The organism is Desulfovibrio sp. (assembly GCF_035644575.1).
Classification (GTDB): domain Bacteria; phylum Desulfobacterota; class Desulfovibrionia; order Desulfovibrionales; family Desulfovibrionaceae; genus Desulfovibrio.
In genome coordinates, this window is record NZ_DASQOG010000123.1 from 1 (window position 1) to 47476 (window position 47476).

45 protein-coding genes and 1 tRNA gene are annotated in these 47476 nt (G+C 54.0%); 26 read left to right on the top strand and 20 right to left on the bottom strand.

Features of this window, described 5'->3' with window-relative positions; genetic code table 11:
* The first annotated feature begins 61 nt into the window (after positions 1 to 61).
* From rpsT to VEZ52_RS06955, 7 genes are all read left to right on the top strand, one after another.
* The gene (gene rpsT / locus VEZ52_RS06925; protein WP_324836215.1) at positions 62 to 331 is read left to right on the top strand and encodes a 30S ribosomal protein S20; all 270 of its coding nucleotides are present in this window, start codon (positions 62 to 64) and stop codon (positions 329 to 331) included.
* Between the two features lie 163 nt (positions 332 to 494).
* A tRNA-Arg gene (locus VEZ52_RS06930) sits at positions 495 to 571 on the top strand.
* 835 nt (positions 572 to 1406) lie between these two features.
* Positions 1407 to 1652: a hypothetical protein gene (locus tag VEZ52_RS06935; protein ID WP_215646930.1), complete on the top strand. Its 246-nt coding sequence runs from the start codon at positions 1407 to 1409 to the stop codon at positions 1650 to 1652.
* Positions 1653 to 2016: 364 nt separating this feature from the next.
* Positions 2017 to 2565 carry a YagK/YfjJ domain-containing protein gene (locus VEZ52_RS06940; protein ID WP_233483101.1) on the top strand — a complete coding sequence of 183 codons (549 nt, stop codon included), beginning with the start codon at positions 2017 to 2019 and terminating at the stop codon, positions 2563 to 2565.
* A gap of 8 nt (positions 2566 to 2573) precedes the next feature.
* Complete coding sequence (locus tag VEZ52_RS06945; RefSeq protein WP_215646932.1) at positions 2574 to 3110, top strand: hypothetical protein; 537 nt, start codon at positions 2574 to 2576, stop codon at positions 3108 to 3110.
* Between the two features lie 97 nt (positions 3111 to 3207).
* The gene (locus tag VEZ52_RS06950) at positions 3208 to 3489 is read left to right on the top strand and encodes a hypothetical protein (protein WP_233483100.1); all 282 of its coding nucleotides are present in this window, start codon (positions 3208 to 3210) and stop codon (positions 3487 to 3489) included.
* Between the two features lie 16 nt (positions 3490 to 3505).
* Positions 3506 to 3691, top strand: a complete 186-nt coding sequence (locus VEZ52_RS06955) for a hypothetical protein (RefSeq protein ID WP_227118419.1) — start codon at positions 3506 to 3508, stop codon at positions 3689 to 3691.
* Between the two features lie 211 nt (positions 3692 to 3902).
* Here the strand turns inward: VEZ52_RS06955 and VEZ52_RS06960 are convergent, their stop codons facing one another.
* The 7 genes from VEZ52_RS06960 to VEZ52_RS06990 all read right to left on the bottom strand — a co-directional run bounded on the left by VEZ52_RS06960 (position 3903) and on the right by VEZ52_RS06990 (position 10927).
* Complete coding sequence (locus VEZ52_RS06960) at positions 3903 to 4418, bottom strand: energy transducer TonB (protein WP_324836176.1); 516 nt, start codon at positions 4416 to 4418, stop codon at positions 3903 to 3905.
* Complete coding sequence (locus VEZ52_RS06965; protein ID WP_324836177.1) at positions 4415 to 4843, bottom strand: biopolymer transporter ExbD; 429 nt, start codon at positions 4841 to 4843, stop codon at positions 4415 to 4417. Before VEZ52_RS06965 ends, VEZ52_RS06960 begins: the two co-directional genes overlap by 4 nt.
* Positions 4844 to 4912: 69 nt before the next feature.
* Positions 4913 to 5515: a MotA/TolQ/ExbB proton channel family protein gene (locus tag VEZ52_RS06970; RefSeq protein WP_324836178.1), complete on the bottom strand. Its 603-nt coding sequence runs from the start codon at positions 5513 to 5515 to the stop codon at positions 4913 to 4915.
* Positions 5516 to 5557: 42 nt separating this feature from the next.
* Positions 5558 to 7366, bottom strand: a complete 1809-nt coding sequence (locus VEZ52_RS06975) for a GTP-binding protein (protein ID WP_324836179.1) — start codon at positions 7364 to 7366, stop codon at positions 5558 to 5560.
* Positions 7367 to 7440: 74 nt separating this feature from the next.
* On the bottom strand, positions 7441 to 8589 hold the full coding sequence (locus VEZ52_RS06980; protein WP_324836180.1) for an MBL fold metallo-hydrolase: 1149 nt from the start codon (positions 8587 to 8589) through the stop codon (positions 7441 to 7443).
* Between the two features lie 10 nt (positions 8590 to 8599).
* Positions 8600 to 10003, bottom strand: a complete 1404-nt coding sequence (locus VEZ52_RS06985) for a hypothetical protein (RefSeq protein WP_324836181.1) — start codon at positions 10001 to 10003, stop codon at positions 8600 to 8602.
* 279 nt (positions 10004 to 10282) lie between these two features.
* Complete coding sequence (locus VEZ52_RS06990) at positions 10283 to 10927, bottom strand: GntR family transcriptional regulator (RefSeq protein WP_324836182.1); 645 nt, start codon at positions 10925 to 10927, stop codon at positions 10283 to 10285.
* 339 nt (positions 10928 to 11266) lie between these two features.
* Here VEZ52_RS06990 and VEZ52_RS06995 point away from each other — a divergent pair, with 339 nt between their 5' ends.
* Complete coding sequence (locus tag VEZ52_RS06995) at positions 11267 to 12442, top strand: hypothetical protein (RefSeq protein ID WP_324836183.1); 1176 nt, start codon at positions 11267 to 11269, stop codon at positions 12440 to 12442.
* Between the two features lie 276 nt (positions 12443 to 12718).
* Here VEZ52_RS06995 and VEZ52_RS07000 read toward each other — a convergent pair whose 3' ends face one another.
* Entirely contained in the window at positions 12719 to 12901 is a 183-nt protein-coding gene (locus VEZ52_RS07000) for a hypothetical protein (protein ID WP_324836184.1), read from the bottom strand.
* 693 nt (positions 12902 to 13594) lie between these two features.
* Complete coding sequence (locus VEZ52_RS07005; protein ID WP_324836185.1) at positions 13595 to 14266, bottom strand: Crp/Fnr family transcriptional regulator; 672 nt, start codon at positions 14264 to 14266, stop codon at positions 13595 to 13597.
* Positions 14267 to 14484: 218 nt separating this feature from the next.
* Here VEZ52_RS07005 and VEZ52_RS07010 point away from each other — a divergent pair, with 218 nt between their 5' ends.
* The 4 genes from VEZ52_RS07010 to VEZ52_RS07025 all read left to right on the top strand — a co-directional run bounded on the left by VEZ52_RS07010 (position 14485) and on the right by VEZ52_RS07025 (position 20465).
* On the top strand, positions 14485 to 15933 hold the full coding sequence (locus VEZ52_RS07010) for an aryl-sulfate sulfotransferase (RefSeq protein ID WP_324836186.1): 1449 nt from the start codon (positions 14485 to 14487) through the stop codon (positions 15931 to 15933).
* 93 nt (positions 15934 to 16026) lie between these two features.
* Positions 16027 to 17427 carry an SLC13 family permease gene (locus VEZ52_RS07015; protein ID WP_324836187.1) on the top strand — a complete coding sequence of 467 codons (1401 nt, stop codon included), beginning with the start codon at positions 16027 to 16029 and terminating at the stop codon, positions 17425 to 17427.
* A gap of 29 nt (positions 17428 to 17456) precedes the next feature.
* On the top strand, positions 17457 to 19043 hold the full coding sequence (locus VEZ52_RS07020; RefSeq protein ID WP_324836188.1) for an outer membrane homotrimeric porin: 1587 nt from the start codon (positions 17457 to 17459) through the stop codon (positions 19041 to 19043).
* 54 nt (positions 19044 to 19097) lie between these two features.
* Positions 19098 to 20465 carry an aryl-sulfate sulfotransferase gene (locus tag VEZ52_RS07025; RefSeq protein ID WP_324836189.1) on the top strand — a complete coding sequence of 456 codons (1368 nt, stop codon included), beginning with the start codon at positions 19098 to 19100 and terminating at the stop codon, positions 20463 to 20465.
* A gap of 204 nt (positions 20466 to 20669) precedes the next feature.
* Here the strand turns inward: VEZ52_RS07025 and gcvH are convergent, their stop codons facing one another.
* The 4 genes from gcvH to VEZ52_RS07045 form a co-directional block, all read right to left on the bottom strand.
* Positions 20670 to 21050, bottom strand: a complete 381-nt coding sequence (gcvH, locus tag VEZ52_RS07030; protein WP_324836190.1) for a glycine cleavage system protein GcvH — start codon at positions 21048 to 21050, stop codon at positions 20670 to 20672.
* Between the two features lie 25 nt (positions 21051 to 21075).
* Positions 21076 to 22449 (bottom strand): dihydrolipoyl dehydrogenase family protein, encoded by a 1374-nt coding sequence (locus VEZ52_RS07035; RefSeq protein WP_324836191.1) that lies wholly within the window; start codon positions 22447 to 22449, stop codon positions 21076 to 21078.
* 8 nt (positions 22450 to 22457) lie between these two features.
* The gene (locus VEZ52_RS07040; RefSeq protein WP_324836192.1) at positions 22458 to 23279 is read right to left on the bottom strand and encodes a hypothetical protein; all 822 of its coding nucleotides are present in this window, start codon (positions 23277 to 23279) and stop codon (positions 22458 to 22460) included.
* Between the two features lie 62 nt (positions 23280 to 23341).
* On the bottom strand, positions 23342 to 24676 hold the full coding sequence (locus tag VEZ52_RS07045) for an MFS transporter (protein ID WP_324836193.1): 1335 nt from the start codon (positions 24674 to 24676) through the stop codon (positions 23342 to 23344).
* A 329-nt stretch (positions 24677 to 25005) separates the two neighbouring features.
* On the opposite strand from VEZ52_RS07045, the gene VEZ52_RS07050 reads away from it, so the two are divergent.
* Positions 25006 to 26538 carry an outer membrane homotrimeric porin gene (locus tag VEZ52_RS07050; RefSeq protein ID WP_324836194.1) on the top strand — a complete coding sequence of 511 codons (1533 nt, stop codon included), beginning with the start codon at positions 25006 to 25008 and terminating at the stop codon, positions 26536 to 26538.
* A 328-nt stretch (positions 26539 to 26866) separates the two neighbouring features.
* On the opposite strand, the gene VEZ52_RS07055 is transcribed toward VEZ52_RS07050, so the two are convergent.
* On the bottom strand, positions 26867 to 28315 hold the full coding sequence (locus VEZ52_RS07055) for an aryl-sulfate sulfotransferase (protein WP_324836195.1): 1449 nt from the start codon (positions 28313 to 28315) through the stop codon (positions 26867 to 26869).
* Between the two features lie 296 nt (positions 28316 to 28611).
* Here VEZ52_RS07055 and VEZ52_RS07060 point away from each other — a divergent pair, with 296 nt between their 5' ends.
* From VEZ52_RS07060 to VEZ52_RS07070, 3 genes are all read left to right on the top strand, one after another.
* A complete protein-coding gene (locus VEZ52_RS07060) occupies positions 28612 to 29280 on the top strand; it encodes a Crp/Fnr family transcriptional regulator (RefSeq protein WP_324836196.1) in 669 nt (222 codons plus the stop codon).
* Positions 29281 to 29728: 448 nt separating this feature from the next.
* Complete coding sequence (locus VEZ52_RS07065; RefSeq protein WP_324836197.1) at positions 29729 to 32533, top strand: ATP-binding protein; 2805 nt, start codon at positions 29729 to 29731, stop codon at positions 32531 to 32533.
* An 85-nt stretch (positions 32534 to 32618) separates the two neighbouring features.
* On the top strand, positions 32619 to 33098 hold the full coding sequence (locus tag VEZ52_RS07070; RefSeq protein ID WP_324836198.1) for a cupin domain-containing protein: 480 nt from the start codon (positions 32619 to 32621) through the stop codon (positions 33096 to 33098).
* 87 nt (positions 33099 to 33185) lie between these two features.
* Here VEZ52_RS07070 and VEZ52_RS07075 read toward each other — a convergent pair whose 3' ends face one another.
* A complete protein-coding gene (locus VEZ52_RS07075; protein ID WP_324836199.1) occupies positions 33186 to 33614 on the bottom strand; it encodes a DUF302 domain-containing protein in 429 nt (142 codons plus the stop codon).
* A gap of 540 nt (positions 33615 to 34154) precedes the next feature.
* The gene (locus VEZ52_RS07080; RefSeq protein ID WP_324836200.1) at positions 34155 to 34532 is read right to left on the bottom strand and encodes a hypothetical protein; all 378 of its coding nucleotides are present in this window, start codon (positions 34530 to 34532) and stop codon (positions 34155 to 34157) included.
* Here VEZ52_RS07080 and VEZ52_RS07085 point away from each other — a divergent pair.
* From VEZ52_RS07085 to VEZ52_RS07105, 5 genes are read left to right on the top strand one after another with little or no spacing between them, the layout of a single operon-like run.
* Positions 34513 to 36564, top strand: a complete 2052-nt coding sequence (locus VEZ52_RS07085; protein WP_324836201.1) for a TonB-dependent receptor — start codon at positions 34513 to 34515, stop codon at positions 36562 to 36564. The two genes, VEZ52_RS07080 and VEZ52_RS07085, sit on opposite strands and share 20 nt — an antisense overlap.
* Positions 36565 to 36621: 57 nt before the next feature.
* Complete coding sequence (locus VEZ52_RS07090; protein WP_324836202.1) at positions 36622 to 37659, top strand: ABC transporter substrate-binding protein; 1038 nt, start codon at positions 36622 to 36624, stop codon at positions 37657 to 37659.
* Entirely contained in the window at positions 37646 to 38659 is a 1014-nt protein-coding gene (locus VEZ52_RS07095) for an iron ABC transporter permease (RefSeq protein ID WP_324836203.1), read from the top strand. The genes VEZ52_RS07090 and VEZ52_RS07095 overlap by 14 nt, the downstream gene beginning before the upstream one ends.
* Complete coding sequence (locus VEZ52_RS07100; RefSeq protein WP_324836204.1) at positions 38652 to 39410, top strand: ABC transporter ATP-binding protein; 759 nt, start codon at positions 38652 to 38654, stop codon at positions 39408 to 39410. Before VEZ52_RS07095 ends, VEZ52_RS07100 begins: the two co-directional genes overlap by 8 nt.
* Positions 39407 to 40441, top strand: a complete 1035-nt coding sequence (locus VEZ52_RS07105) for an energy transducer TonB (protein WP_324836205.1) — start codon at positions 39407 to 39409, stop codon at positions 40439 to 40441. Before VEZ52_RS07100 ends, VEZ52_RS07105 begins: the two co-directional genes overlap by 4 nt.
* 35 nt (positions 40442 to 40476) lie before the next feature.
* Here the strand turns inward: VEZ52_RS07105 and VEZ52_RS07110 are convergent, their stop codons facing one another.
* The 3 genes from VEZ52_RS07110 to VEZ52_RS07120 are packed head-to-tail and all read right to left on the bottom strand — an operon-like array spanning position 40477 to position 42630.
* Complete coding sequence (locus VEZ52_RS07110; RefSeq protein ID WP_324836206.1) at positions 40477 to 41298, bottom strand: class I SAM-dependent methyltransferase; 822 nt, start codon at positions 41296 to 41298, stop codon at positions 40477 to 40479.
* Positions 41295 to 42068, bottom strand: coding sequence for a DUF364 domain-containing protein (locus tag VEZ52_RS07115; protein WP_324836207.1), 774 nt, complete (start codon positions 42066 to 42068; stop codon positions 41295 to 41297). Before VEZ52_RS07115 ends, VEZ52_RS07110 begins: the two co-directional genes overlap by 4 nt.
* On the bottom strand, positions 42061 to 42630 hold the full coding sequence (locus tag VEZ52_RS07120; protein WP_324836208.1) for an FmdE family protein: 570 nt from the start codon (positions 42628 to 42630) through the stop codon (positions 42061 to 42063). The genes VEZ52_RS07115 and VEZ52_RS07120 overlap by 8 nt, the downstream gene beginning before the upstream one ends.
* Positions 42631 to 42939: 309 nt before the next feature.
* On the opposite strand from VEZ52_RS07120, the gene VEZ52_RS07125 reads away from it, so the two are divergent.
* Positions 42940 to 43104, top strand: coding sequence for a chaperone protein (locus VEZ52_RS07125; protein ID WP_324836209.1), 165 nt, complete (start codon positions 42940 to 42942; stop codon positions 43102 to 43104).
* 324 nt (positions 43105 to 43428) lie between these two features.
* Here VEZ52_RS07125 and VEZ52_RS07130 read toward each other — a convergent pair whose 3' ends face one another.
* Entirely contained in the window at positions 43429 to 43887 is a 459-nt protein-coding gene (locus VEZ52_RS07130) for a hypothetical protein (protein WP_324836210.1), read from the bottom strand.
* A gap of 437 nt (positions 43888 to 44324) precedes the next feature.
* Here VEZ52_RS07130 and VEZ52_RS07135 point away from each other — a divergent pair, with 437 nt between their 5' ends.
* From VEZ52_RS07135 to VEZ52_RS07150, 4 genes are all read left to right on the top strand, one after another.
* The gene (locus tag VEZ52_RS07135) at positions 44325 to 45542 is read left to right on the top strand and encodes a tyrosine-type recombinase/integrase (protein ID WP_324836211.1); all 1218 of its coding nucleotides are present in this window, start codon (positions 44325 to 44327) and stop codon (positions 45540 to 45542) included.
* A gap of 115 nt (positions 45543 to 45657) precedes the next feature.
* On the top strand, positions 45658 to 46743 hold the full coding sequence (locus tag VEZ52_RS07140; protein ID WP_324836212.1) for a hypothetical protein: 1086 nt from the start codon (positions 45658 to 45660) through the stop codon (positions 46741 to 46743).
* 129 nt (positions 46744 to 46872) lie between these two features.
* Positions 46873 to 47082, top strand: a complete 210-nt coding sequence (locus VEZ52_RS07145) for a helix-turn-helix domain-containing protein (protein ID WP_324836213.1) — start codon at positions 46873 to 46875, stop codon at positions 47080 to 47082.
* 2 nt (positions 47083 to 47084) lie between these two features.
* The coding region (locus VEZ52_RS07150) for a BRO-N domain-containing protein (protein WP_324836214.1) at positions 47085 to 47476 on the top strand (392 nt) is incomplete at its 3' end.

Sequence of the window (47476 nt, forward strand, 5' to 3'; positions counted from 1 at the left end):
CGCGCTAACTTTTGTTTTCATGGCTTGCGCGGGCAAGCCCAACATATGTGGAGGATTCAAAGTGGCCAACCATAAGTCAGCCCTCAAGCGTCACAAGCAGAGCTTGCAGCGGGCAGGCCGCAATCGCGCCGCCCGTACCCGCGTGAAGAATGCCATCAAGCAGGTTCGCGCCGCCATCCAGAGCAACGAACAGGGCCAGGCCAGCGAAGCCCTGTCCAACGCCACTTCCGTGCTTGCCAAGGCTGCCGGTAAGGGTGCCATGCACTGGAAGAAAGCCGCACGCAAGATTTCGCGTCTGGCTCATGCCGTTAACGGCATCAGCGCTGAGTAGTTTTCTTTACTGGTTTGAGGCGTGCTTGCCCTAGGGGTGAGCACATTCCCTTACGGGAAGTTACAGAAAATAATTTTTAACAAGTTCACAGGCTTTTCAAAAAATATTTTGAAAAAAAGCTTGACGGCGACTGTGACTTAAGTTAGTTTCCTCTTCGTTGAACGCGCTCGTAGCTCAGCTGGATAGAGCAACAGGCTACGAACCTGTAGGTCAGGAGTTCGAATCTCTTCGGGCGCACCATTAAAATCAAGCCCTTACGGTTAATAACCGTAAGGGCTTTTTTGTTTTGTCAATATCTCTCCCCATTCTCTCCCCACTTTTCAGTGATACGAGGGTAAACTTCGTGAACTTGCTAGGCTCAAGCAAAGGCGAATCGATTGCCCTCCTTTTTTATCATTTATCAACGTTGCTGACTTCACACCAGAGGCTAAGGAATGATTGTCGCAAAAATTGTGATAATATCTACTAAGTCGTAATGAGCGCTTTAATTGATGCGTTGCCTGGGCGCACACCCGATCTTTGAGTTTGTGGAAGAGTAGTGGCGTCTGCTCTGCCATGAGGCTCTCAATGCCCGCGTTCAACCCGCCTGACGTTCCAATTTTCTTAACTGCGTTCGCTATAGATCATGCATGGCGCGTAGCTGCTATTCAATTCAAATTTTCTGTCATCTTCGGTTCTGGTTGTTAGTGCCAGTGTATCAATTTTTCCCGTCGTTTTCTTCTTTGCGAAGCTTCCATGATGCATTGTTTGGTTGAACAACCAATGATGTATTTGTTACTGACAAAATGACAAAATAAAAAATCATATATGTTTTACGTGGAAAATTGCCATGCTAGTCATGTCTGGATCAGGTGTAGATGGACACGCTACACATCCCCCTCTACTTGAACGCCAGTGTGCTCAAACGTTGGGGGCCAAACCAGCAACCGGCCTGGAGGCCGTATTTCGTTAAGTGCCAGGGAAAGGAGTGATCCAAGGGCGTTTTTCATGTCTGCAGATTGCTCATGCATTTTTTTTTACAGCGCTCCCGCATGTGATGCGCCTTAGGCGACATCATTCTGCAGGAGCCATAACCATGACATCCCCGGCCCAAACCATTTTGAGGTTGCTAGAAGAGACCCTGCCTCCTTGCTTCCCGCGCAAAAGAGTGCGCGAACTGACTTTTGGCATCGTAAACCCCCGAACACTTGCCAATCGTGACAGCAAAAAGATCGGCCCTGCTGGTCGTTTTTTCGTCAAGCGTGAAGTCTGGTACCAGAAAGAAGGTTTTCTTGAATATCTAAGGAACATGCTCAAGGATACCGAAATGTCTCCGTCTTAGTCTTCCACCCCTAACTACATTTGAATGTCGCTGGTGGCCATATTGGTCACCGGCGGCTTTTTTTATCCCAAGACTTTTGTGGCTTACCTTCGTTATTAGCGAATAATTTCGGATGGAACCCGATCAAATTGCGCGTGAGCTTAGGGGCACAAGCGTATTGGATTGGTTAAGTTTTCCATCAATGTAATTTTTTAATTCGGACATTAATTTGTGTAGCATAAAAGAGCATTATTGCACAAAAGTGTACGAATTGTCGTTTGTATTTTAAAAAAATTAGCAGGAGGTAGGTAATACAATTTATAATAATAAAATTAATTGAGCTGTTTGTTGTATAATCATTAATAACAAAACTAAGGATTTTAAAATGCAATATAAGTTTATTGAAAGCATTGATTGTAGGATAAACGAGTTGCTCAATGAATACGTCAGGAAGCATTCGAAAGCACTTATCGTTCGTTTTGATGTGCATTACCCTGTGCATTATCATGGGCCAGCAAAAAATACTGATATTTCAGTTTGTATGGCCTATGTCGTGAAAAAATATACCCGTCAGGGGCTTGATCCCTACTACATTTGGGTACGCGAGCAGTTGCGAAGCCATCACCCCCATTACCACTGTGCTCTGTTCCTCAACGGCCACAAGGTTCGTGACTATTGGCATGTATTTCGCAATGTTGAAGAGGCATGGGCACGAACTCTGGGTTGTCTGGTAACCGGCTGCATCAACCGCTGTCTGAAAGACGATCCTGACTACAACGGCAAGTTGATCCGACGGGATGCTGGCCAAGCTGCTTATAAAGCACGCTTCCAAGAAATTCTGAATCAACTTTCATATTTGTCGAAGAGTTACACAAAAACTGTTGGCTACGATGGCCAGAGAAATTTCAGTTGCACAAGGCTTTCAAATACTTAGGAGGTATCATGGACAAGAGCATCACTAACAATGTGGCGAGGGCCGATGGTTTGTTTACGGTGCAGGATAAAATCGGCAATCTGGGCCTTTCAACTATAAAAACTGTAATCAAGCAGGCTCCTGAAGCTGGGAACGGGCATATCGCGATCGCTCAGACAGACCTTCATGTCGGGGACATTCACGTTTCCATGCCAGGATTTGCAACGCCGGATACGGCAAATGGCGGGGCACCACATCAACTGCTGGATGATTCGTTACGCAGCTCATTAGACGCGGCGGTAGCTTGCATTCAGGCTTTGTGTGCAGAAAAACGGCAGGCAAGCGTGTGGCAAAGTCCACCATCACCACGCCAAGCTTCAACCAAAAAGCCCATCAGCGACAGTCAAGTAAACTTTATCAATAGGCTAGCGCGAGGGGCAAAGCCTGACACGTTAGCACGTGATCTGGTGGGCAAGGCTTTGGCAGATTGCACTTGTGCAGATGCAGATAAGATTATTAAGTCGCTGAAAGCCAACGACCAAGTTAACGGCAAAGTGCCCTGGTAAATATTTGTGGCAAGGGGGGGTGATTCTCATCCCCCTTGTCAGTCTATTATATGCATTCCCACATCTACCCTTATCAGCCCAATAGGCAGGAGAGCACATGCAAGAATACTGGCAACTCAATTTTGAGCGTTCTGAAAGACTAATTAACCATGGCATCGGTACAGAAGCATTCTTTAAATCCATAGAACAGGAATTGCCGCCTGTGATGTCACGAGCTGAACTGTCAAGGGCTACAGGAGGGCTCATTTCAGCCAAAACGCTCTCAAACGAGGACGCCATGCGCAAAGGCCCTGCAGAGCGCGTACGGGCAGGGTCAAAGATTGGCTACACCCGCGCCTCAGCCATGGCGTACATTCGAAAAAAATTTCAACTATTATGAAAAATTTGAGGTGATTATGTACAGTTTTACTCCACGCAGTGCCAATCAGCCTGCTTCTGACAAGCAACTTTGCTATGCCTATGACCTTGCTGAGCGGCAGGGCCTAGACGCTGAAGTGCTTTGTTCTATAAACTTTTACAAGGAATATAGCGAGATGACAGCAAATGAGGCCAGCCAACTCATTGAGTTGCTAACGCAATGAATATGTTTGTGTTATCTGTTAATGGGATAATGCGTTGTACAGAATATATACTTTATCATGACAATAGAATCTGAAAATTATACGATAGCAATAATAATCAGTGTTCGAAGTGGTACAGAAAATTTATTATTGTTAGTCTTTTGTGGGGAACTATGATCAAGAATCGTAATTTTTTGTGAATAGTTCTGTTGAATAGCGAGAATATCTGCCGCTAACGCAAGTCGTATTGATATTTTACATGCAGAACAACGGGGATGTCGCCGTTGCCCAGAATTTCCGGGCGCTTTACGCTGCCGCTGGCCGCGCAGATTGCCCGGTATGCCGCTGCATCAAGCGCAGGAGAGCCCGACGTCTGCCGCAGCAGGGGGTCGGTAAAGCTGCCGTCGGGCCGTACGGTGAAGGCGTAAGCCGCGACGCCAAGCAGTCCTTCTTCTCCTCCATCCATGCGGTGGGCGTGTACTGCCGCATCCAGATCGTCAAGAAAGGCAAAAAAAGCCTCACGCCTTTTGTCTGCCGTATTTTGCGGTTCAACCCGGTTGGGGGCGGGCTCCATGCTGATGCCAGAGCCGCCTTCCGGTGAAGCCCCAAGCCCAAGAGACTCCATGCTGATTATTGTGGATGCGCCCAGTGAATTTTGCTCGGACATTGCTCCAAAAAGGTGGAGCATCCCCCAGTGAGCAATGCACGAAATGGCAAGCGCGGCGTAGAATCGTTCGGTGGTTGTCATGGCTTGTCCGTTGCCAGTTGCCCGGTGGTGGCAATAAGCAGCTTTTCTCCGCCCTGCATACGCACTTCATCCACAAGAAATATCAGGCTTTCTACCGGCGCTTTGGGGTCAGCGGCCAGCACGAGCCTGCCCGGTCTGCTCCTGAAGCCCCGCACAAGCTCGTGCAGTTTGCCCCTGACCTCCTGCCGGGGTAGCGGCTGCCCTTCGCAAAGAATATCGCCTTCAGCGGTAAGGCGCAGCTCAATTACGCGGCCAGAAAGCGTTTTGCTGCTGTTGGCGGCGGGCAGATCTACCTCAAGCCCGCGAACTGCAAATGCTGCGGCAATGACAAAAAATATAAGTAATATAAATAACATATCTATGAGCGGGATCAGGTCATACTCATAGGATGCGTTCAACGGGCGGGTAAGGCGAAGCATCTGCATTACCTCCTTGGCGCAGCAAGAGTGAATCTGTCAGGCACGGCTGCATCAGTTGGTCGTGCCGCGAAAAAATTAGCTGGCATCGCCAGCGGCGGGTGTACTTTGCATCAACGAGGCATTGCCCGCAGCATCAAGCATACTGGCAATGTTCTTGAGGCGGGCATGAAAAAATGCCAGCGAAAACTGGGCAACAATGGCAATGCACAGGCCGGAGGCCGTGTTGAGCAATGCCTGCCAGATGCCGTCGGCCAGCATGCTCATGTCCACACCGTTGGTTGCGTGCGCAATGCGGGAAAAGATGGAGATCATCCCGCTCACCGTTCCCAGCAGGCCCATGAGCGGAGCCAGCCGGGCAATGGCGCCGAGCAGGCCAAGCCGCCGTTCCAGTTGCTCAAGAATCTGCTCGCCAGCCAGATGCAGGGCTGACTCGCGGTTGAGGCTTGCCACTGTGAGCAGCTCGGAAAACGGTTGCAGCAACGGCACTGCGGCCATGCGTTCCGCTACCGTGCCCACATCGCCGTTGCACGAGGCTTTGAGCAGGGCCGACCTCAGCTCGTCATCGGGTAAGGCGCACGATGCGTAGAGCAGCAGGCGTTCCACAATCACCGTCAGGGCAAGAATGGAAACCGCCAGTAGGGGCCACATCATCCAGCCCCCAAGTGCAATGATGTTCATAACTGTCTCCTTGACGCAACCGGCGCGCAGTGCCGACGGGGTTTATGCTGTTGTGGAGGGGCTGCCCGGAGCGTGAACCGGCGACATGTTCACCCCGATAAAGACCATGTACCGTTCGTCTGATCCGTCCGGAACTTCTTCAAATTCCAGGCGGCCAGCGGCGTACTGGGCAACGGCTGGTGTGATGGTTCCATCGCCGTAAAGATCGACAATGCCCTTGGCCCGGCACAGCCCAGGGCCAGCGCAGTCCACCATGCGCTCTATGTCTTTTACGCTGACCGGTTGCGGCAGGTTAAGACAAAACGAGGCAAAACCCTCGTCTGCATGGTTGGGGGGGCGCAAGACGTTCATGGCTTGCAGCCGGGGGGTACGCGAGGGCGGCAGGCCTTGGGCGTCCAGCCATGCGGTGTGCAGGGATTCCAGAATGGCAAAGGAGATGTTGCCCTGCACTGCGGGCAGGATAACGGCTTTGGGATTGCAGCGGCGTAGATCGCGCATCATCACTTCAAGCTGTTGCCGGGAGACGGCGTCGGACTTGTTGGCAATGATAACATCGGCCTGTTCCACCTGCGCCATGCTGATGCCAGAACCTGACGCATCCCAGGCCAGAGCGTCGGCGACCGTTATGACCAGCCCAGGCCGCACCAGATCGTCAAGATCTTTCATGGATTCAAGCACGTTGGCGGGGTTGGCAAGGCCTGTGGTTTCAAGAATGATCTGTTCGGCGGGGGCCGCATCCAAAAGGCGTTGCAGGCCTGGGCGCAGGCTGTCTGCAAGCGAACAGCACACGCAGCCTTCGTCCAGAGCTTCCACATGCGTCTCGCCGCGCGTGAGAGAAGCATCCAGCCCTATGCGGCCAAATTCATTCTGTATCACGGCGGCGTACTGTTCCCGGCCATTCAGATAATCCAGCCAGCGGCGTAGAAAGGTGGTTTTGCCCGCGCCGAGAAACCCGGTCAGTATATGCATGAGTGGCAGGTCGGCATCAGGGCATGTGGGCCCCTGCCGCTGGAAGCCGGGCAGATGCTTCAAAATCTTGCCGTCAGCGGATAAGGACGGAGCAGCCCCCGCACGGCCATTGCTGTCGCAATCTGCGCGGGCCGGAGCCTGTGGGCCTGTTCCCAGTTGCGCATGCAGCGACAGGATGTGGGGAATGTTATTTGGGGGGTCTGCGTCCGGCTGCGTCTGCGGTGTCATGTGCAGGCTCAGACGTGGTTTTTCTTCAAACAGGGCGCTTGCGGTGGCCGCGACTGTGGTAAAGAGCCGCAGCAGCAGCCTGAATGCGGGCACATCGTATTCCACCCCGCCGGGCGGGACAATCCACTCTGAAGGCTGCGCGGCTTTCACTGCTGGCGCGGCAATTCCCTGTTTGGAAATCTGGCGGTATCTGGCCGGAGCGGATACGGACAGGGTCAGCCCCGTACCGTCCAGCGCGATGACAAACTGAAATTTTCCCATGCAGAAAGGGGCAAGCGCGGGGGCGTGCAGCGAGAGATTACGCACGCTTTCCTCGTAGCCTTCACCCATGGCCAATGCCAGCGCTTGAAGAGGAAACGTGTCGAGAATTGGATCTGCCGCATCGGGGAAAACGTGCGCAGTAAACGTGCCATAGAGAAAGGAATCGTCCGTGTGTTCTTCCAGAAAAACCAGACCGTAGATGTAGGGAAAATCCGCCACCCGGCATGTCCAGGCGGCATACAGCTGGTTGGAAGGGTGTACCCCTCGCCAGCCCAGCCCCCGCGCCCGTCTGCGGTCAAGGTGAATGCCGGTGAGCAGGCAGTTGAGGATGGAGGGGCTTTCTGCATCGGTTTCTGGCGAGAGGGGGCGTGGCAATAGCGTGTCGAGGCGCATGGCTGTTCTCCGTCGTGGTGGGCTGTGTCCATAATCCAGCCGGGAGGGGGCTGGCCCCCTCCCGGTCTTGCCGTTTACGATGGAAACTTGATGACGTCCCCGTTGCCGAGGTAGTTTGTTGTTTTTGAGCGAAACCGCGCCGTGCCTTTTACAACCGGGTAACCAGCATCCACAAACTTTTGGGCCGTGATAAGCCCTGTGCAGTGGTTGCAGCCCACCCGTTGCAGATCCCATTTTTTAAGGCCGATCACCAGATCGTCGTACTTGGGGTCCCAGTCGTCAAAGGGCGAGATGTGCAAACCGCCGTAGAGTCCGTAGAACTGGTCGTTTTCGTAGGCAATGGTCTTGTAGGCGGTGTCGGCAAAAAGAATGATGCCCTGGTGGCAGCAGCCGGTGATGCTTACAAGGCCGATGTCTTTTACGTTGCAGTAGAGCGACATTTCCCCAAACACTTTGAAAATGATGGGGCAGTCAAAGCCGTAGAGAGCCGCGCCCTCCTGAATTTTGTGCAGGCCCTTGGGCACTTCAGTCCACTTGCCCACATGCCCGCAGTCTTTAAGGTACTGCTTGCCGTTGGGGTAGAAGGTGTTGGGCGTGTAAATGTGAATATTCGGATTGTATTTGGTTACGGCGGGCAGACCGAAGTAGTGATCCATGTGCTCGTGCGTCTGGATCATGGCGGTAATTTCATTGTTGGCCAGCATGGTGTCGATGCCTTCCCGCTTGTAGCAGGTGTCCATCCACAGGTAATTCCAGCCGGTGTCAAAAAGGTATTTTGTCACCTTGCCGTCCATGGCCTCAATTTCAACAAGGCATGAAAAACCACCGGCATTCTCAGAATGTACGCTGTTTTCGCGTACGATCTGCCAGGCTTCTTCCAGCTTGTTGGGCAGCAGATGTTTGATCAACTTCATGCCATCGGCGTAACTGCCCTTGCCGATACCCTTGCCGTTGCCAAACGGGGGCCAGTTGAACGTGTACTGGTCTACCAGCAGGCCGCCCGCGCCGGTCACATCCTTCATGAAGGTGCCGTTGTCAAACCAGCTCGTTTCGGAGATGTTGGTAATCTTGATTGCCTTGCAAACGCCGATATCTGCCGTTCCGCGTTTTACGTCCTTAAGAAAGGCCCTGCGCATGGGTGAGTATGAATACGCGCCCATGGCGCCGATGGCCCCCACGCCGACTCCTAACGCTGCACCCTTGATAAATTCTCGTCTGTCCATGTTGTTCTCCCTACTGCACAAGGGTGAAGTGTGCGCTGAACCAGGGCAGCGCGGCCACTATGGCAAAGTACAGAATAACGCCAGCGAGAATGCCCACAACAAGACCGGGAAGCATGGCCGGAGTCCAGGCGCTCTGGACGGCAAAGGCGTGTTCGTCGGCGGCGATCTCCTCGCTGGTGCGCAATTCGCGCTTCCAGCCGGGCCAGCCGTCCATGAACCACCAGTTGATCAGCCAGATATCGATAAGCCAGATCATGGGGATCATGGGGAACTGCTGCGGGTGAGAAAAGCCCTTTTGCGTGCCGAGAATAAAGTGCGCGTACTTGTAGTACAGGCAGTAAACAGCGATGCCGCCAAGGGCCACAAGCACTGTGCGGATAAGCACGTTTATCGGCGTGCTGAACTTGTTGGGCCAGTTGCCGCAATAGAATTGCAGAAATAACGCCGGTACGAGGAAGAAGATGGCCGTTTCGCCCACATGCAGCCAGCGCCAGTCGGGGGCGGCATCACGTCGGTGACCGCGTATGGCGTCGCCCCACACGAGTTCCTGCATGTACCAGAAGAAGAAACACAGTGAGACGGAAATGGCTATAATGCCAAAAAACGTCACAAAACGGCGCAGCCCCGGCCTTTTGATAAGGCAGAAGGGGTAGCGTTCCCATATGCCTTCCACAAACCACACCACAACGGTGCAGCACATGATCCAGGCCACATGAAAGTTGGCGGAAACAGTCTGGGCAAACGATTCCCAGTAAGGGGGCGTAATGGCCGTAAAGTACTGCCATGGGTAATACAGAATGCCCATGTGGTTGTGCATGGTCATAAAGTAAATGACCAGACTGAGGCAGAATGTGCCCAGCCATATGCTGAAGCCTCTGACTGGCTGGCCCTCGTTCTGCCAGGGGCGGCCTTCCAGCGCCACAATCCAGGCCGGGCTGATCCACGAGGCAATAACGGCAAACATCATGCAAGCCTGGGCCGCGTATTCTGTGGAGTAGAATTCGGTCAGCCCTGGCAGCTTTTGCAGCTGGTGCGGACTGAAATAGGTAAAGGCAAAATTGCCCAGAATATTTTCAAAAAAACCATGAATCATCAGTATCATAACGCCTACTGACACAAGCGAAAGCACAAGGCCTTTTTGCAGGGGGTGCGCATTGCGTATCCAGTTGCGTTTGAACGGCCAGAAATCGAATATATAGGCCATCCAGATAAGAATGATGAGCCACCAGCGGCAATAGTTGTAGCCCACATAGGGCGTATAAAAGCGCATGATGCCGCGTGGATCCTGAAAAATCCACCAGGTTACGGCAAATATGGAGAGCGTTACCACCATGTTGGCCAATACAGGCCAAGGTCCCTGCCAGCGCTTGATGAGCTTTCGCTCTTCAAGATAGGGAATATCGTGGTCAGCCATAGAACCCTCCTCAAGATTGCGGGGTTTCCGTTTCCACGGGGGGGCGCGCTTGCGCGCGCATTGCCTGTGCAACTGCTCGAATCAGTACATCCTCGTTCATGCTATCCACGGGCAGCCCTAGCCGCTGCCCCTCTAACCGCAACATGCTGGACGAAAATTCTGGCGGCAGCAGCGCCTCGCCGTTGCAGGCCAAGGCCTCTGCATCGAAACTCTCGCCCGGTATGCATGGGGAAACCGCGCGCCAGTTTCCCCGTAAAAAATTGCGTCTTTGCTGGTCTATCATTCTTCTTCCCCAAGGCTTTGCAAAAGGCATGTTGCGTAGGCCGAAACGGAAGATGCGCAGGCTTGCGCGTCCGCATGGCGCAGACCATGCAGCGTGCGGGCCAGATGCTTGAACAGCTCCTCAAGCCGTGCCTGGCTGCACTCTTGCAGCAGCCGGGCAAGCGCACCAACCTCGGGCAGAGTGGCTGCGCCAGCCTGCGCGAGGCGGCCGTTGTCGATGGCTCGTAAAAGTATGTAGAAAAATTTCAGGTGATGCTGCGCCAGCAGGCGCATGTCGCCGCTGTGCAGCGCCATGCCTATGGAGGGCAGATGCCGCTCGATCGTTAGCATGACTGATGGCGCAAATGAACCAGATACCGCTGCCAGCAAGGGGGTCATGACGATATTCATGGCCCGCAGACTGTCGGCCAGGCTGGCGGCGTCAGGGTTGCAGGGAAGGGCACGCACAAATGTGCCCTTGTTGCGGCGGGTTTCCAGAATACCCTTGCCCACAAGGGTACTCAGGGCAGTGCGCAGCGTTGCGCGGCTGACCCCAAGCTCTTCGGCGAGGTGCCGTTCTGCGGGCAGGCGTTCAAACAGCGCCCAGCGCCCTTGCAACAGGGCGTGCTCCAGCGGGTTTTCGGCATTTGCTGGCGTGATCACGGGCGTCCTCCAGGCAAAGCGTATTCAAGTACTTTTATATGACTTCATTTTGCGCGCCTGTAAATTTTTTGGCAACATAAGCTAATAAATTTTCTATTTCTGTTTAACATAGTGAAAAACATAATGTATTTTTATTAATTTGGTATGACCACTATAAAAGCATGTGTACAATTATGTGGATAATAAGCAGATTATACGGGTGAAATCGCAGCGTGATGTTGATATTTATAGCAGTGGTCAGACCACTGTTGCGTATAAAAAAGTCTTGCTCATGGTTAGCGTCTATTTTACTGCCAATACGGGTGGATTGAGTTTTTATTGTCAACAAATGGAGCTGGCATGGCGCGTTTTCTTCAATGGCGCAAAGGGTTTCCTGGATTATTGTGGAGCATTTGCCAGCGCGAGTCGCGTCTTGAGGTTTTTACCCGGTGGCGCGGTGCGGGGTTTGATGCGCCGCAGCTGCTGAAAAATGCCGCGTTCAGAAAGCAGGCGGTGATGGAGCAGGACTATCCGCTGCTCGTGGAGTTCTGGGATATGATCCATGCCGGGCGGCCTGCCGCCGCTATCTTCAGGCTGAAATACGACGATGGCCGCACGCCGCTCATTTTGCAGGGCTGGCCAGAGCCGGAACAGGATGTTTACAGCGGCTTTTTGAAAGAGGCGTTTTTGCCCGGCGGCTATAATTCTGCCTGCTATAATGCGCAGCTCCAGATGCGCGTAGGAGATGCCGATTACCCTGTATTTACTGTAAACATGAATGAACAGAAGCTCTGCGATGCCAACAGGGCAGCCCAAATGCTTTTTGAAGGAGAAGAACAGGAAGGACGCGAGCTTGCGCTTGATGCAGTGGTGCCGCAATCTTTACTGAAAGGTTTTGTGGCGGCCCTGGAAAAAGCTGTAGAGCGAGACGCATGGTCGGGAAAACTGCTATTGGGCAACGCAGAGCGCGGCCTGTTTTCAGCCCATGCCCGTCTGACTGTGTGGGGTGAACCGGGTAAGGAGGTCGTGCGGGTTGCGCTGGTTAACGTTGACGCCAAACCCATGAAGATTGAAGACGAAGGTGCATTGAGCCTCTGCACTGGCGAGCTTCGTCCTGCGCTTGAAAAACTGTACATGCTTTGCAACCACGCAATTGACGGGCTGATGCTTTCGCATATCCAGATGGGCAGCGGCCGTGTAGCCGTATATGGTGTGGGGCCTGTTTTTGAGGGCCTTGAATGGGGCACCCTGCATGCCTATGAGGGCACCATAGCTCAGGATATTGAGCGGTATAGTTTGAGCTCGCTGATTGTGGAAGACACCCAGGACAGTGTCAAATCCATTGACTGGGCGTTATTTGCCCCACTAGGCGTACGCTCGTATTTTGCCAAACCTTTCTATGCCGAGCATGGTCTGCACGCTGTTCTTATTCTGGTTAGCAAAAGGCAACGCGCCTTTGGAGCAGATGCGGAAACTCTTTATGCAGATGTTTCGGCAGCCTTTAGTCAGATCATGCTGCGCTGGAGGAATCCTTGATCAACGCCTGTTGCGACAGCTCCGGTTGCAACTCCTGCGCAGCCGTGCTTTTTCGCAATATTGCAACAGTATCTTATTATATAAAATTACTCGTTAATTTGTATGTATGTAAGATTTTAGAGCGAGATGAAAGCACAGGGTAACGACGAGAACAAAGCACAGTCGCATACCTACGCATTTTTTTGCTGGTTTTACCTGTACATTTTTCTGTGTCTGCCATGCCCTGCCGCTAGTACAGGAACGCCCAGTTGACCATATCTCCACGGCCCGCCGCAATTACTCCTTGGGGAGCGCGGCTGAGACCTGATGCAACTGATCAAAAAATTCGTGGATATAGACCCCCGTTTCCGCCACAAGGGCAAGAGCAGATATGACGCCAGGCTCTTGCTGCCCCTTTTCCACCGCATTGACATTACGCAGGTTATACCCCGCCCTTTTTGCCATTGCGGCTTGCCACATGCCGACTGCCAGTCGTGCCTGAGCGAGTAACGGAGTACTCTTCAGCCCCTCAACAGCCCATAGCGGCGGGCAAGTCACGCTCACTCTTTTGGGTGGCGAGACTGTCGCCCCATCGAGCGCTTCGCCGACGGATTCTTCAAAAAGAGTTTCAAAAAAACAACCGGATCCGCACCTACTGCGACCACCATGCGGAGCAGCAGGCCAGGCTGGCGCGAACCATCTTCAATACGTTGAATGTTACGCGTGTAGTGCTGCAGACGCACGGATACCGTCCACTGCGAGATCCTTTTCTGTTCACGTTCTTTCCGGAACATCGGTTCAAAGGTTGAAGTTCTTCAGCTGACAGCTAGTCCACCAGTGATTTTATCAGCACTGAGGGCACTCAATTTTCTCATGTCATTCAGGTGCGGTGCAGCTGGAGAGAGCGTTGAGTCCTCATCCTGGGGAAGCTGGCGTGGCCACCGGTTCCCGCAACGTTGTGGTCAATTCCAACTCATCTTAATGGCAACCAAACTGATGCCCCAGCACTCTTTCGCCAGAGGAGAGCTGAGACGGGCTGTATTTTGCCTAGAATCAGCTTGTCTCGTGTTTTTGGCAGGAGCCTGCACAATCTGCGCGTCTATCTCCCGCTGTGTGGCAACTGGCCGCAAGCCCTCACCGAAAATGGCTTCCCTGTCCTTGTGCCGAAGCACATCAACTTCCTGCCAGCATAAAAAATTCTTCTGGGCGCAGAATTGTTACGGTTTTGCCGGAGAATGGCCCGAACAGTCCGCTTTCTTCCTGCTGCCGCAATATCTTGTACAAAGAAATTCTGTGCACACCCAAAAGGCTGGCCATCTCCTGTTTGGAAACGCCCATATCGGCAGTAAGGGGATCGCTGCCGGGGATTATGTGCTGCGCCAGGAACTTGCAGGTTCGGACCAGTACGTTATCGAGGTACAGGGACGAAGCCTGATTTGAGAGCACCCGTAATTTGCGGGACATGGAGCACAACAGATTGATGAGTAGATGGGGATAGTCCTTGCAGATTTCTTCTACGTTTTCAGCAGTAAAAGCATAGCTCACGCAGCTTGTTGAGCACGAAAAATGACTCTCGGCAGGCATGGGATCAAAGAAAGGCGTTTCGCCAAAAACGCACCCTTCGTGAATATACCAGAGTATTTTTTCCACACCCTCCATATTCTGATTCGTCAGCCGGACCCTCCCTCGATCTAAAAAGTACAATTCCCGCCCAAATTGCACGCGATGCCCCTTTGGCCAAACAAGTTTTCGGCCCAGGTGCAATACAGAACGCCAGCAGGAGTTCATTTCGCGCATTTCCTTGAAGGCCAGGCTGCGTCCGCAATTGATGCCGCGTTTTTCCATGTTGCCTCCTTAGAACAGTTGACCTGGCTTTCTGATAACAGGTTTTTGCTTCAAAATGCAATTAATTGTGAAAAATGTTGCAAATGAAACACATGCCTTTTCTGAATCCGTACTATTTTGCCCCATAGAGTGGATCAAATTCCTTGTGCGCTGTTCTTTGTGCTTTTGCCGGAGATTGCCGCATTCCGCAAACATTAATTGATCTGGAGGAATTCAATATGGGTCATCCAACAATTTACCCCACTGGCGTTACTGTATTCAAACCTGAAAAATGCTGGGGTGGATATACTATTTTTCAGGCTCAGGAAGTTGGCGCAGTGCTTATGGACATGAACGGACATGAAATAAATGTCTGGAAGGGCGTTCACGGCATGCCCAATAAAATTTTCCCTGGCGGGTACCTTGTGACAAGCAGGGGACGCCGCAGTGGCAAATTCAGTGTGCAGGACGGCCTTGATGTTGTCCAGGTCGATTGGGACGGAAACATCATATGGAAATTCGACCAGAATGAATTTATTGAAGACCCTGGTTACCCTGGGCGCTGGCTTGCACGTTATCACCACGACTTCCAGCGCGAAGGCAACCCCGTAGGGTATTACGCCCCCGGCATGGAACCCAAGGCGCTTGAAGGTAAAACCCTTATCCTGGCGCACCGTAATGTGCGAAATAGCGCAATCAGCGACAAGCAGTTGCTTGATGATTTGATCCTTGAGGTGGACTGGGAAGGAAACATCCTCTGGGAGTGGTCGTGCAACGAGCATTTCGACGAAATGGGCTTCCGCGAAGGCCCCAAAAACACGTTGTGCCGCAACCCCAATTATCGTCCGACCCAGCCCGAAGGCATGGGCGATTGGATGCACATCAACTCCATGTCTGTGCTTGGCCCCAACAAATGGTACGATGCTGGCGATGAACGCTTTCATCCCGACAATATTATTGTTGATGGACGCGAGGCCAACATCATCTTCATCATCAGCAAAAAGACCGGAAAGATCACCTGGAAGATCGGGCCGGACTACGACACCTCCCCCGAGCTCAAGGCCATAGGCTGGATCATCGGCCAGCACCATGCGCACATGGTGCCGCACGGTCTGCCGGGCGCAGGCAACATCCTTGTTTTCGATAACGGTGGATGGGGCGGCTACGACGTGCCCAATCCCGGCTCCCCCATGGGAGTGAAGGCAGCCTTGCGCGACCATTCCCGCGTTCTTGAGATAGACCCTGTTTCTCTCAAGATTGTCTGGCAGTACACACCCAAGGAAGCCGGATTTCTTGAGCCAATGGACAGCAACCGCTTCTACAGCCCCTTCATCAGCGGCATGCAGCGTCTGCCCAACGGCAATACCCTCATCACCGAGGGGTCTGACGGGCGCGTTTTTGAGGTTACCCCCAACCACGAAATAGTGTGGGAATTTATTTCACCTTACTGGGGCAAGCATGTGCCCATGAACATGACCTACCGCGCATACCGCGTGCCTTACGAATGGGTGCCGCAGGTAGCAAAGCCAGTAGAAACGCCTATTGAGCCGCTGGATGTTTCTACCTTCCGTGTGCCTGGGGCCGCCGCAGCCGGAGACCGCGCCAAAGAAGTGACCGTTGAAGGGTGCCAGCCATACGAAGGCAGTAACGCGCTCTGCGTGGCTTCTGTGGAAGATCCCAAAGGCTAGGCGTTAGAGAAAATTCACGTTGAAGTGCTTCCGGGTTCGCCTCAGTCGAGTGGTGGGGCGAACCTGTGATCCCCGCTTTCACAGGAGATCCTCATGATTATCAAGACTTCAGACCTGACGCCCGGGCTGCTTGCCAAATGGGGCATCAATCTGGCGCTCCCCCTAGCCTTGTATTTCGTCCTCCCCCGCAGCGAAAGCCTTACTCCCCCCATGGTAGCATTTCTGGCGGTCACGCTCTGGGCCGTAATTGCCTGGGCTCTGGATACGCTGAACGACATTGCCGTGGGTATCCTGTTGCCCATACTTTACGTGCTGTTGTGCAGCACTCCCCAGAAGGTTGTTTTTGCCCCGTGGCTTTCCGAGGTGCCGATCATCGTTATTGGTGGTTTCACCCTGGGCAAGATCATTCAGGTGACAGGCCTTGGCAAACGCATTGCGCTGACGTGCGTCAAACTTACCGGCGGCAGTTTTGCCGGAGCGCTTGCAGGCATAACCCTTGGCGCGGCCATAGTTTCTCCCCTTGTGCCTTCCATCATGGGCAAGGCGGCAATTTTCTGCGCCGTGGCGGTGAGCCTGTGTGATGCGCTGGATTTCAAGCCCAAAAGCCGTGAGGCCACAGCCGTGGTGCTCGGCACCTGCATTGCCGTGGGGGCAACCAAGCTGGCCTACCTTACGGGGGCAGGCGATCTGGTTATGGGCATGGGCATTGTGGACAAGGTCATGGGCATTCAAACCAGCTGGATTGAATATGCCAAGTTCAACTTTCTTCCCGCCATGCTGTACACGGCCATGTCTCTGGGCATTGTGCTGCTGGTACTGCGCACTTCGGTCAACAGGAGTGTTCTGTGCGCTGTAGTGGAGCAAAAACACGCCGAGCTGGGCGATGTTACGGATGAACAAAGGCGGGCGCTTATCCTGCTTTGCCTCACCCTGGTGCTGCTTGCCACCGACAAACTGCACCATCTGAGCGCGGGATCGGTGCTGGTTATCATTACGGCGCTGGCCTTTATGCCCGGTATCGGGCTTATGGACGGCAAGCGCATGGCCTCCATCAACTTTGCGCCGCTGTTCTTCATCATGGGCTGCATGGCCATCGGCAGTGCAGGCGGCTTCCTCAAGGTTACACACTGGTTGGCAGGCCTTGTGCTGCCTTTGTTCAGTGAAACAGGGGCCTGCCTGGCCTCTGTGTGCTCATATGTTGTGGGCGTTGTGCTGAACTTTCTGCTCACGCCGCTTGCGGCCACCTCGACACTTTCCGCCCCCATTACCGAACTCGGCATGCAGATGGGGCTGGATCCGCGCATCCTGTACTTCTCATTCCAGTACGGCCTGGACAACCTGATATTCCCCTACGAATACGCGTTGTATCTCTATTTTTTCAGCAGCGGCTACATCAACTTCAAAGAAATGGTTCTGGTCATGGCTTTGCGCATGGTGCTGACGGGCGTGTTTGTGGCCTTTGTGGCCATGCCCTACTGGCGCATGCTTGGATAACTCGCACACTGACAAAAGGAGGCGGGAGGATGAAAAAGCTGGGCATACTACTTTTGACAGCAGGATTGCTGCTCGGAAGCGCACCCCAGTGCAGGGCGGTCGATTTTGACGTCAAGGGAAGCTGGCAGTTTGCCTTTGACTACATCAACGGTGGCAATTTCATGGGAAAGGATCGCAACGGCAACAATGTTAGGGGGCAGCAGTGGGCCGCCATACACCAGCAAAGGGACGAGTTTGAAGCTATACAGCGGTTGCATCTGCAACTGAACGCCAAGGCTTCAGAAAATCTTGCCGGCACCGTTTTTTTTGAAATTGGCGAACAGCGCTGGGGCATGGCTGCTCAGGGCGGCGCGTTGGGTGCGGACGGCAGCAACGTTGTCAAAGTCAAGAACGCCTATCTCGATTGGGTCGTTCCCAATACTCCACTGAAACTGCGTATGGGCCTTCAGGGCATAAAACTCCCCGGATTTGCTCTGGACAGCCCTGTTTTTCAGGACGATGTGGCCGGAATCACGGCATCGTGGAAAATGAACGATGCCGTCAGCATCACCGGTGTGTGGATGCGCCTGCTCAACGACAACTGGAGCGGTACGACCTCACAGCCTGCCAGTTACATGGATAATTTTGATCTGTTTGCGTTGACCGTGCCAGTGACGGTGGACGGACTCAAAATTACGCCCTGGGGCATGGGCGGGGCCATGGGGCCAAACAGTCTCATGCCCGCCGCAGTTACCAACATGCCCGGCGGCAGCAAAAAAGTTGCCTTGACCAATCCCATAACCGGGCAGGCTATCGACGGCCTGGAATTGCGCGATGGTTTGTACCCGGCGGCTTTCAGCTCCGGCAGGGGCACCTCCAGACTGTGGAACGATGATTACAGCTCCATGTACTGGGGCGGGCTGACCGGGCAGTGGACCAGCTTTGAACCGCTCAGAATTTCATGGGATTTCATTTACGGCAGCGTTGACCACGGCAAGGAAGACCTGAATCGCCGGGGCTGGTTTGGCATGTTGCTGGCAGAATACGCTTTGGACTGGGGGTTTCCCGGCCTGTACGGCTGGTACTTCAGCGGCGATGACGACAACCCCAATAATGGTTCGGAACGTCTGCCTTACCTTGCCACCACCAATAACCTGACCAACTCGCTCTCCACCTTCGGTTACCGGGGCAATCCCATCATGGGCGGCGGCAAGGGCGTGCTGGGGGTCAACCCCAGCGGCACATGGGGCGTAGGCGCGCGCATCAAGGACGTGAGCTTTCTTGATGACTTAAGCCACACCCTGCGCGTCAACTATTTTGGCGGCACCAATAATACCAAAATGGCCTCATACATCACCGGGCGGCATGCCACTGATGCTTCAGGAAGGCAGATATACCGCAATAACACTGACTTCAACTCGTTCGGCACGTATCTCACCACAGCCGATACGGGTATGGAAGTCAACCTCGACAGCAAGTACAAGGCCGCGGAAAATCTGACGTTTATCCTGGAACTGGGCTATATCCACCTTTGGCTGGACAATGACGTATGGGGCCACTACCAGAACATCTCCGGCGCAAGCCTCAATGTCAAGGATGCGTGGAAGGCGTCGTTCAATGTGGTTTATTCGTTTTAGACCCGAGCGATATTTCCGTACATGCAACGTTCACGAACTCGGAGGAATATGATCATGAGATATCGTGCTTCAATTTCCCTGTTGGCAGGCCTGCTTGCCCTTGGACTGTCCACGCAGGCTCCCGCATATGAGGTGCATGACGGCCCCACCGGCGTCATCAAGCTCGTGCCCGAAAAGACCTTTAAGGGCTACACGCTCTTTGCCCCCACGGTTAAATGCACAACCACCTATCTTGTTGATATGAACGGCGACGTTGTGCACACGTGGAAGAGCAAATACCCTCCCGGCCTCTATGCCATACTGTTGCCCAACGGCAACCTGCTGCGTGCGGCTGCCCCCAAGGAACAACCGGTTAAAATTGGCGGCGCAGGCGGCATTATTGAAGAGATGGACTGGAATGGCAACGTGGTGTGGTCGTACACCATGCTTACGGAAAACGAGATCCAGCACCACTGCTTTGACCGCATGCCCAACGGCAACACCATGATTCTGGGTTGGGAACGCAAAACTCCCGCCGAATTTCAGGCCAAGGGCCGCAAGCCCGGCACCTGGCCAGAAGAAGTCAAGATCAAGGGGCAGGCCGTACGCGATTTCTGGGTGGATTTTGTGCGCGAGGTGGACAAAAACGGCAAAACTGTCTGGGAATGGCATGCCTGGGATCATATCGGCACCGGCCCTGATCAACTGGACATCAACTTTGCTCTGCCCACACCTGTGGGGCCGGGATACGACAGCTTTGACTGGTCGCATTTCAACACAGTGCAGTACCTGCCCAAGACCGACCAGATTTTGCTGAATTCCCGTAACTTCAGTGAATTCTATATTGTTGACAAAAAGTCGGGCAAAATCGTCAAGCGCTGGGGCAACCCCGCCGCCTACGGCAAGGGGACGCGTCCCGAATGGTACTACGACGGTACCCAGCAGGTTTTTGGCGAGCACAACGCCACCATGCTACCCAACGGCAACGTGCAGATATTCGATAATGGCTCGGAACGGCCCGAGGGCAACCGCTCCCGCGTGATCGAGGTCGACCCGGCCAGCGGCAAGATCGTATGGCAGTACGCCGCCAATGGTTCCAACAGCTTTTTCAGCTACCGGCAGGGCGCTGCGGAAAGACTGCCCAACGGCAACGTGCTTGTGACATCCACGCATCAGGGGCATCTTTTTGAAGTAACCCCCGCAGGTGAGGTCGTATGGGAATTTGTGAATCCCATCATGGCAGGGCAGGCCAAGCCTGTTTTTTCCGACCGTGAGGATGCCGTGCCCAATGCCCATCAGACATTTACCAATCTGATCCACCGGGCTTATCGCTACGCTCCCGATTATCCCGGCCTCAAGGGCAAGGATCTGAGCGTTAAAGCTCCGTTGCTGCCCGGCTATCCGAAATTCTTTGAAGTTTGGAAGCCCACCGCAGTAAAATAAAATCCGCTCCATGATAGTTCACAGCCCCTGGGTCTTTTACAGACTCAGGGGCTGTGCGTTTGTGAGCCAATGATTGTTGTTCTGTCAGTTGCGGCAGCGTGGTGAATGCACATGAAGAAGGACTTTGCTACCGCATGGTACAAGAATAGCCCCGAAGGGCAATTCTTCGGGGCTATTGCTGGGGGAGTTTAACAATGGGTCATGTCAGCTTGCAACAGTCTGAGCGTATTCCTCGGCTGTAATGCATCCGCCTTCATCAGGGGCCGTGGGTTGCACCTTTACCAGCCATCCCTGATTGTAGGGATCGTCGTTGAGCAGTTCCGGTGCGTCTGCGAGGGCTTCATTAATGGCCGTGACCTGGCCGGAGACGGGCATGATGGCCTCGCTGGTAACCTTGACGGATTCAATGGAAGCGCAGGATTCCCCCTGCCGGAAGCTTGCACCCACAGCGGGCAGATCAACAAAGATCACCCCGCCCAGTTGATCCTGGGCAAAGTCGGTAATGCCGATAAGGCAGGTGCCGTCAGGCTGGCTTTGCGCCCACAAATGTTCCGCATGGTATTTTCTGTCGTGAGGAAAGTTCACGGTATTCTCCTTGGCGGTAGCCGGGTCAGTTGGATTCCACGCGCACTCTGGGCGCCATAATGGACATGGACACAATTTCATCCAGCGTGGGATGGGCAAACATGACTTTGTGCAGGTTTTGCGCCGTATAGCCTTCCTTGATCAGCAGCAGGGCCACCATCACAAGGTGCGAAACTCCCGCGCCAACAGCGGCAATGCCTGCAATTTTGCCATCGCTCCAGACTGTTTTGACAAATCCGGCGGTGCCGCCGCTTGCCTGCGCAATGGGATTCAGGGACAGGGCCGCCTGGGAGACTTCCACGTTTTTGCCTTCGCGCAGGAGGGCCTCCGCCGTCTGGCCGACGCGCATGACTTCCATTGCCCCGTAAACGCATGAGGGCACCGGGCCGGACTGATATTCTTCGGCGCTTTCGCCAAGGATGCGTTCCGCCACGTACACAGCTTGATGTTCCGCAGCGTGGGCCAGCAGCACAAGGCCGTTGACGTCACCCACGGCATAGACGTTAGGGGCGGCTTCAAGAAAGGCGTTTGTCTCAACATAGCCGCGCTTGTTAAGATTGCAGCCCCATTGCTGGGCGTTCAGCCCGGCGGTGTTGGGTGTGCGGCCAACGGCCACCAGGGCTTTGGCTGCGCTGATGACCGTGCCGTCTTCAAGGGTGAGCTGCGCCTGTCCGTCAACAGTGCGTAAATCTTTGGCCCGTGCGCCTTCGTGACAGGTTACGCCGTTTTTTTGCAGTGCCCGGCGTAATTCGGTTGCGACATCGATATCTTCCAGAGGCGCGATGTGGGGCGCAGCCTCCACTATTGTTACCTTGCTGCCCATGGCCGAGAAAAAGTCACCCAGTTCAAGGCCGATGGCTCCAGCGCCAATGATGACAAGGCTTTCAGGAACAGATTCAATGCCCAGCAGATCGGTGCTGTCCAGCACGCAGTCGTGATCGGGCGTCAGACCGGGAAAGGCTGCGGAAGATGACCCGCAGGCCAGAATAATATGCTGTGCAGTCAGATCTGTAGTGCCATCTTCGGCATGAACGCGCACAGTGCCCGGTGCAATGCCTTCGCCGCGCCCGGTGAAGATCGTCACGCCCACTCTGGCAAGGCTTTTGCCAAGTGTTTTGCTCGTCCCCGAGGTGAAGCGGCTCACGCGCGTTTGGAGCGCTGCAAAGTCCACGGCAATTTCGCCCTTGGCTACGCGGGTTCGTTGCTGGGCATGCAGGAGGGCCAGCGGGGCCACAGCGCCGAGCAGCATCTTGGTGGGGATGCAGCCGTAGTTCAGGCAGGTGCCGCCAAGGTGCGTTTTTTCCACCAGGGCAACGCTTTTGCCTGCCTGGGCAAGAATACGCGCTGCCGTGGTTCCACCCGGGCCGCCGCCTAGAATAACAATATCAAAAGATTGCATGACGCCCCCTATTTAACGATGTCTGCCTTGAACAGGTGCTGGCGCGAGGCGGAGCGGTACATGAGCAGGTTCTGCTCCGGCAGGGGTTCAAGCCCGCGCATGTCCCACACCATATCCGCCGTGATGGGGGTGATGCTGTAGGGCAGAGTGGGTTGGCCGCATGCTTCGGCCACCAGTTTTGCCGCCGCTGCGGCATCTTCCCTCTTGGGCCAGTCCCAGCCATCGCCAGCGGGCAGCGGCATGGCCAGAAAGCGCACGGCGCCATCGGGCGTGGCCTGCACAAGGGCTATGGTTTTTGCCAGTTCGTCCTTGCTGGGAGCGCCGCCAAAAATTTTTGTGCTTGCCTCAGGGCCGCCCACAAGATTGCAGACTGCGTGCACATCCTTGATCTTCAGCAGCTTTTCCAGCAGTTCCGGCTTGCGGCCATCGGTCTGCAACCATACCTGCAAGCCGCCAGCAGCCAGCCGCTCAACAAGAACCTCAAAATTATCTTCCTGCCCGGCAGGGCATTGCGAAGGGTAAAGCCCCGCAATTTTGCCGTGGAGCATGTCGCTACGGGTTACGCAGGCCTCCAGCGTGTGCCCCGAGAGCAGGTAGGCAATGATCTCGCCGGAACCCTGCTTGATGACCTCGCCATCGGCGAAGAGGGGAAATTCAACCCCTTCAGGATTGCGGTAAATGGCCTTGCGGTTTGTGCGGTAGAACGTGTTGAATTCTTGCGCGTCAGCCTTGAAATCTATGGTGTCGTATGCCAGCACGCGTTCGGCAAGAAAGGCTTTGACGATCTTGCAGCGGATGCAGTCCGGCGCGGTATAAAGGGTTATGCCCATGTGAGCCTCCTGTTACAAAAAACCGTGGATGCAGATGCGTAAATTCCTGTTTTAGCCGGAGGTTAGGCAATGTCTTCGAGCGACTTGCCACCCGTGCGCGCACCCCAAACGCCAACGATAATGGCGGGGATGATGCACAGCATGCTGAAAATATAAAACACTCCGTCAAAGCTGTATGCTGCATAGACAACAGGAATGAGAGGTTGTGAGAAAGCAACGGCCAGACGACCAATCGAGGAGTGGAAGCCCGTGGCGGTGTTGCGCAGGTGGGTGGGGTAGGATTCCGCCGTGTAGGAAAACACGGTGAAGCCCACGCCCATCACAAAGGCTGTAAGCACCGCGCCGATGATGACCACCATCCAGTACTGACTCACATTGCCGAAGATGGGGGCCAGCACGGCCATCACAAGCAGCATGATGACAATGGGAATCTTGCGTCCGCCCTTGTCGGTAAAAGCACTGGAGGCAAACAGCCCGAGCGGTACGCCAATGGAAATGAGCGTGGTGGCCATAAGGGTGTCTTCAAGGGGGAAGCCGTGAGCCTTGAGCAGGGTGGCAGTCCAGTTGGTGACCACAAAGGTTGCCGGGTTGGTGCAAACCACCAACAGAAAAATGACAATGGTGCGCTTGAGATACTTGGAACTGCACATGCCAAGCAGCACTTCCTTGAGCGGGGGCTTGCTGGTCAGGCATTTGCTGGCCGCATCGGCAAGGTCAATGTCCTTGCCGGTAAGGTCTTTCATCACAGCTTCCGCCTCAGCAATGCGCCCACGGGCCACCAGCCAGCGGGGCGATTCATCCAGGTAGCGCCAGGCGATGATAAGAGCGATGTAGCCAACGCCGCCCATATAGAAAATGTAGCGCCAGGCTTCTTCGTGCAGGGGAATAATCAGGCGGCAGAGCATGCCAACGACCGGCACGGCGCAAAAACCAACGCCCGCGATCATGTTTTGCCATTTGCCACGGCTCTCGGCCGGGGCCATTTCTGCGATATAGGCTTGCGAACACACCATGAGGCAGAACACGCCAAAACCTGTCAGGGCGCGTGATGCCACAAATACGTGGAAGCTGTCCGTGAGGCCATTGATGATGGAGGCTGTGGAAAACAGCGTGATGGCAATGAGAAAGGTTTTGCGCCGCCCGATGATGTCCGAGATAAATCCGCCGACAAATCCGCCGAGGGTCATGGAGGCAAAATACCAGAAGGTCACGGTTCCGATGTCCTTCATGGTCAGCCCCCAGTTGTGCATCAGCGCCGGGGCAATAAAGCCGAAATTCCAGTTATCCATCTGTTCGCAAAAGTATGCGACCATAATGATAAAGAACACAGCCTTGTGGCGTCCTGTAACAGCAAGGCCGTCAAAGTAGTTATTGCTGATGCGCGGCGAATCCTGCATTGCGCCTCTCCTTTTCATTGTCTGCCATTTTGCATTTTTTGTGAAAAAAATCATCCACTGCCACGTTGGTTCAAAAACCTAGGCTAGCAGTGGTGCTGGGACGTTGTTGCGGCAACCTTTTCTGAATATTTTTTTCACATTTATAAAAATATTATTTTAAATTAGTATGTTGACTTGTTTTTGAGAGATGATGTCTATTGATTGTGAAAAAACAAACTTTTTTCAAAAAACGTTGTTCCGGCAACGGTGCAGGCCTTCGGAAAGCGCCATTACAGAGCATTACTGGAAGAGGTTTCTGTATGGTTGCACCAACTTGCACAGGAGGAATGATGAAAGCTGTTCGCAACAACGTACTGGGAGTGTTGCTTGCCGGGGGCTTGCTGCTTGCGCCGGAAGCGGCCAAGGCGGTTGATTTCAAGGTCAAGGGAGCATTTGATGTAAGCTTTGAAGCATCAAACGTCATGCCGCGCGGAATTAAAGGGAGCGACACCTTTGGGGCAATTGAGCGCCTGCGCACGCAGATCGACGCCATTGCCAGCGAAAACGTGTCCGGCAGCCTGATGTTCACCGTAGGCACCGGCACCATGAACTGGGGCAAATCCGGCGACGGCGCATCTCTTGGCGCGGACAGCACTAAAAATCTTGGCGTCCGGCATGCGTACATTGACTGGCTCGTGCCCAAGACAGATGTAAAAGTGCGTATGGGTATGCAGCCGCAGCTTCTGCCCGGTTATGTGACAGGCTGGAGCGCAGTGTACGGCCAGTATTCCACCGGGGTGACCGTCAGTTCTCCTCTGGTGAGCAGCGGCGATTACAAGATGGGGCTGACTGGCTTCTGGGCGCGGCCGTACAACGACAATTCGGAAATTACGCAAAACGGACAGACGCAGAAAAACTACCTTGATAACCTTGATTTGTTGGCGCTGACCTTGCCGATCACCGGCAACGGCATGAAAATAACCCCCTGGGGCATGTACGGCCTCATTGGCGAGAACAGCCTGCGCGGCATCAACAACAATACCGATCAGCGCGAACCTGCCATTTACGCCCCGCGCGGCGGACTTATGCCTGTGCTTGGCAGCGGCGGCAACTATGTCAGCACGTTTGAAAAAAAGTATCGCAACGCAAACAATACCTGGGGCAATGGCTTCTGGGGCGGCCTGACCTCTGACATCACGGCTTTCGAGCCTTTTGATATCGCGGCGGAGTTTACCTATGGCCGCGTGGATATGGGCGAGCTGAAAGATTACACTCAGTTCAGCTCCACCCGCGAGGCCAAGACCTTTGATCTCGTGCGCCAGGGCTGGTATGCCGCCCTGCGTGTGGACTACAAGTGTACCTGGGGTACCCCCGGCGTAACCGCCTGGTACGGCAGCGGCGACGACAGCAACCCCTATAACGGTTCGGAACGTCTGCCTGTGTTCAACTCCCCCTGGCCGGTCACGCCCTTGGGCTTTGGCGGCGGCTTCTTTGATCTCAACACATGGAAGGTTCTCGGGCACAACCCCGGCGGTCTGGCTGGCGTTGTGGGCACCATCAAGGATGTCAGCTTTATTGATGACCTTACCCACACCTTCAAGCTCGCGTATTTTCATGGCACCAACAGTGCGGAAATGCCCCGTAAGGCCAATATGACGAGCTATCCCAGCAGGGCCGACGGCCCCATGGCCTACCTCACCACCACCGACCATGCCTGGGAAGGCAGCGTGTCCAATACCTACAAGATTTACGACAACCTGCTGATGAATGTTGAAGCCGCCTACGTGAACCTGCATCTTGACGGCAGCACGTGGCGTGGAGTCGAAGACTCGCAGTATCGGGATAACTGGCGGGTTTCGCTGACCTTCCGTTATCAGTTCTGATTTTTTGCTGCCCTTGGGCTGATGCGGCGGGGGAGCTTGCTCTCCCGCCTTTTCTATGGCGAAAATTGGGTAGTGGAGACGTGTTGCGGGGGGCTTCCTTAAATTTTAGCCTGCCCTGTACCCTTGCGGGCCGCTTCCTGCCTGAAGTGAGATGGGGGTGCAGAATTGCCAGTATCAATGATCCATCTGGAGCGGCGTCTTCCGGCTGGTAGAAGCTTTTTTCCTGTACCGCAAGAGCAACAACTTTATGCGGAGGCGGGGCTGCCAAAAAAGCAGAGGCCCCGTCCGAAGACGGAGCCCCTGCAAGGAAGGTATGGCGGACAGTTTTCTATTCTGTAGCGGCCACGCAGTGTCCTGCGCCGCTGTAGTAGCCGATGGTGCCTTCAACCTTGACTTCAGACATGGGCCCAAACGGGGCCGCGCCGGGTACGCGGAAGGTTTTGACTTCCAGAGGTTCAATGGCTTTTTCTTCCGGCACGTCAGCTTGCGGCACCCAGGAGTAGGGCAGGCGATAGGCGCGGTACACCCAGTTCATGGGCAGGCTGATGTGGCCCTTGTAGGGGCAGATGTATTCCCACACGATTTCGTGTTCTGCCGTCACTTCAAAAACGCGGCCGTCGGAACCTTCGCAAATAAGCGTGTTGCCGTTGGGCAGGCGCTGGGCCGAGCTGATGAAGGGGCTGTAAAAACGGCTGGCATCCAGTGGCACGAGGAAGCCTGCTTCATGCGGCGTATACTGCCACACAATCTTGCGGGCCACGGGGTCTATTTCCAGCACGCGAGAGTAGTCGCGCTGGGCCGCCTTGACGCCCTTGGGCGCGCCGGGATTGGGGTTGCCGTAGCCGCCCCAGCCGCCGTTGTCGTATACCAGAATATTGCCTTCACCGGGCAAACCACGGGGGATCATGTGCGCGTGGTGCTGACCAATGATCCAGCCGATGGCCTTGTCTTCGGGGCTGCGGTCATAGTCAGGGCCAAGCTGCCAGACAATCTTGCCGGTTTTTTTGTCCAGGATGAGAATAATATTGGTTTCCCGTCCATCAATGATGATGTTGTCGGGGTGGAAGCGGGCGTCGCCAGCCTCAAACCATTTGTTGGGGCCAAGGGTGGACATGGAGTTGACGTGCATCCAGTCGCCCACGCCGGGGGCGTCTTCCATGAGGGTGCCGCCACGGTAGTTGGGGTCGCGGCACATGGCGTTGAGCGCGGCCTCGGTGAAGCCCATTTCTTCAGCATGGTCAGAGCAGTTCCATTCCCACACGATGTCGCCGTCCCAAGTGACTTCGTAGATAACATCGTCAACCAGCGGTTTGTCGCTGATGTAGGGCTGCACAGTATTTTTGTGGCAAAGCACAAGGGTGTTGCCGGAATCTATTTTTGGTTCCTGGCCGGGGGCATAGTAACCCGTGGAGCTGCCTTCGCGCTGAAAATCGTGGTGCTGACGCGCCATCCACTGCGCCTTCTGGCCGGGATCTTCGACAAATTCGGCGCGGTCGAACTTCCACACGATGTTTCCGTCCCAGTCGATCTGCACAAGATCAAGCTGATCCTGAAGGCCGTGCTTGGGGTGGCGGGTGCCGGTGCTGCCCATGAGCATGCCGCCGGGGAACATCTTGTTGGGAAAGCCGTGAACGTCCTTCCACATGCGGATTTCATGACCGTTCATGCCAAGAAGCAAAGCGCCGTTGTCCGGTGCCTGAATGATGGTGAATCCACTCCAGGCTTTTTCCGGATTATAGACCGTTACGCCTGTGGGATAGATAGTCGGGTGTCCCATGACAACCTCCTCGGTGGGCTGAATGTGCTTACATTGAACCGTTGAAGGCTTTCCGGCAAGCAGTGCAACAACACGCAATGCCGAAGTGAAAGTCTCACGATGGCTGGTCACTGGCCTGAGGCCTTTGACCGTGTACGCTGGAATGCTGCCACAAGATAAATGGTCAAAACGTTGTCCTTGCAACATAATTCACAAAAAGGGTACTGTAGGCTCCAAAACAGCATGTGGAACGCTGACATGATAGAGGCCGGAATTTCGCTTTCTGCCTAGAGTTCATCACTTCCCAGGGGGCTAACGTGTCATTTACTGAATTGCTCAGACAAAATGAGTGTTGGCGAAGCGTGGCGCTCACAAAGCCGCGTCTGTTTCGTAAGGGGTATAAATTCTATGACAATCAGCCAGAAATGTACTTTCTGGTGAGTGGCAGGGTTCGCCTTATGGCTCTGGCCCCTGATGGAAGTGAAAAAACGCTCTGGTACCTTGGCGATGGCTCATGCTTTAATGAAACACCAATGTTTATGGACGGGGATAAGAGCGTACCCTCCGGGCAAGGCGAGGTGCGTTTTTTTCACGATTGCGCAGAAGACTGCTATATCTGCACATTTACCAGAGACGATGTACATCGTTTGGGTATGGAAAATCCTGAACTATTTTTTAATCTTTGCAAAAGCTACAGTGTAAAAGTTACACTGTTGTCAAAAAATGCTGTTTCATTATGTATGGAATCGCACCTTACACGCATTTGTAAGTTTTTGGCTTCACGGATTGTGCCAAGCTCGGAACCGCTGCGGGCTAAACGCGATATTTCTTACCGTGACATGGCTGATCTGCTCGGCATGCACCGCATCACCCTATACAAGGTGATGCGGCAGGCACAGGAGCGGGGCCTGTTTTCTTTTGACAAAAACAGCGATGAAATCTTTATTCTCAAGCCGGACGAGTTTTACAAAGAAGCTCATATGTAGATGGATTGTTTCGCTGCCTTTTGCGTGTATTTTAGTATTGTTTGCATGCTACTATTTTTTGTGTAGCACAATATAAAATAATAATAAAAAATAGTAGCATGTGTAGGTGTGTCGTCGGTGTTTGAATACCTGCAACATCTGAACTATTCACAATTATTGAAAAATTAAACAAATTAACATGCTATAATGTCAGGCTAAACCGTTTCTTCATACGAATTGCACAACCTGTAGTAGCTGGACTTCGCCTTTGGATGCATCTATTGTAAAATACAAGATGTAATCAGATGCCACGAGGTGCGCAGCGCGCACGGCAGGCACCCTTACGCAGATTCCTCGTTTTTTATAACTGGGCTTGCGACGCAGGGGTGAATAGATGCAATCACTGCTACCCATTGTGAAACTGCAGAAAAGCAGTTTTCATCGTCCATCTATCCAGCGCATTGTTGCAATGTGTCTGGTTATCATCGGATGCGCCCTGTTACTGGCTTCTGATACAGGTTTTTCTACCCTCACGGCAAACGCAGCCACGGCCAAGGCGCAGGGCTTACAGCCGGGAATGCAAACGGACAAGCCGAAAACCGCAGAGCACAAGGCCGTTCTCATCCTTTCCGGGTCGCAATACGGCCTCCCTGTTACAGACAACATGGCTGCCGGAACCGTTGAAATCCTCAGGGAAAAAGGCCTGAGTTTCAACGATATCTATGTTGAAATGCTCGACCTTGTACGCAACGACAGCACCTATTGGCGCTCCAGGCTTGCATCCGTATTGCAGGAAAAGATTGCTCAGGCAGACATTGGGCTGGTGGTAGTGCAAAACCAGACTGCGCTGGAATTTTTTGCGTATGAGTGCGCTGGCATGGTGCCGCTTGATGTGCCTGTGCTGGCAACCCAGATATCCAATCCTGCGGTATCGTGGCGCGGCCGCCCGCACTCTGTTTTGTATGTGGGCAGCCGCTGGGACATTGCCGGAACGCTCCACTACGGACTCGATCTTTTTCCGCAAACGCGGCAGCTGGTTGTAGTTGCCGGAGCATACAAAAAGCAGTCCTTTTTCCATACTCAGGTGGTTTCGGCCCTGGCCGCATTGCCAGAAAATATCGTGCTGGAGGATACTGCGGCATTGTCCTATGCGGAAATGCTGGAGCGGATTTCGTCATTGCCCCCAAATACCCTTGTCTTGCTTGGAGCCTATTACAAAGACAGCACCGGGCACAGTTTTGTTCCCGCAGAAGTGGCCGCTGATGTCGCCAGGCTGGCAAACGCGCCAGTGCTGGCCCTCTATGATGCGCATGTCCTTCAAGGTGCTTTAGGGGGGGCTGTTGTAATGACCACAGAGGTTGGGCGGCAAGTTGGTAAGGTCGGCTTTGAGTTCCTGGCCGGAATCCGCAATATTGATGCCGACAATACAGATGCCACAGTGCCGTCGCAGCCAATGTTTAACTGGGTGCAGTTGCTGCGTTGGGGTGCCGACACCACCAAGTTGCCACCAGATGCCATAGTATTAAACCGGCCGCGAACCATCTGGAGCGAATACCGCAATTCGGTAATTGCCGCAGCGGCGGCCATTGCCATGTTGTCTGCCTTGTCTATTGCTCTGGCAATACAGAATCAAAAACGCAAAAGGGCGGAGCAGGCCACTGCCGCACTGAATGACCAACTGGAGGAGCAGGTTGCCAGTCGCTCTGCCGAGCTTGCCGCGCGCACGGCGGTGTTGCAGACCATTTACGACTGCGCCAGCTCCGGCATAGCGCTGATTGCCGACCGTAAAATCATTCGCGGCAACCGCAGAATGCACGAAATGTTTGGCTGGCCTGAGGGCGAGATGGTCGGCAAACCCGTGAGAACATGGTATATAGACAACGAGTCGTACCTTGATGCGGGCAAAATCTCTTACGCGCGGATATGGAACGGTGAAACCTATTGCAGGGAAGAAGAACTGGTGCGCCGCGATGGAACCCGCTTTTGGGCGCGCATGACAGGCACGGCGGTTGATCCGGCTGACCCCTCTAAGGGAATAGTGTCTGTTATTGACGACATCACAAATGAACGTCTGGCAATGGCCCAGATGGAGCAGTCCCGCGAGCAGGCCGAAGCTGCCAATGCCGCCAAGAGCGTCTTTCTGGCGAGCATGAGCCACGAAATCCGCACACCGCTGAACGCCATAATCGGGCTTGCCCACCTTTTGCGGAAAAGAACGCAGGATAAGGATACAACGGAAAAGCTTGAGCGCGTTCAGGCGTCAGGCAGGCACCTTCTCCGCCTTATCAATGACATCCTTGATTTTTCAAAGATTGAAGCCGGCAAGCTGGTTATTGTTGCCGAACCGATGGATATAAGGGCTATCTCCAACAATGTGGTGTCAATCATGGCAGAAAACGCTTCTGCCAAGGGCATACAACTGCACGTGGAGTCTGATCCTGTGCCCTGCACGCTCAAGGGCGATGCCCTGCGTGTTACGCAGGCCCTGCTCAATCTGGTGAGCAATGCCATCAAGTTCACCCCCTCGGGCAGTGTTACCATCCGCACCCTGATGGACGCGGAAATGGAATCGCACGTGAGGCTACGCTTTGAGGTGACAGATACCGGCATAGGCTTTGCCGAGGTGCAACTGCCAAACCTGTTTGCTCCCTTTGAGCAGGCTGATTCTTCCATGTCCAAGCGCTTTGGCGGCACGGGACTTGGTTTGGCCATTACCAGAAAACTGGCTGAACTCATGGGCGGGCAGGCGGGGGCCCATAGTACACTGGGCCAGGGCAGTACCTTTTGGTTTACGGCGGTTTTTGACAAGGTTGAAGACGCCAGCCTTGTTAAGGCCAGGGAGCTGATCAAGGATGCCTGCAAGGAAATTTCAGTAAATTTTGCAGGCAGCCGTATTTTGCTTGTGGAAGATAATGAAATAAATATGATTGTTGCAACAGAAACACTGGCAGAGGCCCTGCTTGAAGTAGAGGTTGCGCGTGACGGGCTGGAAGCCCTCGCCAAGGTGCGCCAAACCAGCCCCGGCTACTATGCCCTGGTGTTGATGGATATGCAGATGCCCAATATGGACGGTCTGGAGGCGACACGCGAGCTTAGAAAGATGCCGTCCGCGCAGCACCTGCCCATCATTGCCATGACGGCCAATGCATTTAATGAAGATCGCGACCGCTGCTTTGCAGCGGGAATGAATGATTTTATTGCCAAGCCGGTGGAGCCGGATCAAATGTTTGCAACCATTTTGCGCTGGCTGCGGCGGGGGCAAAATACAGGTTGATGCTGGCACGTGAGTACGTGTATAGGCTAAAATATCTGGATATATTCCCCTATTTTTATGAAACGGCGCCATGCAGGAGAAGTACATGTTCAAAAAGAATTACGCCCTCGCGATGGCCGCAGGCATTGCCATTTTTGCTGCGGGTTTCTGGGCGGGCGGCAGAGACGCGGTGCTGTTTGAGGCGGGGCAGGCTGTTGCCGCTGTGGCTCCTGCCACCGCAGTGACCAAGACGGTGCTGTTTGAAGCCGAACATTCCTGGGATGGAACACCCTATGGTTCATACCCGGCCGGGAATGCGGACATCAAGATTGTAAAAATTGTGATTCCCCCCAATTCGCGTCTGGGCAGCCACACGCATCCAATGCCGAATATTGCCTATGTGCATGCGGGCGCGCTGACAGTAAAAAGCGAGGTGGACGGTCTGGAGCGGCAGTTGAAGCAGGGGGACTTTCTGGCGGAGATGGTCAATAAGCCGCATTATGGCTATACGGGCGATGAGGGCGTGGAGCTCTTGCTTGTCTACTGCGGGGTGACTGGGCAGGAGTTGTCAGTCAGCGCAAAATAGCACCTTTCTTTGGAGCAAAGACTTGCGAGGCGAGCCGGGATCTTTCCGGCCCGCCTTTTTGTATGGCCTGTTTGCCACAGCAATTTTCTACTGGTTTCCAGCCTCAGCCTGATGGTGAGCCGCTTCACGGGTGAGCCGTTCCATCAATTTCTGTATTTTTTGCGCAACATCCGCGTTTTTAACAATTCCGTGGCGGCTCGCAATCCAAGCGGGATCATTCCAGAGCAGGCAAATCCCCTGTGGAGTTTCCACCGCCAGAATGCGCAGGGGCAGATCAAGGGCCGCCTCCGGGGCTTCAAGCATGAGGGCTGTGCCAACAGCCGGGTTGCCAAAGGTAATCACGCGCGCGCCAGCCATATCAAGGCCTGCCTCCACGGCATTCTGTTTGTGATCTATGATGGAAAAAACAGGAATTTTTGCACTCTCGATGGCGCTCAGCAACCGCTTCCAGACAGTTTCAAGGTCATCTTGAGGGGCTGCCAGTACTCGCTGCAAGCCATTATCAGGGGTGTTCATAACTACTCCTGTTTGTGGTGACAGGTTTATTATTTCCGCGCACAGGGGCACCAGCATTGCCCATCCGGTCAAGGCGACCAGAAGGGCTGCCGGGTGATGTGCCCCAGGGGGGGGCAGCATCGCGTGCCGCAGGGCGTGGTCAATAAGAAAAGACGGGGAGGGCAGGCATGCTCAGGATGCTACGTAGGAATTCCAGAGCCGGATGGCGGCGGATTCGCTGACTGACCACTGCAAGGGGCAATTCCCGCAGTCGCAGTAGAGGCGGAAGATATCGTGGGTTCTGCCCTCAGGTCTGGATGTTTGAAGCTTGGGGTAGTTGCCGCATTTTATACAGGGCCGAATCACGGGAAGGTTGTCTTTATTCATTGATAAAACATATCCCTTGGCAGAGAGGCCGTCAAAGATTTGTTGTAAACAGATAAATTAAGCTATGCATATTAATTAATCTATTGATTTGTAATATTAAAATTATCCTGCCCCTCTCCCCCGTATTGCGGCGGGTGCAATCGACTCTCCTCCAGATGCAGAAAAGCCGCAGCATCAATCCCCATTTTGCGCGGTTGCCAGAACTTTTCTCCTTTTTTTCCTCATCCAGAATGTATTGAAACCAGCGTCTATTCCGGAAGGCTGAGGGGCCGTGCGATCTTTCTGCTTTTTAAACAGCAAGTTCAGTGAATTGCCTGTTGCCGCATGAAATATAAGGAGATCGCTTGCCAAAGCTTCACCAATAATCACGGTTCCCAATATATCGTGCCACCGTTGCCCCCGCCCAATCGGTTGTTTACACAATAAAATATTAATTATCAGAAGCATTTTTACATAGTTGACAGGAAGAGGGCAGGGAAGACGATTCAAATCTGGAGGCGTAATGAAACAGTGGCAAAGGCATGCGGCGGTAATGGCTTTATTGGGGATCATAGGCAGCCCATGTGCTGCATCCGCCGGTAATGAAGGCAATGGCGAAGTTCAACTTTCTCCTCTGGAAATGGCAGCTTCCAAGGATACCATCGACCATATCACCCAGGTGGACATAGAGCGGAAAACCGCCAGAAACCTTTGGGAAGCCCTGCGAGGCGTGGAAGGCGTGAACCTGCAAACTTCCGCAGGCCGCAATGAGGGAACCATCAGCATTCGTGGCTCAAACCGCTATCAGGTGGGCCTGTATATTGACGATATCCCTGTTGCAACCGCGTATCGCAACGAATGGGATGCCAACAACATCCTGACCTATGGCCTTGAATCCATCGAAGTCTCCAAGGGCTACAGTTCGCCCTTGCTGATCAGCAACAACAACCTTGCGGGTGCAGTGAACCTGCGCACGGCAAAACCCAAAAAAGAGTTTGAAGCCACCGCCAAGTACATGAATTTTTTTGACCGCAACGTGCAGAATCAGGGTCAAATGGCTGCGGCAAGCGTGGGAACCAAGCAGGATCTCTACTACCTCAAGGGAACGTTCATATTCAACAACCAGAATTTTTTCACCTACCCTGCCAGTTTTGACTCCGCGCCCTATCAGCCGGGCAGCCGCGCCCGCAACTCGGACAATCAGACCCTCTCTGGCAACATCATTGGCGGCTGGACGCCCAATGATGATGTGGATGTCATGGTGGGCTACACGCGGCAGCATTTTCAGAAGGGCCAGCCCTTTGATGCCGCCCAGACCCGCACGGGCGACTCAAACACGTATCCTTACAAACGCTTTTGGGAATGGCCGGAATACGAAACTAGCCGCGTGTACGCCAATGGTAATTTCAACCTCAGCAGCAAGGCGCACCTGAAGGCTGTTGCCTATTACGACTGGCATCAGGACACCGCGAAAAGCTATACCGATGTGTCCATGACCAAGCGGGACTCCGCAGACAAGACGTATGACCAGTTCACCACCGGCGGCCAGTTGACGTTTGACTATACCTTCAACCCCGCCAACAAGATCGCCCTTTCCGCTGGTTATCGCCTTCTGTCACACAAAGAATACAATGACTACAGCGTGTTTGACGACACAGGCGTGAAGCCTTCATCTAAGCTCAAGAAAAAGGCCGCGGATGTGGGCTCCCAGCTGGATGAGCACATCACGGAAACCTACACCGATCTGGGCGCGGAATACACCCTTAAGCCCGTGGACAAACTCACCCTGGTCTTCGGCAGCAGCCTCAGCACCATGGTTCCGCAGACCCTTGAAAGCCGCGATCATACCACGGGTGCCATGAACTCCTATAAGGACGGGCTGAGCGACCCCAAGACTTTGTTCAACTATCAGGTCGGGGCCTTCTATGATCTGACGGAACACCATGAAGTGTTCGCCACCTTTGCCAAAAAATCGCGTTTTGCCACCATGCGCGAGCGCTACATGCGCACGAACGGCACTCCGGCCAATCCCGATTTGCGCCCCGAACAGGCCTATCATTACGAACTGGGCTACAAGGGTATTTTTGGCGACTGGCTCAAGCTCAACAGCAGCGTGTACTACAGCGATGTGACCGATCTGATCACCTCGCAGGGTACTTCTGGCAACATGTCGTTCTCCAACCTGAACCGGGCCACCTTCTACGGTTACGAACTTGGCGCGGAAGCTGTGTTCAACCAGTATGTGAGCGTGGGGGCGGTGTTCAACTACATGCACTGGAACAACTGCACAAACGACGACAAGCTTACCCAGTTGCCCGAGCTTACAAGCACCCTGTACAGCGTCATTACGCCTGTGGAAGGATTCTCAATCATTCCGCAGGTCAACATGAGCAGCGGCTTTTACTGGAACAGTGCTCCTTACGATACGTATTACCGCAAGGCCCCCGGCTTCACCACCGTGGACCTCAAGGCCGTTTACGATATCAACAAGAACTTTTCCGTGGAAGCGGGCGTGAAGAACATGTTTGATCAGGAATATGCGTACAGCGCCTATTATCCGGAGCCTGGCCGCAGCTTCTTCATGGGTGTTACCGCAACCTTCTAATACCTCAATCTTAATCGGGTGGGGCCGCCCGCGGGCGGCTCCACTTGGGGCAACATCATGAAGATTCGCCGTACATTTCTGTTTCTGGCAGCGCTTGCGCTTGCGGCCTTTTTGCCCTGCTCCGGCGGCGCACGCGCGGCAGAGGGCACGCCGCCTGCCGCCAGCGGCGACGCCAGAAGCGTCTATTGCCCCACGCCGCCCTCAGCCTTCACGCTCTACGCATTTGCGCCGGAGCTGCTTGCAGCCTGGAACACCCCTCTGCGGGATTATGAAAAAAAATTTATTCCCCCCCAGTATCACGATCTGCCCATCCTGGGCGGCTGGTATGGGCAGGGATTTATTCCTGACAGGGAAATGCTGCTGGCAAGCGGCATCAAGAAGGCCTTTTACCTTTCCATGAGCATGCACGACCACTTGTCTATAGAGCAGACGCTCAGCAGCCTTGGCATGCAGGTATCCACCGCCCCTGGCGGCAGTATGAAGGATATGGCGGCCTGCTTTCTGACAATGGGGCAGCTGTATAATCGCGAACAACGCGGGCAGAGCCTCGCGGCGTATGCTGACGCAACGCTGAACCGGGTGGCGGCGGCCATGAAAAATCTGCCCTCAGAACAGCGCACGCGCGTATACGTAGCGCTGGAGGCCAACGGGCTTGCTTCGGTTTGCAAGGATTCCGTGCGTTCAGAGGTGCTTGAAGCCGCAGGCGCGGACAGTGTGCATATGTGCCCGCCCGGCATGGAGAACGCCCAGCTCAAGGTCACGTTTGAACAGGTCATGGCCTACAATCCGGATGTGGTGCTGGTATTCCATCCCAACCTTATGCGCCGCATACGTACAGACCCCCAATGGTCGGCCTTGCCTGCGGTGCAGGCAGGCAAGGTGTATTTTATACCGCGCGGCCCCTTCAGCTGGATTGAGCGCCCCGCAACCTATATGCGGCTTATGGGCGTGCAATGGCTGGCAAATCTGCTGCATCCTGACCTGTACCCTGCGGATATCAAGGCTGAGAGCCGCCGATTCATGAAACTGTTTTTTAATCTGGATCTGAACGATGCGCAGATAAACGAGCTTTTTGAACCTTATGGCACGTTCTGAAAAAATTTTGCTCTGTCTGGGGGGGATGCTGGTTGCCGCAGTGCTGTTTTCGCTGCATATGGGGCGCTATCCTCTGGACATGGGCGCGCTCTGCCGCGCGCTTGCCGACGCATGGTCTGGAAACGCTCTCAGCCCGGATCAAAAGCAGGTGCTGTTTCTGTTCTTTAATCTGCGGCTGCCGCGCATTGTCACGGCTCTGCTGGTGGGCGCAAGCCTTGCGGTATCTGGCAGCGTGTATCAGGCCATGTTTCAGAATCCGCTGGTGTCGCCTGGTATTCTGGGGGTGCAGCACGGGGCGGCCTTTGGCGGGGCCGTGGGCATTCTGGCTTTTTCATCCATGGCAGCCACGCAGGTGCTTGCCTTTATTGGCGGCGCGCTGGGCGTGGGCCTTGCCCTGTTTTTTTCCATGCTCTACCCAAAGGCGCGTTTTCTTGCCCTGCTCATCGGCGGCATGGTCAGCAGCTCCTTTTTTGTGGCCCTGACCTCGCTTGTGCAGTACGTGGCGGACCCCAACAGGCAGTTGCCCGAAATTGTTTTCTGGCTCATGGGTTCGCTTTCGCGCACAGAGCCGCGCCACCTTGTATGGGGGGGGCCGCTCATGCTCTGCGCGCTGGCCTTCATCTGCCTTAACGGCAAGGTCGTCAACGCGCTTTCCATGGGCGATGACGAGGCCATGGCCCTGGGCGTGAACAGTACGCGCATGAAGATGCAACTTATTGCGGCTGCCACGCTGGCGTGTTCGCTGACTGTTGTCATGGCGGGCGTCATCAACTGGGTTGGCCTTGTCATTCCGCACGTGATGCGCTTTATCTGCGGGCCGGACAATCGCCTTGGCCTGCTGAATTCAGCCTTGGGCGGCGCGCTTTTTATTCTGTTGACGGATGCCTTCATCCGCACGATCTGGACGGTGGAACTGCCGCTGGGCATCGCCACCTCGATCATCCTGTTGCCGCTGTTTGCCTTTAGCCTGTGGTACGACTGGAAGAGACGCTATGATTGAAGTGCGTGACCTCACCCTTGGCTATTTTGATGCCCCGCCAGTGCTACAGCAGGTTTCTCTGCGCGTGGGCCGGGGAGAAGTGGTGAACGTGCTTGGCCCCAACGGTTGCGGAAAAACAACGCTGCTCCGGGCCATTTTGGGATTTTTGCCCGTGCCGCCCGGCAGCATTTTTCTGGAAGGCCGCCCGCAGGAAGAAATATCGCGCGCAGAGATTGCGCGCACACTGGCCTATGTGCCCCAGATGCATACGGGTGTTTTTGCCTATCAGGTTCTTGATGTGGTGCTCATGGGGCGCACAGCCCGCAGCCCCTGGCTCAGGTTTTCCGCCGAGGATGTTGGCAAGGCCATGAACGCTCTGGAGCAGGTGCGCATGGCAGGTTGCGCGCGCAAATCCTACCTGGAGTTGTCCGGCGGGCAAAGGCAGCTTGTGCTTATTGCGCGGGCTTTGTGCCAGGGGTGCTCGGCCCTGGTAATGGATGAGCCTGTCACCGGCCTGGATTACGGCAACCAGTTTCATCTGCTGGAGCTGATTGGCGAGCTTTCCGGCTCCGGGCCAGCGATCATGCTGACCACCCACCATCCAGAACAGGCGGTGTATCTGGGCGGGCGGGCCATCCTGCTCAAGGCGGGGCATGTGGTTGCGGACGGCCCTGTTTCCACCACTGTTACCGTGCCTCAGATCAAGGAGCTGTACAATCTGCCCTCCAGGGCCCAGCGCTGGATGCACCTTACAGAATCGGATGCGCCATGAGCATGGAGCCAGCAGCCGACAGGCAGATTTTTGCCGCTCCCTATCTTGAGGAACCGCCCGCAAAGCCGCATGACAGAGGGCCGTGGTTTTTTGCGGCTTCTTTTGCGGCGCACCTTGCCGTGCTGGGGATGATATGGTTTTTGGGCAGTCTGTTGCAGCCAGCGGGCAATGGCGACTTTGACGGGGTGATGATTACCTTGACTTACGGCGAACCCGGCTCCGGCATAGCCGGAGAACCAGCCAGTGCTGGCGGCGGCAGCGCCCAGCCAGAGCAGGACGCGGCATCGCAGGCAGAGGCGGCGTCTCCTGCCGCAGAGACGACAGTAGCCCAAGAAAAGACAAGCCCAACACCTCAAAAGCAGGAAAAATCAGCCGAACCCACCGTGGCGGATTCCCAGTCACCCCTTGCCATACCTCGGCTTGCCGAAAAAAAGGCGGCAAAAAAAACAGCCGACACTTCGCCCAAGGAAAAGCCGCAGCCCGCCAAGGTTGAAAAAAATACAAAAGCCACGCCCCGCAAGGAACAGAATGTTCAGCATCGGGAGCAGGTAAGTAGCAATGTGGCCGTCGGAGTTGCAGAGCTGAAACAGCCTGTAGCTACTTCTGGCGCAGAGTCGGGCGCTGGCGGCAGCGCAAGCCAGAGCAAACTGCAAGGGCAGGGGCTGGCATCAGCTGAAGGAACAGGGCCGGGGCGCGGCAGCGGCAGCAGCGGTCAGGGCAACGGAGCCGCCAGCGATGGGCAGGGGGATGCCGGAGGTTACCTTAAGGGCAATTACGAATACATCAAAAAGCGCATCCGCAAATATCTGGAATACAGCCCGCAAGCCAAGCGCATGGGCATTCAGGGGCTTGTGTATGTGGCCTTTACCATAAACAGAGACGGCTCGGCGCAAAATGTGGAGCTGCGCACCAGCAGCGGTTTTGATTCGCTGGACGAATCGGCGCTGGAAGCCGTGCACCGGGCATCGCCCTTTGCGCCGCCGCCGCAGCCCGCCCGCGTGGTTGTTCCCATTCAGTTCAGCCTCAAATAGCAGAAAGCCCAGCCTGTGGGGCCGGGCGTTGCGAGCTATATTTTCCAGAACATGACGGCCAGCTTTGACTCCACCTTTTCCTGAATAATCCCGTTGCGGCACAGACTTGCCAGCTTTTTGCGCATTTCGGCTTTCAGGCTGTCAGAAATTGTCATCATACTGCTGAAATAATTGAGGTGCATCAGCTCTGCATCTTCAAAGGTCGTTTCGCTTTCCCATGCCCGGTCAAAGTATTCCACCTCAGGATAAAAACCCATCAGAAACAGCATGTTGAATGCGCAGAAGAAACTGCGGGCAATGCGGGCCTTCTGTTCATCCCAGTCGAGCAGGCTCTTGAGCTGATCCCTGACGGAATGGCGCATTTCCACATGCGTGATCATGCAGCAGGCGCGGCTGGAGGCGGCAATCATTTTTTCCAGCGTTGCGCGGTTGTTGATGGCTGGCGTGCGCGATGCCAGAACCAGATCGAATTCTTTGCGCCAGCCCATGCTGTCGATGTCTGCCGCCTGCCAGTCCAGAACGCGAAAGCTGGCGTTGGGGCAGTTGTCTTCAACGGCATTGGCCTTTGCCAGATCAATCATGCCGGGCGCAAGGTCAAAGCCCTCCACCCGGCCCACCAGCGGGGCCATTTCAAGGCTTTGCGCGCCGGGGCCGCAGCCGATATCCAGCACCGCGCTGTTGCGGTCAAGGCCAGCCTTGCGCGCAAGATGTTCCATCAGGCGCTGGCGGTGTTCGTCCGCAGTTTTGCGGCGAATGCGTTTGTTGAACGAGGGGGCGCGCTTGTTCCAGAAATCCAGCGCATCCTTGCGGTCTGGCTGGTAATCGACCCAAAGCTTCTCAAAAGATTCAATATTCACTGGGCACCGCCGGGCAGCAAATTTACCTTGAGGCCCCCGCTGGCAAAAATGGCCTCGCAGTCATTATCTTTCAGGGCGCGGGCCACGCCTGCGGCATTTTCCACCACCAGGCCGGAAAGCGAAGCAAAACCATGCCGGAACAGCAATGGATGCATGGGCGTACTTGGCCCGACCATGAAAACCTTGGCCTTATGGGTCAGCTCCAACAGGCGGGTGATGGTTTTGTTGATGAATGTTGTGCCCGTGACAAAAACAATATCCTGCTCCGGCAGAATATATTCCGCAGCGGCATCGGGCAGGTCGCCGGGCTGCGGATTACGCTCAAGAATGCACATGTCGCAGTGCTGGCGCAGCATGCGCAAACCGGGAAAATGCCCGATCACCGCGACCTTTTTGCCTGTAGCTTCTGCAAGAAAAAATTTGAAGGCATCTCCGGGCATGCGGTTTATGCCGTGCTGGATGGGGCTTTCTGGCCGCAGGGCCAAGGTGTTGTTAGCGGCATTCAGGGCCGCAAGACCAATGGAGGCCTGATTGAAATCCCACGATTTGAGGCGTTCGGCCACCTTGCGCAAGGGCTGGCCTTCGATTTCGTATTGAGAGAGGGCGGTATCCTGCACGCCCGGCATAGTCGGGAAATGCTGGGCCATGCCCACGCCCCCGGCGTCTGATTCCACCATCAGCCAGTGATCGCCGTAAACAAATGATTTGACCAGCTCCGTTGACGGAACGGAATCAATCAGTTCGTCATACAAATGCCAGCGGTTATGCATTGCTGCCCCCAAGCGGGCTGTAATATGCGCCGTTGAGGCATGCCTGGCAGTATGTTTTGCCGTTCTGCACAACTTCCTTGCAATCCAGTACATCTTCGCCGCAGACGCAACAGGTTGCGATGCGCGCGGGTGGGCCGGGCAGTTCGCCCTCGGGCATGGCTATGTTTACAGGCTGGCAGGAAAAAATGTCGTTGTCGGCGTAGCCTTCCCAAAAGGCCAGCTGGGCGGCTTTGTCCGCATGATGGGGCGGTCTGTCGGAGGTGATGACGCTGACCCGCACGGCCTTGCCGGTTTTCAAATCCAGAAAGGACATGGCTGTTTTGCCGTAGCTGTACATCTTGACCCGCCTGCGGCCCACGGTCACGCCGGTGACCACGTAAGAAGCATCTGCAACGCAGCGGTCAGTCTCCAGAAAAATGACCAGATCGCGCATATCGTCATGCGGCGACATGCCAAGCGCTTTCAGCGCCATCAGGGTCATGCGGATGCCCAGAATCTGCCCGCTGCAAATGTGACCGTGATACTGTTCGGCCTTTTCAAGGTAAGGTTTTATATCTTGCATGGTTTTTATGTGTAAGAGTGTTTGTATGTTTAAATGTGCACATTTTATTATATGCCTGTACGTTGGTTGTCATGCTGGTAGCTGTTTCAATAAAAGCGTGAACATTGTGCGGTAGCAATAATGCGGGCTGCATCGGCGGGTGGAGGAGGGTAGGCGGAGGGGCGGGGGCAGGGCAACTGGGAAGTATGCGTGCGGTCGCTGACATGCGCGCCAACGCTGCGATGTCCGGGGCTGGAACTGTCGCTTGTGCCCTTGACACCGGAGTGCTAGTAATAATTTATAGCATAACTCCAGAAAGGGGGACTCATTATGGCCCAGAATGCGAGAGTTGATGACTACACCACCTGCCCGGCTTGTCAGGGCAACGGAAAAGACGATGCTGGAACAAAGTGTTTTGAGTGCAACGGAACAGGCAAAAAGCAGCAAGCCTGCACTGTTCCCGAAGGCCCCGAACATGAAGGCGTTTGCGACTAGCACCGAGCGGCCCCATTAACGAACATAACTTGCCTCCTGATCAAACCTGCACGGCAGACAGAAATCAGGATGATACAAATGATCGGCTTTCTCCTTTACGGGGAAAGCCGATCATTTTTTTTTGGGGGGGGGAGTATCAATCGAATGCAAAAATTAACGCCCCGCAGGCATCGGAGCCGGACCGCATTTATTAGGTTAAATATATTACGGTAATGCTCTCAATCCGTTTTTATTTTGTCTGACCAAGTGTAGCAAATGCCAAAAAGAGAGCCTGAAGTGACCTAGGAAAACTACAACATACTAATTATTAAGAAAATTTGTAGTCTAAAATATTGGATTGGTTTCTGCTAGCTGCGGACAGAGATGTTCACGGATTCGGCGTATTCCTTCCTCATTAATGATTTTAAAATGACCACTGGTGTTGTTGTCTCGAGCCAGCCGTGCCCAAATTTCATCAGGGCCTTGAAAGACGGCCCCATTTATATATTGAGAGGCTGTGAGCCAGTTGACATTGGGCCTGTGGTGGTCATTTCCATCTTGCCAAGTTCGCCATGAGACGTCTATCAGGAGCCGTTCAGCCCTTTGGGTTGTTGTTATTACAGCCCATTGACTGATGCCATCCTGATGACCAATACAAACAAAGGGGCGACTTGCATCTGCTAAAGTATTTTGTGCTCCATAGTTCCGCTGAAGTTCTATTATCGGCGGCATATTTTCTTTGATCTCCCTACCAATAAAACTGTTCACGATACCAACCTCGATGTCACTTGTTCCCATTGGCATAGTCTTACCTCCATGTTTTTGTTCGCACTGTGCTAGAAATTAAGCATGATATCCTATAAGGCAAGCTGTGCACCGAGGCAAAATGACATATTGCCCTTATGGATGAGTCTTCTAGCTTGTGCAGTTAGCAGGGATCGAGGAACCGTGTTAGTGGGGGCCATGTAATTCCCTTTGAAGCTCCAACAAAAAAAGCCCTCGCGGTTTTCACCGTGAGGGCTAAATTCTATGGAGCCAGCTAAGAGACTTGAACTCTTGACCTGCTGATTACGAATGGTCAGGTTAAATTTTTACCAAGTTTCATCAGATTGCTTGACGTTGTAAATACGGGTATTTATAGTTGTATCTGGTTGCTTTGAGTATCCATATTTTGCCTATGGCGTGTTACCCCTGTGTTACCCAGAAGGGTTTACGCCAATTTGGCCACAGGAGCCGCGCCCATGAAATTAACCAAACGAGCCATAGAAGGGCTACAGGCCAACGGCACGCGTTACGAAGTCCGAGACGATGACCTAAAGGGCTTTGTGGTGCGCGTGGGTGTTTCTGGTGAAAGGTCTTTCTACTTTGTCTACCGTGCGGGGAAGGGGCGTGCGGCTCCGCTCAAGCGGCTGCGCCTGGGGGCATTCCCCACCATGACAGTTGAGCAGGCCCGTGAGATCGCCAAGCAAAAGGCAGCGCAGGTCGCGTTAGGGGAAGACCCAGCCGAGCAGGTAAAAGAAGGCAAAGCCGCACCCAATGTTCACGAAGCCTTAGAATTGTTTCTAGAGCAGCACGGGGCGAAGCTAAAGCCGAACACCCTGCGCACTTACCGTCAAATTGCAAACGACCATGCAATTCCTGCCATTGGACGGCTCAAGGTTACAGCCGTTGTGCATAAGCATATTGCCGCCATTCACCATGCCATGCGTGAAAAGCCCTATCAGGCGAACAGATGCGCCGCCATGCTCTCAAAGTTCTTCGGCTGGTGCGAGAAAAACGGGTATAGAGATCGTGGAAGCAACCCTGTTGCCGGGCTTGAAAAGTATGAGGAGCAGAAGCGGAAAGCCTTCATGGGGCGGGAAGAACTGGAAGCGTTGGGCAATGCCTTTCGCGTCATGGAAACCCAAGGCTATACAGACACGGAAACGGGCAAGGTAACAGCCTTTGACCCCACAATAGCCGCCGCCCTCAAGGTAATTCTTTTCACTGGCGCACGGTGCATGGAAATACTCACCCTCAAATGGGCCTATATCGACCCTGACAGGGGTATAGCCAATCTTCCCGACTCAAAGACAGGGGCAAAGGCTCTCCACCTTCCCCCGCCTGCGCTGGCCGTGCTGGCCTCACTTCCCCACGTTAATGAATACTGCTTCCCCGGCAGAAGGGGAACGGGCCATATTGTGAACGTCAAGGATACATGGCGGCGGCTTCTTGATACTGCCCGGCTCGCTGGCTGGCGTATCCACGATTTACGCCATGCCTACGCCAGTTATGCCGCATGCTCTGGTAAAAGCCTGCCCGTTATTGGGGCTATCCTTGGGCATACCCAGGCAGCCACAACAGCACGCTATGCCCACCTTGCAGATAATCCCGTAGCCCTTGCCGCAGCGGAAACCGCAGCGCAGATACAGAAGGATTTCAGCGGGGGCAAAGTCCTGCCATTCAAAAAGGCCGAATAGAACGAATTTCCCACGGATAGGCGCGGAGTAATTAACCGGGCCGAAAAGGCGGAACCTCTGCCGCCCTGCCGTGGGGCATAGCAACAGGGGCCCCAACAAGCAGAGGTATGGGAACATGGATAGCCTGCCACAGCTTTATTTAAATGGAACGGCCTTAAAGGGCTATGACTATGAAATTCAAATGAATATTGATGCCGAGCATCTTTATGATCTTGTTGTGAAGGGTGAACTCTGCCCAAGGAATGAAAACGGAGAATACCTGCTTAAAGAACCCCAGATTAGTTTGATCGAATTAGAGCTTTGCTTGCAAGTTATACCCAACAAAAAAATGTTTATTAAAAATGAAGATGGGTCAGTTGAAAGCGTAACTCACTATTGTGAAGAAGGTGTGATAGATTTTAAGGCTCATAATAATAGTATAGATTTAAGCACTGGCAAGCGCATAAGCCACGCTAGACAGATTAAACCTTGCGCGGCACACCCCAATAGTTATATATATGAACATTGCAGGTCAAAAGTTATTTCGTGGTTAAGAGAACAATTATATTCACTTCCTATTCATCATGAAATTGGTCGTGATTGCGAGATGGAGTTCGTAGAATTAAGAATTAAGGGTAAACCCAAAAAACGTCCGATTGTGTACCGGCATACGGATGAACACGGAACAACTAAATCAATTTCGCTTCTAGGCTGCCGTTTACCATTCTCAGAAGGCGACGATCCGCTTGTTCCACCAGAGATAATGCAAAAAATGCCGCTGCTGCACTATAAGCTTGCAAAAGCTGCCAACCAGCCAGACGACTTTTTAATAGAAATAGCAAAACAAGAATTACAGGATGCCGGATATGACGGGCCTATGCCCCTTGAACAGACTGAAACCTCATGCTCGGCTATGCCTGTTTTGTTACAGGAAGACATTAGTACCCCACCCAGGCCAAAACCAGGCGGCAGTAATAAGGATACCACTCGCAGTGAACCCACAATGATTGCAGCTCAAAACGTATTTCGTGACATTCAAAGGCACACTGATTCTAACGGGAAAATTGCATTGGACGAGTTCTGCAATCTGGTGATGGTTTCAATGAAGGCACAAGGAGTAGGTGGCTTATTTCATCAAGAAGAATGTAAAAAATGGGCACGAAAAAACCTTGGCCAACACAAGCTTGGTCGAGGCGAAAAAATATGTAAAATCAAACAATAACCAAATAGCAAAACAAAATACAAAAACAACAAATGCCCCGAAAGGGGCTTTTTGTTTTTTATGTGCTTGCACCGTGTTCTTCTGGCTCTGACGGAAATGTAACCCGCTAGACCTTAAAGGAGAAATGACATGCAAGCTCAACAAAGTCGCTGGTGCGACACCATCCAGGCAGCGAAGTACATCAATTGTTCGGAAAGCCTCCTGGAGAAAGACCGCGTTTATGGCCTCCTCAAGATTCCTTTCAGCCGCATTGGCCGCCGTATTGTTTACGACCTTCACGACCTCGACCGTTACCTTGAAGCGAACAAGGTAAACTGGCAGCAGGCCGGGGAGGCGTAGCCATGAATGCCCTCAAAATTTTTGAGCATGAAGCCTTTGGCAGTGTTCGGGCTATCGAGCGCGGCGGGCAGCCGTGGTTTGCTGCGAAGGATGTCGCTCATGCCTTGGGCTACACAAGCACAAATATGGCGACCGTTTTTCAGGCAGTCCCGGCAGAATGGAAGGGTAGCAATCCGATTGCGACCCATGGTGGAACGCAAGAATTGCTCATGGTGGCCGAGCCGGGCTTGTATTTCTTCCTTGGCCGCAGCGACAAGCCGGGGGCGTTGCCCTTCCAAAAATGGCTTGCCGGTGAAGTCCTGCCTTCCATCCGTCGCCATGGCATCTACGCAACGCCTCAGGCCATTGAGGCCATGCTTGGCGACCCCGACACCACGATCAAGATTCTGACAGC

What these genes read in the sequence shown, in the direction of transcription:
- VEZ52_RS06935 (WP_215646930.1), top strand. Translation starts at nt 1,407, where the DNA reads ATGACATCCCCGGCCCAAACCATTTTGAGGTTGCTAGAAGAGACCCTG.
- VEZ52_RS06940 (WP_233483101.1), top strand. Translation starts at nt 2,017, where the DNA reads ATGCAATATAAGTTTATTGAAAGCATTGATTGTAGGATAAACGAGTTG.
- VEZ52_RS06945 (WP_215646932.1), top strand. Translation starts at nt 2,574, where the DNA reads ATGGACAAGAGCATCACTAACAATGTGGCGAGGGCCGATGGTTTGTTT.
- VEZ52_RS06950 (WP_233483100.1), top strand. Translation starts at nt 3,208, where the DNA reads ATGCAAGAATACTGGCAACTCAATTTTGAGCGTTCTGAAAGACTAATT.
- VEZ52_RS06955 (WP_227118419.1), top strand. Translation starts at nt 3,506, where the DNA reads ATGTACAGTTTTACTCCACGCAGTGCCAATCAGCCTGCTTCTGACAAG.
- VEZ52_RS06960 (WP_324836176.1), bottom strand. Translation starts at nt 4,418, where the DNA reads ATGACAACCACCGAACGATTCTACGCCGCGCTTGCCATTTCGTGCATT.
- VEZ52_RS06965 (WP_324836177.1), bottom strand. Translation starts at nt 4,843, where the DNA reads ATGCAGATGCTTCGCCTTACCCGCCCGTTGAACGCATCCTATGAGTAT.
- VEZ52_RS06970 (WP_324836178.1), bottom strand. Translation starts at nt 5,515, where the DNA reads ATGAACATCATTGCACTTGGGGGCTGGATGATGTGGCCCCTACTGGCG.
- VEZ52_RS06975 (WP_324836179.1), bottom strand. Translation starts at nt 7,366, where the DNA reads ATGCGCCTCGACACGCTATTGCCACGCCCCCTCTCGCCAGAAACCGAT.
- VEZ52_RS06980 (WP_324836180.1), bottom strand. Translation starts at nt 8,589, where the DNA reads ATGGACAGACGAGAATTTATCAAGGGTGCAGCGTTAGGAGTCGGCGTG.
- VEZ52_RS06985 (WP_324836181.1), bottom strand. Translation starts at nt 10,003, where the DNA reads ATGGCTGACCACGATATTCCCTATCTTGAAGAGCGAAAGCTCATCAAG.
- VEZ52_RS06995 (WP_324836183.1), top strand. Translation starts at nt 11,267, where the DNA reads ATGGCGCGTTTTCTTCAATGGCGCAAAGGGTTTCCTGGATTATTGTGG.
- VEZ52_RS07000 (WP_324836184.1), bottom strand. Translation starts at nt 12,901, where the DNA reads ATGTGGCAAGCCGCAATGGCAAAAAGGGCGGGGTATAACCTGCGTAAT.
- VEZ52_RS07005 (WP_324836185.1), bottom strand. Translation starts at nt 14,266, where the DNA reads ATGGAAAAACGCGGCATCAATTGCGGACGCAGCCTGGCCTTCAAGGAA.
- VEZ52_RS07010 (WP_324836186.1), top strand. Translation starts at nt 14,485, where the DNA reads ATGGGTCATCCAACAATTTACCCCACTGGCGTTACTGTATTCAAACCT.
- VEZ52_RS07015 (WP_324836187.1), top strand. Translation starts at nt 16,027, where the DNA reads ATGATTATCAAGACTTCAGACCTGACGCCCGGGCTGCTTGCCAAATGG.
- VEZ52_RS07020 (WP_324836188.1), top strand. Translation starts at nt 17,457, where the DNA reads ATGAAAAAGCTGGGCATACTACTTTTGACAGCAGGATTGCTGCTCGGA.
- VEZ52_RS07025 (WP_324836189.1), top strand. Translation starts at nt 19,098, where the DNA reads ATGAGATATCGTGCTTCAATTTCCCTGTTGGCAGGCCTGCTTGCCCTT.
- VEZ52_RS07035 (WP_324836191.1), bottom strand. Translation starts at nt 22,449, where the DNA reads ATGCAATCTTTTGATATTGTTATTCTAGGCGGCGGCCCGGGTGGAACC.
- VEZ52_RS07040 (WP_324836192.1), bottom strand. Translation starts at nt 23,279, where the DNA reads ATGGGCATAACCCTTTATACCGCGCCGGACTGCATCCGCTGCAAGATC.
- VEZ52_RS07045 (WP_324836193.1), bottom strand. Translation starts at nt 24,676, where the DNA reads ATGCAGGATTCGCCGCGCATCAGCAATAACTACTTTGACGGCCTTGCT.
- VEZ52_RS07050 (WP_324836194.1), top strand. Translation starts at nt 25,006, where the DNA reads ATGAAAGCTGTTCGCAACAACGTACTGGGAGTGTTGCTTGCCGGGGGC.
- VEZ52_RS07055 (WP_324836195.1), bottom strand. Translation starts at nt 28,315, where the DNA reads ATGGGACACCCGACTATCTATCCCACAGGCGTAACGGTCTATAATCCG.
- VEZ52_RS07065 (WP_324836197.1), top strand. Translation starts at nt 29,729, where the DNA reads ATGTGTCTGGTTATCATCGGATGCGCCCTGTTACTGGCTTCTGATACA.
- VEZ52_RS07070 (WP_324836198.1), top strand. Translation starts at nt 32,619, where the DNA reads ATGTTCAAAAAGAATTACGCCCTCGCGATGGCCGCAGGCATTGCCATT.
- VEZ52_RS07075 (WP_324836199.1), bottom strand. Translation starts at nt 33,614, where the DNA reads ATGAACACCCCTGATAATGGCTTGCAGCGAGTACTGGCAGCCCCTCAA.
- VEZ52_RS07085 (WP_324836201.1), top strand. Translation starts at nt 34,513, where the DNA reads ATGGCTTTATTGGGGATCATAGGCAGCCCATGTGCTGCATCCGCCGGT.
- VEZ52_RS07080 (WP_324836200.1), bottom strand. Translation starts at nt 34,532, where the DNA reads ATGATCCCCAATAAAGCCATTACCGCCGCATGCCTTTGCCACTGTTTC.
- VEZ52_RS07090 (WP_324836202.1), top strand. Translation starts at nt 36,622, where the DNA reads ATGAAGATTCGCCGTACATTTCTGTTTCTGGCAGCGCTTGCGCTTGCG.
- VEZ52_RS07095 (WP_324836203.1), top strand. Translation starts at nt 37,646, where the DNA reads ATGGCACGTTCTGAAAAAATTTTGCTCTGTCTGGGGGGGATGCTGGTT.
- VEZ52_RS07100 (WP_324836204.1), top strand. Translation starts at nt 38,652, where the DNA reads ATGATTGAAGTGCGTGACCTCACCCTTGGCTATTTTGATGCCCCGCCA.
- VEZ52_RS07105 (WP_324836205.1), top strand. Translation starts at nt 39,407, where the DNA reads ATGAGCATGGAGCCAGCAGCCGACAGGCAGATTTTTGCCGCTCCCTAT.
- VEZ52_RS07115 (WP_324836207.1), bottom strand. Translation starts at nt 42,068, where the DNA reads ATGCATAACCGCTGGCATTTGTATGACGAACTGATTGATTCCGTTCCG.
- VEZ52_RS07120 (WP_324836208.1), bottom strand. Translation starts at nt 42,630, where the DNA reads ATGCAAGATATAAAACCTTACCTTGAAAAGGCCGAACAGTATCACGGT.
- VEZ52_RS07125 (WP_324836209.1), top strand. Translation starts at nt 42,940, where the DNA reads ATGGCCCAGAATGCGAGAGTTGATGACTACACCACCTGCCCGGCTTGT.
- VEZ52_RS07130 (WP_324836210.1), bottom strand. Translation starts at nt 43,887, where the DNA reads ATGCCAATGGGAACAAGTGACATCGAGGTTGGTATCGTGAACAGTTTT.
- VEZ52_RS07135 (WP_324836211.1), top strand. Translation starts at nt 44,325, where the DNA reads ATGAAATTAACCAAACGAGCCATAGAAGGGCTACAGGCCAACGGCACG.
- VEZ52_RS07140 (WP_324836212.1), top strand. Translation starts at nt 45,658, where the DNA reads ATGGATAGCCTGCCACAGCTTTATTTAAATGGAACGGCCTTAAAGGGC.
- VEZ52_RS07145 (WP_324836213.1), top strand. Translation starts at nt 46,873, where the DNA reads ATGCAAGCTCAACAAAGTCGCTGGTGCGACACCATCCAGGCAGCGAAG.